Source organism: Saccharopolyspora shandongensis (assembly GCF_900106995.1).
Classification (GTDB): Bacteria; Actinomycetota; Actinomycetes; order Mycobacteriales; family Pseudonocardiaceae; genus Saccharopolyspora; species Saccharopolyspora shandongensis.
In genome coordinates this window covers 171503-229173 of the sequence record NZ_FNOK01000010.1, presented here as the reverse complement: position 1 = coordinate 229173, position 57671 = coordinate 171503, and the positions used below count along the sequence as shown (strand labels likewise).

31 protein-coding genes (2 of these 31 running past the window's edge) are annotated in these 57671 nt (G+C 69.6%); 8 read left to right on the top strand and 23 right to left on the bottom strand.

Annotation, left to right across the window (positions count from 1 at the left end; translation table 11 throughout):
- Positions 1-1975, bottom strand: partial view of a non-ribosomal peptide synthetase gene (locus tag BLW84_RS13700; RefSeq protein ID WP_093265484.1) — the 5' portion only. It extends 2963 nt beyond the left edge of the window; 1975 of the gene's 4938 nt are visible here — the first part of the coding sequence; it begins with the start codon at positions 1973-1975; its stop codon lies off the left edge, out of view.
- Between the two features lie 223 nt (positions 1976-2198).
- Here BLW84_RS13700 and BLW84_RS13695 point away from each other — a divergent pair, with 223 nt between their 5' ends.
- The gene (locus tag BLW84_RS13695; RefSeq protein ID WP_093265483.1) at positions 2199-3407 is read left to right on the top strand and encodes a GNAT family N-acetyltransferase; all 1209 of its coding nucleotides are present in this window, start codon (positions 2199-2201) and stop codon (positions 3405-3407) included.
- 80 nt (positions 3408-3487) lie between these two features.
- Here the strand turns inward: BLW84_RS13695 and BLW84_RS13690 are convergent, their stop codons facing one another.
- From BLW84_RS13690 to BLW84_RS13640, 11 genes are all read right to left on the bottom strand, one after another.
- On the bottom strand, positions 3488-4243 hold the full coding sequence (locus tag BLW84_RS13690) for a thioesterase II family protein (RefSeq protein WP_093265481.1): 756 nt from the start codon (positions 4241-4243) through the stop codon (positions 3488-3490).
- Positions 4244-4364: 121 nt separating this feature from the next.
- On the bottom strand, positions 4365-5591 hold the full coding sequence (locus tag BLW84_RS13685; RefSeq protein WP_093265479.1) for a cytochrome P450: 1227 nt from the start codon (positions 5589-5591) through the stop codon (positions 4365-4367).
- A 284-nt stretch (positions 5592-5875) separates the two neighbouring features.
- Positions 5876-7129, bottom strand: coding sequence for an MFS transporter (locus tag BLW84_RS13680; RefSeq protein WP_218157314.1), 1254 nt, complete (start codon positions 7127-7129; stop codon positions 5876-5878).
- Between the two features lie 114 nt (positions 7130-7243).
- Positions 7244-27313 (bottom strand): non-ribosomal peptide synthetase, encoded by a 20070-nt coding sequence (locus BLW84_RS13675; protein ID WP_093265476.1) that lies wholly within the window; start codon positions 27311-27313, stop codon positions 7244-7246.
- 162 nt (positions 27314-27475) lie between these two features.
- On the bottom strand, positions 27476-27694 hold the full coding sequence (locus BLW84_RS49030) for an MbtH family protein (protein WP_093265475.1): 219 nt from the start codon (positions 27692-27694) through the stop codon (positions 27476-27478).
- Positions 27695-27846: 152 nt separating this feature from the next.
- Positions 27847-30078 (bottom strand): MMPL family transporter, encoded by a 2232-nt coding sequence (locus BLW84_RS13665; RefSeq protein WP_093265473.1) that lies wholly within the window; start codon positions 30076-30078, stop codon positions 27847-27849.
- Positions 30079-30207: 129 nt separating this feature from the next.
- A complete protein-coding gene (locus tag BLW84_RS13660; RefSeq protein ID WP_093265472.1) occupies positions 30208-30477 on the bottom strand; it encodes a hypothetical protein in 270 nt (89 codons plus the stop codon).
- The gene (locus tag BLW84_RS13655; RefSeq protein ID WP_093265501.1) at positions 30474-30794 is read right to left on the bottom strand and encodes an ArsR/SmtB family transcription factor; all 321 of its coding nucleotides are present in this window, start codon (positions 30792-30794) and stop codon (positions 30474-30476) included. Before BLW84_RS13655 ends, BLW84_RS13660 begins: the two co-directional genes overlap by 4 nt.
- Before the next feature lie 70 nt (positions 30795-30864).
- A complete protein-coding gene (locus BLW84_RS13650; RefSeq protein ID WP_093265470.1) occupies positions 30865-32085 on the bottom strand; it encodes an MAB_1171c family putative transporter in 1221 nt (406 codons plus the stop codon).
- A gap of 9 nt (positions 32086-32094) precedes the next feature.
- A complete protein-coding gene (locus BLW84_RS13645; RefSeq protein WP_177226449.1) occupies positions 32095-32496 on the bottom strand; it encodes an ImmA/IrrE family metallo-endopeptidase in 402 nt (133 codons plus the stop codon).
- 192 nt (positions 32497-32688) lie between these two features.
- Positions 32689-33123: a helix-turn-helix domain-containing protein gene (locus BLW84_RS13640; protein WP_093265469.1), complete on the bottom strand. Its 435-nt coding sequence runs from the start codon at positions 33121-33123 to the stop codon at positions 32689-32691.
- Between the two features lie 66 nt (positions 33124-33189).
- On the opposite strand from BLW84_RS13640, the gene BLW84_RS46155 reads away from it, so the two are divergent.
- The gene (locus BLW84_RS46155; protein WP_143060942.1) at positions 33190-33420 is read left to right on the top strand and encodes a hypothetical protein; all 231 of its coding nucleotides are present in this window, start codon (positions 33190-33192) and stop codon (positions 33418-33420) included.
- Positions 33421-33944: 524 nt separating this feature from the next.
- A complete protein-coding gene (locus tag BLW84_RS13635) occupies positions 33945-35546 on the top strand; it encodes a BTAD domain-containing putative transcriptional regulator (protein WP_093265467.1) in 1602 nt (533 codons plus the stop codon).
- Between the two features lie 174 nt (positions 35547-35720).
- Here the strand turns inward: BLW84_RS13635 and BLW84_RS13630 are convergent, their stop codons facing one another.
- From BLW84_RS13630 to BLW84_RS13620, 4 genes are all read right to left on the bottom strand, one after another.
- Positions 35721-37313: a tryptophan halogenase family protein gene (locus tag BLW84_RS13630; RefSeq protein WP_093265466.1), complete on the bottom strand. Its 1593-nt coding sequence runs from the start codon at positions 37311-37313 to the stop codon at positions 35721-35723.
- Positions 37314-37654: 341 nt separating this feature from the next.
- Complete coding sequence (locus BLW84_RS13625; protein WP_093265464.1) at positions 37655-38317, bottom strand: hypothetical protein; 663 nt, start codon at positions 38315-38317, stop codon at positions 37655-37657.
- 92 nt (positions 38318-38409) lie between these two features.
- Positions 38410-38565, bottom strand: coding sequence for a hypothetical protein (locus BLW84_RS47430; RefSeq protein WP_177226432.1), 156 nt, complete (start codon positions 38563-38565; stop codon positions 38410-38412).
- 163 nt (positions 38566-38728) lie between these two features.
- Positions 38729-38953: a hypothetical protein gene (locus BLW84_RS13620; protein WP_093265463.1), complete on the bottom strand. Its 225-nt coding sequence runs from the start codon at positions 38951-38953 to the stop codon at positions 38729-38731.
- 81 nt (positions 38954-39034) lie between these two features.
- On the opposite strand from BLW84_RS13620, the gene BLW84_RS13615 reads away from it, so the two are divergent.
- Entirely contained in the window at positions 39035-39547 is a 513-nt protein-coding gene (locus BLW84_RS13615; RefSeq protein ID WP_093265461.1) for a hypothetical protein, read from the top strand.
- 244 nt (positions 39548-39791) lie between these two features.
- Positions 39792-40301, top strand: a complete 510-nt coding sequence (locus BLW84_RS13610) for a hypothetical protein (protein WP_143060941.1) — start codon at positions 39792-39794, stop codon at positions 40299-40301.
- A 38-nt stretch (positions 40302-40339) separates the two neighbouring features.
- Here BLW84_RS13610 and BLW84_RS13605 read toward each other — a convergent pair whose 3' ends face one another.
- The 3 genes from BLW84_RS13605 to BLW84_RS13595 all read right to left on the bottom strand — a co-directional run bounded on the left by BLW84_RS13605 (position 40340) and on the right by BLW84_RS13595 (position 44435).
- Positions 40340-41767, bottom strand: a complete 1428-nt coding sequence (locus BLW84_RS13605) for an ATP-binding protein (protein ID WP_342743145.1) — start codon at positions 41765-41767, stop codon at positions 40340-40342.
- A gap of 17 nt (positions 41768-41784) precedes the next feature.
- Positions 41785-42459: a response regulator transcription factor gene (locus tag BLW84_RS13600; RefSeq protein WP_093265459.1), complete on the bottom strand. Its 675-nt coding sequence runs from the start codon at positions 42457-42459 to the stop codon at positions 41785-41787.
- Positions 42460-42581: 122 nt separating this feature from the next.
- Positions 42582-44435 (bottom strand): acyltransferase family protein, encoded by a 1854-nt coding sequence (locus BLW84_RS13595; protein ID WP_177226448.1) that lies wholly within the window; start codon positions 44433-44435, stop codon positions 42582-42584.
- 585 nt (positions 44436-45020) lie between these two features.
- Here BLW84_RS13595 and BLW84_RS13590 point away from each other — a divergent pair.
- The 3 genes from BLW84_RS13590 (at position 45021) to BLW84_RS13575 (ending at position 53802) form a co-directional block, all read left to right on the top strand.
- Positions 45021-46061: an LCP family protein gene (locus BLW84_RS13590; protein WP_093265457.1), complete on the top strand. Its 1041-nt coding sequence runs from the start codon at positions 45021-45023 to the stop codon at positions 46059-46061.
- Between the two features lie 304 nt (positions 46062-46365).
- Positions 46366-47640: an FAD-binding oxidoreductase gene (locus BLW84_RS13585; protein ID WP_245761123.1), complete on the top strand. Its 1275-nt coding sequence runs from the start codon at positions 46366-46368 to the stop codon at positions 47638-47640.
- A gap of 459 nt (positions 47641-48099) precedes the next feature.
- On the top strand, positions 48100-53802 hold the full coding sequence (locus BLW84_RS13575) for a non-ribosomal peptide synthetase (protein WP_177226447.1): 5703 nt from the start codon (positions 48100-48102) through the stop codon (positions 53800-53802).
- Between the two features lie 90 nt (positions 53803-53892).
- Here BLW84_RS13575 and BLW84_RS13570 read toward each other — a convergent pair whose 3' ends face one another.
- From BLW84_RS13570 to BLW84_RS13555, 4 genes are all read right to left on the bottom strand, one after another.
- The gene (locus tag BLW84_RS13570) at positions 53893-55872 is read right to left on the bottom strand and encodes a carbamoyltransferase C-terminal domain-containing protein (protein ID WP_093265452.1); all 1980 of its coding nucleotides are present in this window, start codon (positions 55870-55872) and stop codon (positions 53893-53895) included.
- A gap of 31 nt (positions 55873-55903) precedes the next feature.
- The gene (locus BLW84_RS13565) at positions 55904-56125 is read right to left on the bottom strand and encodes a ferredoxin (protein WP_177226446.1); all 222 of its coding nucleotides are present in this window, start codon (positions 56123-56125) and stop codon (positions 55904-55906) included.
- A 103-nt stretch (positions 56126-56228) separates the two neighbouring features.
- The gene (locus BLW84_RS13560; RefSeq protein WP_245761122.1) at positions 56229-57008 is read right to left on the bottom strand and encodes a thioesterase II family protein; all 780 of its coding nucleotides are present in this window, start codon (positions 57006-57008) and stop codon (positions 56229-56231) included.
- Positions 57005-57671, bottom strand: partial view of a cytochrome P450 gene (locus tag BLW84_RS13555; RefSeq protein WP_093265448.1) — the 3' portion only. It continues 596 nt past the right edge of the window; only the last 667 of its 1263 coding nucleotides appear in the window; its start codon lies off the right edge, out of view; its stop codon occupies positions 57005-57007. Before BLW84_RS13555 ends, BLW84_RS13560 begins: the two co-directional genes overlap by 4 nt.

Sequence of the window (57671 nt, the reverse complement as noted above, 5' to 3'; positions counted from 1 at the left end):
ACCTGGTGCGCAGCGCCTCGTGGCGGGCCACGAGCGCGTCCAGCACGCTGCGGATGAGCTGCTCGTTGCTCCTGGCCGGAACCCGCAGGAACAGCCCGGACACCCATTCGCGGGCACCCGGGTTGATCCGGTCCAGCAGCCACAGCCGGCGCTGCCCGAAGGACACCGGCAACGCGCCGCCGCGCGGCACCGGACGCACCGGCGCGTCGGTTGCCGACGGCGCGATCAGACGTGCCTGCGCCTCGACCGTGGTGGCCCTCAGCAGCGCCGCCAACGGGATGTCCTTGCCAGTGGCCACCCGCAGCTGGTTGGCCAGGCGGGTGAACTGCAGCGACGAGCCGCCGAGCCGGAAGAACTCGTCGTGGGCGCCGACCTGGTCGACCTGGAGCAGGTCCTGCCACACCCGCGCGACCAGACGTTGGGCGTCGGTGCTCGGGGCCTCGGTCGGTACGGAGTCGGGGGCGGGCAGCGCGCGGCGGTCGATCTTGCCGCTCCGGGTGGTGGGGAACTCCGCCACCTCGACGAACGCGGGTGGCACGTGGGTGTCCGGCAGACGTTCGGCGAGGAACGCACGCGCATCGTCGACGGCCGCCGTTCCTCGCCGGCGCACGTAGGCCACCAGCCGCGTGGCACCGTTGGCTGCGGTGAACGAAGTGACCGCGGCCTCCAGCACGCCGGGGTGCGCCGCCAACGCAGTCTCCACCTCGCCGGGTTCGACCCGGACCCCGTTGACCTTGACCTGGTGGTCGATGCGGCCCAGGTATTCGAGGTTGCCGTCGGCCCGCCGCCGCGCGAGGTCTCCGGTGCGGTACCACCGCGCTCCGGGCGGGCCGTCCGGGTCGGGCACGAAGGATTCGGCCGTGAGCTCCGGGCGGCCGAGGTAGCCGTGGCCGACGCCGACGCCGCCGATGTGCAGCTCGCCCGCTTCGCCGGGCGGCACCGGCTCGCCCGCCGGGTCGCAGACCACCGCCCGCATGCCGTCGATCGGTTCTCCGATGGACACCGGCCCAGAACGCTGCAGCGGGTCGAACCGGTGAGCGGTCACGTCGATGGCGCACTCGCTGGGGCCGTAGGTGTTCCACACCTCGACCTCGCCGGCGCCGGGTTCGACGGCCCGCAAGAATTGTTGCCCGAGTTCGGCGTGCAGTGGCTCGCCACCTGACGAAAGGACGCGCAGCGAGGTGCACCGCTCCCAACCGGGTTCGGCGACCAGCGCGCGCAGCACCGAAGGCACCACCTGCAGCACCGTGATCCGGTGGTGGGCCAACGCATTCAGCAGCGCGGTCGGATTGCGCTCCGCACCGACCGGCGCCAGCACCGCGGTTCCGCCGCTGAGCAGGGGCGCGAAGATCTCCCAGCCCGCCGCGTCGAAGGTCAGCGGCGTCTTCTGCAGCACCCTGTCGCGCGGCGACAGCCGGTGGTTCGCCACTCGCCACCGCAGCTGGTTGCCGAAGCCCGCGTGGCTGACCACGACGCCCTTGGGCTTCCCGGTCGACCCCGAGGTGAACAGCACGTAGGCGGGGTGGGAACCCGAAACCTGGACCTCCGGTGCGGTTTCGGCCCTGTCGTCCAACACCTCCAGGACGTCGTCCAGGACGACCGAATCCACCCCGTCGAAGGTGTCCGCGCTATCGGTCAGCACGATCGATGCCCCGGTTTCGGCGAGCACCGCGGCCGTCCACGAGCGCGGGTGATCGGGGTCCAGCGGGGCGTAGGCGGCGCCCGCCTTCCACACCGCGAGCAAGGCGATGACCAATTTGGTGCTGCGACGCAGGCGAACCGCGACCGGGTGCTCTGCTCCCGCGCCGCGTTCGAGCAGCAGGTGCGCGAGCTGGTTGGCGCGCCGTTCGAGATCTTGGTAGGAAACTTCGCGCTCGTCGTCGACGAGCGCGACCGCATGGGGCGTCGCCGCAGCCTGGCCGGCGATGAGTTCGTGGGTCAGCGGGGTGCCGGGCGGACGTGACGCGCCGTTCATGCGATTCTCCCGTTGAGTCGGCGGCCCTCGGTTCAGGCCAGCGCGCACATGTCCCGAAAAGCCGTGTCTGCCTTGCGCCCCTGGACTCTCGTCAGCCGACCGATACTGCGGCTATACCTCGGCTATACGGCAGGGCGGGGCGCGACCGTCCGATTCGGATATAGGAAACGGATAGCGGGCCGGACGAAAATTTCACGCGATATCCGCCAGGGAGGTTGCGCGCATGCGAAAAGCTGAGATCCGACGGCTTGAAGTAGACGAATATCGAGCCGCATACGACGTGGCACGAGTCTCCCAGCACAACCCGCCGGTGTCGACGAGCGAGTGGGACCTCGCGAGGCACGTGTACGAGCCGGGGCTCGCGGTCGGCGCCATTGTGGACGGTGCGGTGGTCGGTACCGTGAACCTGCTGCCTTCCCAGCTGACCGTGCCGGGTGGGGCGTCGCTGCCGATGGCCGCCTCCACCGGTAGCGGGGTGCACACCGACTACACCCGGCAGGGCCTGTTCAACCGCCTCAAACAGGCGCAGTTCGACACCGCGGCGGAGCACGGCTACCTGCTCATCGGCAACACCCCCGCCCAAGCGACCCTCTACGGTCGGTTCGGGCATGGGGTCAGCACGCAGTCCCGGGCCCTGCGGATCCGCAAGCACGAGGCACGGCTGCGATCCGAAGTGCCTGCCGAAGGCACCGTCCGGCTGATCGACCCGGAAAGCTCGCTCGAACTGCTGCCGAAGCTGTACGAACAGCTCGGCCCGTACCGTCCCGGCGTGATCGCGCGCTCCGCGCACTGGTGGAAGGTCTACTGGGAACGCGCCATGCGCGCCGGTCAGCACTTCCGGATCGCGGTGCACTCAGGTGCGGCGGGCGATGACGGCTTCGCCGTGTACGCTGCCAAGGACAACGGCAGTCCGGGACCGAACGTCACCTTGCTGGTGACGGATTTCCACGCGGCAGGCCCGGCGGCCACCGCTGGGTTGTGGCGGCATCTGCTGAGCATCGACCTGGTGGACGAGGTGTGCGTGCGCACCCGGCCCACCGACGAGCTCGTCGAGGCGATGCTGGTGGATTGGCGCGGCTGCCGAACCCACTCGATCGACGACGAACTGTGGCTGCGGCTGCTCGATGTTCCCGCCGTGCTGGCCGCCCGCACGTACTGCGACGCGAAACCGGTCGTGCTGGAGGTCGTCGACGCGTTCCGGCCGGCCAACTCCGGCCGGTTCCGGATCTCGCCGGAAGGCGCCGTGCCCACTTCGGAAACCGCGCAGTTGACCGTGGACGTCGATGTGCTGGCGATGGCCTATCTCGGCACCACCAAGTTCTCCACGCTGGCCGGGATCGGCCGGGTGCAGGTCGCCGAGCCGGCGGCGCTGGCACACGCGGACCGGTTGTTCGCCACCGACGTCGCGTCCTTCTGCGGCACGCCCGTCTGACCCGGCGCGAGTCGGCGCGAGTGCGCACGCGCTCGCGCCGGCCCCGGGCAACGCCTTCGGCGCACCGCTCCCGCCGCGGTTCAGGTCGTGCTCGCCGATCGTGCGGCTGTCAAGCGGTTTCGCAGGAGCGCGATCAGGTCCGGCAGGGACTCGTCGAGGTAGAAGTGACCGCCGGGCAGGCTGTGCGCCTCGAACTCGCCCACCGCGACCTCCTGCCAGCGCTGGACGTCGGCCAAGGTCACCGTCTCGTCCCGGTCCCCGGCGATGGCGGTGACGGGGCAGGTCAGCGGCGCACCGGGCACGTAGCGGTAGGTCTCCACGAGGTGGAAGTCGTGGCGCAGCGACGGCAGTGCCAGCTGCCACATCTCGTCGTCCTCCAGGGCACTGGCCGCCGCGCCCCCGAGATCGCGGACGTAGTCCCGGATCTCCGCATCCCCGCGAGCGGTGGCGCGTGGGGTGCGCGCGGGTGGCGCGTCGCAGGCGGAGACGAACAGCCGGAGCAGCGGCGAGGGGAAGCGCGGACGCAGTCGCCGGGCCACTTCGAACGCCACGGTCGCGCCCATGCTGTGCCCGAACAACGCCGTCGGGCGGCCCAGCAGCGGTCGGATCTCGGGGACGATCTGGTCGGCGAGTTCGCCGATGTCGGCGGGCAGCGGATCCGCGTAGCGGTCCTGCCGGCCCGGGTACTGCACCGCGAGCACATCGAGGGAAGGCCCGGCCAGCTCCGCCCAGCCGCGGAACGCGCTCATCGCGCCACCGGCGTGCGGGAAGCAGATCAACTGCGCCTCGGCCTGGGAGCGCGGCAGGTACGAGCGCAACCATCGTTGTTCTGACATCGGCGTCCTCTCCTGGGGAACGAGATTCGTGGGCGGCTCCGGTGCGAATCACCGAGGAGACCGGGGAGCAAGCCGACCCGCACGACCGGCGTCTGGCGCTCCGATCGGCACGCCCGCGAGGTCAGCGGATCGGCGTGAAGTGGATCGGCAGGCGTTGCAGGAAGCGGAAGTTGACGCTCTCCAACCACGGCGGGTTCGGCTCGGCCAGACGCAGATCGGCCGCGCGGGACAACAACCGGGCGATCGCGATCTCGATCTCGGCGACCGCCAGGGACGCGCCCAGGCAGTAGTGGATGCCATGCCCGAAGGAGAGGTGGTCGTTGGCCTTGCGGGTGACGTCGAGCCGGTCCGGGTCGGCGTAGTGCTGCGGATCGCGGTTCCCGGCGCCCAGCACCAGGGCCACCGACTGGTCGCGTTCGATCCGGTGCCCACCGATCTCGATGTCGGCCAACGCCACCCGGCTGGTGAACTGCACGGAGCTGTCGTACCGCAGGAACTCGTGCGCGGCGTTGGCGGCCAGCTCCGGCTTGTCCCGCAGCAGCTGCTGCTGGTCCTCGTTCTCGATCAGCGCCAGCACCGCATTGCCGATCAGGTGCGTCGTGGTGGCCTGCCCGGCGTCGATGAGCAGCAGGAAGTTCGCGAAGATCTCGTCCTCGCCGTAGTTGTCGCGCTGGAGCTGCCCGGCGATCATCTTGCTGAACAGGTCGGTGCCGGTGCCGGTGCGACGCCCGTGCGCGCCCTCGTCGAACAGCCGGCGCAGGGCGTTGAGACGCGGCACTTCCTTGCGCGACTGGGTGAAGAACTCGTGCAGCAGGCCTTGCCAGCCGGCCAGCAGGTGAGCGCCGTGTTCGGGAACGCCGGCCAGTCGGCGGATCACGTCTCGGGTGAGCGGCTCGGAGAAGTCGTGGATCACGTCCATCCGGCCCTGCTCGATCGCGCGGTCCAGCAGCGAATCCACCAGCTCCTCGATCACCGGGCGGATCTCCCGGATGAACCGGGGCGTCAGGCCGGGCCGGATGAGCTGCCGCAGCTTGGTGTGCCGGGGCGGTTCGTTGAACAGCATCATGCCGGACAACGCGTTCTTCAACGGTGCCAGGCCGGTGCGCGCGGTGGCGGGCAACTGCTCGTAGAAGGCATCGATCCGCGCGCCGGAGAGGCGGTCGTCCTTGGACAGCTCGGCGATCTCGTCGTAGCCGAGCACGATCCAGGTGCGCATCCACTCGTCCCAGTGGACCGGCCCCCGCTCCCGCATCGCCCGGTACAGCCCGTAGGGGTTGTTCTCCCACTCGGGGCTGAAGAGGCTGAACAGGCTCGGTGGCACGCGAACGGCGTCCGTGGCATCGCTCATAGCCGAACTCTCCGCGCACCACCTATATTTCTTCGGTCGCCCGGCTATGCGGGTGCACAAATCGGCCTGCGTAGCGGTGCGGGTAGCGGAACCTCAGACGCCGCCTCGACTGTGGGATCCCCTCCTGATGTATGTCCAATACGCGGCGTCGGGGCTGTCCTCGCCGAGAGCCCTTTCGGGCGGGCACAGCCTGAGAACCCGCGGCGGTGCGAGTTGCGTGGCAGAAATCGGCTGACGCCGCTTGCCTGACGGCAACCTGCGGTTAAGCCCGATTTGCGCGGGCTCTATGCGTCCGGGATGCGGACCCGCTCCGCGGTCCGGATGGCCGGGTTCAGCACCGCCGCGAGGGTCACCGCCGCCATCACCGCGCTCACGCCGAGGACCGTGTTGCCGGTGCCGAACGACGCCAGCAGGAAACCTGCGGCCAGCGCGCCCAGCGAGTTCGTGCCCGAGCTGACCAGGCTGCCCACGCTGCCCACCCGGCCCTGCATCTCGTCCGGGGTCACCTGCACCTGGTAGACGCCCGCCATCACGTTGATCAGGGCGCCGGCGAAGGACATCCCGGAGTACAGGGCGCCGAGGACCACCGGGTTCCCGGTGAGCCCGATCATCGGCATCAGCAGTGACCACACCGCGAAGGTGCAGATCATCAAGGTGCCCGGCCGCATGCGCCGCACGAAGAACGACCCGCTCAGGGCACCGCACAGGCCGCCCACGCCGGAGGCGGCGCCGATGATCCCGATGACCGCCGGGGAGCCGCCGTGTTCCTTCACCGTGACGGTCAAGGTCAGCGCCAGGACCTGGAACAGCAGGTTGGTGCTGGCCACCAGCAGCACCGCGGAGCGCAGGAACCGCTGCCGGAACAGCCACGCGACGCCCTCGGTGATCTCCGCGCCGAGCCGGTTCGGCCCAGCGCGGCGTTCGACCCGGAACTCCTTCTTGATCCGCACCAGGTTCCCGAGCGCCACCAGGTGGCCGACCGCGGTCACCACGAACGGCGCCCAGTGCACCAGCGCGAACAGCGTGCTGCCGAGCGGCTGGCCGAGCAGCCCGGCGCCCCGGCTGCGGGCCTCGTTCCGCGACATCGCGGTGGCCAGCTGATCGGTGTGCACTACCGCGCGCACCGCGGCCCGTTCGGCCAAGCGGTAGAAGATGCCCGCGGAACCCTCGACGAACGCCACGACCAGCAGGTGCGGCAACCACAGGTGGCCCAGCAGCAGCGCCACGCCGACGCTGCCGATCGACACCATCGACACCGCATCGCAGACGATCATCGTCCGGCGTCGGTCCCACCGGTCGACGAACACCCCGGCGGGCAGCTGCAGCAGGAGCAGCGGCAGCAGCGCGGCGAAGCCGACCAGTCCGGCGTCCACGGCGGACCCGCCGAACCAGATCATCAGCAGCGGATAGGTGACCCGGGTGACCGAGCCACCGAGCGCGGAGATGCCCACCCCGGTCCACAGGAGCCAGAAGTCGCGGTTCTTCCGCAGCGGGACGGCGGGCGGCGGCACCGTGGTGGGCCCATCGGCGACGCTCACCGGCACTTCCCTCCGGTCGGTTGCATGATTTCCTTCCAGCTAAGCGGAATCGGCTTGCACAGCGGTACATCGGAGGCCTTCGCATCCCGGAATCCCCGACTCGTGCAAGCCCGGTCAGTCGGCCGCGTCGAGCAGGGTCGTGCAGCGCTTGGCCACGTCGGCCCCGGCATCGCCGTTGGTGATCACGACGAACCCGGTGCCCTGCTGGATCCGGCACATCGCGAGGGTGTGGTAGCCACCGCCGGTGCCGCCGTGGCCGAACTGCAGGTCGGTGCCGAGGTCGTCGACGACCGAGCCCAGGCCGTAGGCGCTGTGCCGGTGCTGCGCGGTGAGCATCTGCTGCGCGCTCTCCGCCGACAGCAGCGCCAGTGGCCGACCTAGGTAGCTGCGCCGGATCTCCAGCAGCACCTTGGCCACATCGGCCGGGGTCGACCACAACCCGGCCGCCGCCGCGTCGGGCCACCGCATCCAGCCGCCGGCCAGCGGCGCGCCGGCCTCGTCGTGCCCGATCGCGACCGGACGACCGGACATTTCCGGGAAGGACTGGTCGAAGCTGGTGCCGTGCATCCCGAGCGGCTCGAACACCAAGCGCCGCAGCAATTCCTCGAACGGCTCGCCGGCGACGTCGACCATCAACTGCTGGACCACGGAGTAGTGCACGTTCGCCTTGCGGAAGACGCTGCCCGGCTCCAGCTCGACCCGGACCGGCGGGCCGTCGGCCGAGCCGCCCAGCAGGTCCGGCAACGTCGGCAGCGGACCGCCGCGCGGGTGTCCCGGACTCGGCGTCGGCATCAACCCGGACAGGTGCGCGAGCAGCTGTCGCAGCGTCACCGGAACCGCGCCGGGCACCTGCCAGCCGACGAGTCGGGCATTGATGTCCGCGTCGAGGTCCAGGACTCCCTCGTCCACCAACCGAAGCGCGCCGAGCGCGGTCACCAGCTTGCTCACCGATCCGACCTGGAAGATCGTCTCGGGCGTGACCGGTTCGGTTCCGCCTGCGCCGAGCACGCCGTGGGTTTGCAGCGAAACGAGCTCTCCATCGCGGATCACGGCGAGGCCGGCACCCGGAACGTGCTGCGCAGCAAGCAGAACGCCCTGGCTTGTCGACTCGCGGCGCTTCGTCGGCGTGGTGGCCGTTGCGGCGTCGATCGCTGCGGCCACGGCTGCGAGGCTGTCGTCGCGGTAGAGCATCAGCACCGAAAGCGTCCGGTTCGCGCGGCGGGCCGCCGCGATGACCTGGAACACCAGGATCGAATGCCCGCCGAGTTCGAAGAAGCGGTCCTGCGCACCGACCCGGTCGACCTCCAGCACCTGCGCCCACACCTCGGCGAGCCAGCGCTCGCTCGGCGTGGCGGGGGCCTGGTACGGCCGCCGCGCGAAGGACTCGTCGCCCGGCGCGGGCAGCACCCGTCGATCCAGCTTCCCATTGGCGGTCAACGGGATCTCCGCCATCCGCACGAAGGCCGCGGGCACCATGTACCCGGGCAGCCGCCGGCCGAGCCAGTCGCGCAGGACGGCGGGCTCGGGGTTGTGCCCAGGTGCCGGGACGAAGTAGCCGACCAACCGGGCGCCGTCGGCGGAATCGCGGAGCACGACCCGCACGTCGGCGAGTCCCGGGTGGTCGCCGAGCACGGCTTCGATCTCGCCCAGCTCGACGCGGTACCCGCGGATCTTGACCTGGTCGTCGCCGCGACCAAGGAACTCGACCTCACCACCGGGCAGCACTCGCGCCAGGTCACCGGTCCGGTAGAGCCGCTGACCGGGTGCGTGCGGGTCGGGCACGAACCGCTCCGCGGTCAGGTCCGGCCGCCCCAGGTAGCCCCGTGCGACGCCGACACCGCCGACGTGGAGCTCCCCGACCACCCCGATCGGCACGGGATCCAGTCGCTCGTCGAGCACGTGGGTCGTGACGTTCGGCAGCGGCCGGCCGATCGGCACCACCTCACCGGGAGATCCGACCACGGTGAACTCGTTGCTGGTCACCGTGGTTTCGGTGGGTCCGTAGGAGTTGACCACCCGGCCGCCGGGAGCGAGCTCGCGGGCCTGCTCGACCGTCCGCCCCGACACCGCTTCACCGCCGACGACCAGCACGTTCGCCAGCGCGGCGCGGCCGAGCTGGTCGGAGATCAGCTCCAGGTGCCCAGGAGTCAGCTCGATGAAGGCGAACGGGCCGCTGGCGAGCAGCCACTCCCCCAACCGCCCCAGGTCCAGGTCCGGCGGCGCGATGTGCAGCGGCCGACCGGCCAGCAGCGGCCCGTACAGGTTGGAGACCACCATGTCGAACGCGACGGAGGAGAACAGCGGGGCTCCGCCCTCCGCGCCGGAGAGGTAGTCGGCGACCACGTACCGCAGGAAGTTCACCAGCCCGCGGTGCGTGACCTGCACGCCCTTGGGCCGTCCGGTGGAACCGGAGGTGTAGATGACGTAGGCCAGTTGGTCTGGATCGGTGTCGCGTTCCGGCGCCGACGCCGGGCGCTCGCTGATCGCCGCGGATTCCCGGTCGATGCACATCAACCGCCCGTCGAAGTCGAGCCGGTCCGCGTGTGCCGACTCGGTGATCAACGCGGTCGCGTCCGACAGCAGGTGGGCCAGCCGTTCATCGGGGAACGCGGGATCGAGCGGGATGTAAGCGGCCTCGGCCTTCCACACGCCCAGCAGCGTTGCCACCAGATCAGCGCTGCGGTCGAGCAGCACGCCGACCACGGATTCCGGGGCCACTCCGGCGGCGCGCAGGTGATGGGCGATGCGGTTCGCCCGTGCGTCGAGCTCCGCGAAGGAGAGCGAGGTGCCGTCCGCGACCACCGCCGTCGCATCAGGTGTGCCGGCGGCCTGCCGCTCGAACAGCTCCAGGGCTGTTCCGGACACCGGCTCGGCCGGATTCGCCGCCCAGTCCAGCAACATCTCCCGCTCGCCGGCGGGCAACCGCACGGCGCGCGCGTCTCCGTCGCTGTCGGCGACCATCGCCGCCAGCACCGCCCGGTACATCCCGGCCAGGCGCTCGCCGTTGGCGCGGCTCACCGCTCGCGCGTCGACGTCGAGGTAGATGCGGTGCGGCGTCGCGGTGACCGCGAGCGCGAACTCGTCGTGGGTGACCCCGCAATCCGGTCCGCCGTCGGGCTGCCCGCCGTCTGGTGCGCCGAAGTCCTCGTAGCTGAAGTACACCTGGACCAGGCGGGTTCCGGCGGCGAACTCGCGTTGGATGGCCGGCATCGGGAAGTGCCGGTGCGGCCACGCGGCGAGCTCCTGGTCGAACACCTGCCGCACCAGCTCCCGCCAGGTGCCGGCGGACACCTCCACCGGGAACGGCTGGGTGTTCAGGTGCGTGCCGAAAACCCGGTCCGCGCCGGGTGCTTCCGGCCGGCAGTGCGTGACCAGGCCGGCGCAGAACCGGTGTTCGGCCGTCAGCTGGCTGAGCACCTTCAGGTGCGCGGCGAGCAGCACGCTCTTCACCGAAACCCCCGCTGCCGAGGCCAGCGCGCGCAGCCCGTCCTGCAGCCCGGCCAACTCCACCCGGAGCTGGTAGCCCTCGGCCTGGTCGTCCCCCCAGCCGTCGGGCAGTGCGAACCCCGGGTGCTCGGCGACGACTTCCCGCCAGTAATCGTGGTCCACTTCGGACTCCAACGCCCGCACCTCCGCGGCAACGGTGTCGGCGAAGCGCACTGCGGGGCGCTGGTAGGCCGGCAGGTCCTGGGCGTCCCGGAAGGCGCGGTAGAGCTCGAAGAGCTCGGTGCGCAGCATGGCGAACGTCCAGCCGTCCACGATCAGGTGCGACTGGACGATCGTGAGCTGCCAGCTGCCGTCGGCGAAGCGGTGCACGCACGCCCGCAGCAGCGGGGCGGCGTCGTGCGGCAGCACGGTTTCGCGTTCGACCAACAGGTCTTCGCGCAGCAACCTGTCCTGCTCGTCGGCCGACGCGCCGGTCAGATCGACCACGCGCAACGGGATCTCCGCTTCGGCGTGCACCAGCTGCATCGGCATCGAGAAGGTCGCGACGTCGACGGAGGCGCGCAGCACCTCGTGGCGCGAAACCAGTTGGGCCAGCGCCAGTTGCAGTGGCTCGCGGGAGAACGGCTCATCGATCCGCGCCGAGGCGACCCGGTGGTAGCTGCGCTGCCCCTCGTCGCCGGAGAGCATCTCGACGAGCATGCCGATCTGCGTTTGCGTCAGCGGATAGGCGTCGACCACGGCGTCCGGCACCTTCGCCCGATCCTGCTCGGAGAGCAGCTCGAACGGCCGCACCGGTTCGTCGCGCTCGGTGCCGGTGCGCCCGGCCATCCTCGCGCAGAGCGCGGCGATGGTCTGGTGCTCCAGCACTTCCAGCGCGGTGACCGGGAGGCCCGCCTCCCGCATCCGGCCGACGATCATCACCGCCCGGATGGAGTCTCCGCCGAGGTCGAAGAATCCGTCCGCCAGGCCGATGCGGTCCACGCCGAGCACCGACCGCCAGATCTCGGCGACCTGCTCCTCGACGGGCGTGCTCGGCGCGACGTACTGGGCCGCGGCGAACGCGTCGCGGTCCGGGGCGGGCAGCGCCCGCTTGTCCAGCTTCCCGTTGGGGGTCAGCGGGATCTCGTCGAGCACCGGGTAGGCCGCCGGGATCATGTAGTCCGGCAGGGTCCGGCCGAGCCAGGTGCGCAGTTCACCGGCGTCCGGTGGCGGACCGGCCGGCACGACGTAACCCACCAGGCTGTCGCCACTGCCGCCCCGGTGCAGCACCACGACCGTCTCGCGCACCTGCGGGTGCGCCGCCAGGGCGACCTCGATCTCCCCCAGTTCCACCCGGTAGCCGCGGATCTTGATCTGGTCGTCGGCGCGGCCGAGGAATTCCAGGCTGCCGTCGGCCCGGCGGCGCGCCAGGTCGCCGGTCCGGTACAGCCGGGAACCGGGCGGGCCGAACGGGTCCGGCACGAACCGCTGCGCGGTGAGCTCGGGCCGGTTCAGGTAGCCGCGCGCCACCCCCGGCCCTCCGACGTGGATCTCGCCGCGCGCGCCCAGCGGCACCAGGTTGCCGAAGCCGTCGAGCAGGTGGATCGACAGGTCGCTGAGCGGGCGGCCGATCACGCTGCCCGCCGCCGGCTGCAGGTCCCGCTTGGTCAGCCGGTGGTAGGTGGTGTAGACGGTCGTCTCGGTCGGCCCGTACATGTTGACCAGCGCGACCCGGCCCAGGCCGACCCGGTCGACCCACGGCCGCAGTTCGGCCGGTTCCAGCTTCTCGCCGGCGAAGATCACCGCGCGCAGCGCGAGCCGGCGCAGCCGCGGATCGCCGTCGCCGAGCGCGCTGAGCAACGACCGGAACGCCGACGGCGTCTGGCAGAGCATCGTGACCTCGTGCTCGACCAGTAGGTCGAGGAAGTCCTCCGGCGACCGGGTCACCGCACGCGGCACCAGGACCAGGCTGCCGCCGTGCAGCAGCGCGCCCCACATCTCGAACACCGACACGTCGAAGGCGTAGGTGTGGAACAACGCCCACACGTCCGCTTCGTCGAAGGCGTAGTGCTCCTGCGCCACGTCCATCAGCCGGACCACGTTCGCGTGGGACACGCTCACGCCCTTCGGCCGCCCGGTGGAGCCGGAGGTGTAGATCACGTAGACCTGGTTGTCCGCTTCGGACAGTCGAGCCGGGTTCACCACCGGGTACCCGGCGAGGAGCTCCCGCTGCTGGTCGAGCACCACCAGCTCCCCGCCGATCCCGTCGGCGCAGGAAGAATCTGTCACCACCACGGACGCCCCGGCGTCGGCGAGCACGAAGGCGATGCGCTCGGCGGGGCTGCTCGTGTCCAACGGCACGTATCCGGCCCCGGACTTCAGCACGCCCAGCAACGCCGGCATCAGGTCGATGCCGGGCGGCAGGCACACGCCCACCAACGATTCCGGGCCTGCGCCGCGTTCGCGCAGGTGGTGCGCCAGCTGGTTGGCCTGCTCGTTGACCTCTCGATAGGTCAGCGAAGCACCATCGGCGACCACCGCCACGGCATCCGGTGTCCGGGCGGCCTGCTCCTCGAACAGCTCGTGCACGCACTTGTCCACGACACCGTGCGCTTGCGCACTGCTGGCCTGGTCGAGCAGCTGCTCGCGCTCACCGTCGGGCAGGTGCACCGCACGCGCATCGCCGTCCGGGTCCGCCGCCATCGCCACCAGCACCGCCCGGTACATCCCGGCCAGCCGCTGCGCGTTGGCCCGGCTGAGAATCCGCTCGTGGGAGTTGACCCACAGGACGTCGCCCCGGTTGAACACCGACAGGTCGAACTCGTTCGGGCCGATGTTCATCCGGGTCCCGGCCGCTACCCGGTCGGTGTCGACTTGGTGGAAGTCGAGGTAGTTGAACAGCGCGTTGATCAGCCGCCCGCCTCCGCCGTCGTGCTGGATGGCCGGCATCGGGTAGCGCCGGTGCGGCCACAGCTCGACCTCGCGGTCGAAGACCTGGGCGACCAGTTCCCGCCAGGTGCGGGCGCTGCGATCCACCCCGAACGGCAGGGTGTTCAGGTACATGCCGAGCACCCGGTCGGCACCCAGCACCTCGGGCCTGGTGTCGCAGACGAGTCCGGTGTGGAACGCCGGTTCGTCGGTGAGCTGCCCCAGCACCTTCAGGTGCGCCGACAGCAGCACGCTCTTCATCGACACGCCCGCGGTGCTGGCCAGCGCGCGCAGGTCGTCGGCGATGTCCTCGAACGGCACCGGCAGGTAGATCCGCTCGTCGGACTCCCCGGCCCATTCCGGCGGGACCGCGAAAGGCGTGTGCTCGGTGGTGATCCGCCGCCAGTAGTCGCGGTCCGCCGCGGACTCCAGCGACCGGAGCTCGGCGGCGATGGAATCGGCGAAGCGCACCCGGGGCCGCTCGTGGGGTTCGGGCTCCTGCCCGTCCCGGATCCGCCGGTAGCAGTCCAGCAGCTCCATCAGCAGCTGGTGGTAGCTCCACCCTTCGGTGATCGCGTGCGACTGCGTGAAGGTCACCCACCACGCGTCGTCGCCCTCGACGTGGGCGATGATCCGCATCAGCGGCGCGTGCTCGACGTCGAAGACCGCCGCCCGCTGCTCGTCGGCGAGTTCCTGCCTGGTGCGGCCGAGGGCTTCTTCGTCGAGCCCGCGCACGTCGCGGATCTCCACTGGGATCTCGGCGGTCTCGTGCACGAGCTGGAGCGGCAGGGAGTACCCGTGCATCCGGATGGACGTGCGCAGGACCTCGTGCCGGTCGGCGAGCACGTGCGCGGCCGCGCGCAGTGCGGCGGGGTCCAGCGGCCGGTCGTCGACGACGCGGAAGGTGTTGATGATGTGGTACGGGTGCCGACCGTCGTCGGCCATCATCTCGATGAGCATCCCCAGCTGGGTCCGGCCGAGCGGGTAGGCGTCGACGACCCCGGCGGGCAGTGCCACGCGGTCGGCTGCGGGGATGAGCTCGAACGGCTCGACGAAGGTCTCCGCATCGGCGCCGAGATCGGCCCGTTGCCCGCACAGCTCGCAAAGCCGCTCGACGGTGCGCGCTTCGAAGACGTCGCGCACCTCCACGTCGATGCCGGCCGCGCGCAGCGCGCCGACCAGCGCCACCGCCCGGATGGAGTCTCCGCCGAGGTCGAAGAACCCGTCGCGGACGCCGACCCGGTCCCGGCCGAGCGCCTGCCGCCAAATCCCGGCGACCTGCTCCTCCAGCGGCGTGCGAGGCGCGACGTACTCGCCGTGAGTGAAAGCGTCGTCGCCAGGCGCCGGCAGTGCCCGCTTGTCGAGCTTGCCGTTGGGGGTCAACGGGATCTCGTCCAGCCGCACGAAGGCCGCGGGCAGCATGTACTCCGGCAGGGTGCGGGCGAGCCGGGCGCGCAACGCCTCCGCTGACGGCGCGTTCTCGTCCGCAGCGGTGAAGTAGGCGACGAGCCGCTCGTCGCGCACCACGACCACGGCCTGCCGCACCTGCTCGTGCGCGCCGATCGCGGTCTCGATCTCGCCGAGTTCGATCCGGTGGCCGTGCAGCTTCACCTGGTCGTCGATGCGGCCGAGGAAGTCCAGTCCACCGTCCGGCCGCCAGCTGACCAGGTCACCGGTCCGGTAGAGCCGCGCGCCGGGTGGGCCGAACAGGTCCGGCACGAACCGCTCCGCGGTCAACTCCGGCCGGTTCAGGTAGCCGCGCCCCACCCCGGCCCCGCCGACGTGCAGTTCGCCGGGCACGCCCGCGGGCACCGGCTCCATCCGCTCGTCCAACACGTACAGGCCGGTGTTGCGGATCGGCTCGCCGATGGGCACGCGCGATCCGCACACCTCGTAGCGCAGGAACGCGTGCGTGACGTCGTCGGAGCACTCCGTCGGCCCGTACGCGTTCACCAGCGGGATCCGGGGGTAGCGCGCCCACCACCGGGTGCACAGCTCGGGCGGCAGCGCCTCACCGGTCACCACCAGCCAGCGCAGCGCGGGCAGCTCCGGGGCAGCGGCACCCGCGTCCCACGAGTCCAGCGCGGCACGCAGCAGCGACGGCACGACCTCCAGCACCGAGATCTCCTCGTCGGTGGTCCGGCCGAACAGGGCCGCCGGGTCGAGGGCGGTGCCGGTGTCCACAACGCGAACCCGGCCGCCGACGACCAGGGCGGCCAGCATCTGCCACACCGAGATGTCGAACGCGGGCGAGGCGTTCTGCACGACGCTGTCGGTGGCGTCCAGACCGAGGTCTTCGATCTTGGCCAGCAGATGGTTGCCCATGCCGTCGCGGCGCACCATCGCGCCCTTGGGCCGCCCGGTCGACCCGGAGGTGTAGATGACGTACGCCAGATCGTCGTGTGCGGCAACGGGAATCGGGTTCCCGCAGGGTTCGTCCTGATAGCTCTCGGGCTCGTCCACCAGCACCGTGGCGACGCCGCCGGGCAGCTCGGCCGGCAGGCCGCGCCGGGTCAGCAGGAACTCCAGCCCGGCGTCGGTGGCCATGAAACCCAGCCGTTCGGCCGGTGCTTCCGGATCCATCGGCAGGTACGCGCCGCCCGCCTTGAGCACCGCCAGCACGGCGATGACCAGTTCCGGCGAGCGTTCCAGGTGGATGCCCACCAGCACGTCCGGTCCGACCCCGAGCCGCCGCAGGTGGTGCGCCAGCCGGTTCGCCCGTGCGTTGAGGTCGGCGTAGCAGGTCGTCGAGTCGTCGGCGAACACCGCGACGGCGTCGGGCTTGGCTGCGGCCCACCGCTCGATTTCCGCCGGAACGCTCAGCGACACCGGACTCCGGTCGGTCGCCGTCGCTTCCACCAGCAGCCGGTCGCGTTCGCCCGCCGGCAGGTACGCGGCGCGGGCGTCGCCTTCGGGGTCGTCGACCATCGCCTCCAGCACCGCTCGGTACATCTCGGCCAACCGGTCGCCGTCCGCGCGGTTGAGCACCCGCGTGCTGGTGGTCATGTTCAGCCGGTTCGGGCGGCAGTGCAGGGTGATGTCGAACTCGGTCTGCGACACCCCGAACCTCGCGTGGGTGCCCTGTGCGCCTTCCGCCTGCGGCAGGTCGACGTAGTTGAAGGCGATGTTGATCAATCGCCCGCCGGGCCATTCGCGCTGCATGGCCGGCATCGGGTAGCGGCGGTGCGGCCACAGCTCGACTTCGCGGTCGTAGACCTGGGACACCAGTTCGCGCCAGGTGCGGGCGCTGCGATCCGCGGCGAAGGGCACGGTGTTGAGGTGCATGCCGTAGACCCGGTCGGCGCCGAGCACTTCCGGGCGGGCGTCGCAGACCAACCCGACGTGGTACTCGTGCGCCTCGGTGAGCTGGCCCATCACCTTCACGTGGGCGGCCAGCAGCACGCTCTTGACCGACACGCGCAGCTCGTTGGCCAACGCCCGCAGCCGGTCCTCGATGTCGGCCAGCGGCACCTGGAGGTCGTAGCTCTCACCGGATTCCGCCGCACCGGCCCAGCTTTCGGGCAGCACGACGGGCTGGTGGTCGTCCAGCACGGACCGCCAGTACGAGATGTCCGCTTCGGACTCCAGCGACGCCAGCTCGGCGGCGATGTAGTCGGCGTAGCGCACGCCCGGCGGCGTGTGCGGGGCGAGCGGGAGCTTCTCGCGCAGCCGCTGGTAGCAATCCATCAGCTCGGCGAGCAGCCAGTTGTGGCTCCAGCCCTCGGTGACGGCGTGCGGTCGGCTCAACGACAGCCACCAGTCGTCGTCGGCGACCACGTACGCGGCGATCCGCAGCAGCGGCGCGGTGTCCAGGTCGAACGGCGCATCCCGTTCAGCGGTGAGCCGGTCCAGCAACCCGTCGGCGTTGCCGCGCAGGTCGTGCACCACGATCGGCACGTCCACCTCGGCGTGCACCAGCTGCATCGGCACCGAGCAGGTGTGCAGGTCGAAGGCGGTGCGCAGCAGGTCGTGCCGACCGATCACGGTTCGGGCGGCCTGCCGCAGCGCCTCGGCGTCGAGCGGCTGCCCATCGGTGACGCGGTAGGACATGAAGCTCCGGTACGCGCTGGTGCCGGTCAGCATCTCCACCACCATGCCGGTCTGCACCAGCGACATCGGATAGGCGTCGGCCAGCCCCTCCGGCAGTGCGGCGCGGTCCGCCTCGGAGATCAGCGCGAACGGGGCGACGGCGCCGTCGGCGTCGGCCAGCTCGCCGCGGCCGCCGAGGAGTTCGGCGAGGCCGGCGACCGTGCGCTGCTCGAAGACGTCCTGGACCGAGATGTCCAGGCCGCTGGCCCGCATCGCCCCGACGAGCCGGACGGCGCGGATCGAGTCACCGCCCAGTTCGAAGAACCCGTCGTGCACGCCGACCAAGTCGATGCCCAGCACGTCGCGCCAGATCACCGCGACGCGTTCCTCGACCGGGTTGCGCGGGCCCACGTACTCGGCTCGCGCGAAGGCGTTCTGATCGGGCGCCGGCAAGGCCCGCTTGTCGAGCTTCCCGTTAGCCGTCAACGGAATCGAGTCCAGCGCGACGAACGCCGAGGGCACCATGTAGCCGGGCAGGCTCCGTCCGCAGTGGTCGATCAGTTCCGCCGCAGGCGGCAGTTCCGCGCTGCTGGGGACGCAGTAGGCCACGAGTTGCTTGTCGCCGGGCGAATCCTCGCGCACGATCACCACCGCGTCGCGGAGGCTCTCGTGCGCGGCCAGCACCGCCTCGACCTCGCCGAGTTCGATCCGGTAGCCCCGGATCTTGACCTGGTGGTCGATGCGCCCCAGGAAGTCCATGCTGCCGTCCGGGCGGCGGCGGGCCAGGTCACCACTGCGGTAGAGCCGCGCACCGGGCGGGCCGGAGGGGTCCGGCACGAACCGCTCCGCGGTCAGCTCCGGCCGGTTCAGGTAGCCGCGCGCCACACCGGGCCCGCCGACGTGGATCTCCCCGGCCACCCCGATCGGGACCGGGTACCCGTTGGCGTCCAGCAGCTGCACCCGCAGGTCGCTCAGCGGCCGGCCGATCGGGTTCCCGGCCGCGTCCAGGTCCGCGGCGCTGACCCGGTGGTAGGTGGTGTGCACCGTGGTCTCGGTGATGCCGTACATGTTGACCAGCACCGGTCGATCCAGCCCGAGCCGGTCGGCCCAGGGCCGCAGCTCCGCCATCTCCAGCTTCTCGCCCGCGAAGATCACCGCACGCAGCGCGAGCCGACCGATACGGGCGTCGTCCGCCGAGACCAGCGATCGGAACGCCGACGGCGTCTGGCTCAGCACCGTCACGCCCTGCTCCACGAGCAGGTCCAGCAGGCCTTCCGGGGACCGCGCCACGTCCTGCGGCACCACGACGAGCGTGCCGCCGTGCAACAGCGCGCCCCACATCTCGAACACCGACACGTCGAAGGCGAACGAGTGCGACATCGACCAGATGTCCGACGCGTCGAAGTCGTAGTGCTCGTGCGCGGTCCGCATCAGCCGCACCACGTTGGTGTGGGTCAGCACGCACCCCTTCGGCCGGCCCGTCGAACCCGACGTGTAGATCACGTAGATCACGTTGTCCGGGCCGGAAACCGGTTCCGGGTTCGTCTCCGGATGCCCGGCGAGCACGTCCCGGTCCAGGTCCACCACGTCGCCGTCGTGGACGCTGCCGACCAGCTCGCGGGTCTCCCCGTTCGCCACCACGACCGACACCCCGGCGTCGGCCAGCACGTAGCCGAGGCGGTCGGCCGGGTTCACCGGGTCCAGCGGCACGTAACCCGCGCCCGACTTCAGCACGCCCAGCAGCGTCGGGAGCAGTTCCGGGCCGCGCCCCAGGCACACCCCGATCCGCGACTCCGGGCCCGCGCCCAGACCGCGCAGGTGGTGCGCCAGGCGGTTCGCGCGGGCGTTCACCTCCGCGTAGGTCAGGTGAATCCCACCTGCGACCACGGCGACCTTCTCCGGCGTCCGCGCCACCTGCTCCTCGAAGACCTCGTGCACGCACCGCGAAACCGGCTCGACGGGCTGCTCCCGCGCCAGCTCGCGCAGCCACGCGGCTTCCTCGGCGGGAAGGTGGACCGCGCGGGCGTCACCGTCGACGTCGGCAGCCATGGATTCCAGGACCGCGCGGAACATCTGCGCGATCCGGTCGGCGTTGGCGCGGCTGAGGACGTGGGTGTTGGTGCTCAGGCTCAGAATCCCGCTCAACGCGGTGATGGTGAGCGGGAACTCGTTCGGCGCGTCGTTGAACCCCCAGCCGTCCTCGGCGATCTCCGAGTCCAGCTGGTGGAAGTCGAGGTAGCCGAAGAAGACGTCGACCACGCGCTCCCCGCCGGCCTGCCGCTGGATCGCGGGCATCGGGAAGTGGCGGTGCGACCACGCCTCGATCTCCCGGTCCGACATCTGCCGAACCAGCTCGCGCCAGGTGCGCGCGGACCGGTCGACCGGCAGCGGCAGGGTGTTGAGGAAGTTGCCGAACAGCCGGTCCGCGCCCGCGGCCTCGGGCCGGGAGTGGGTGACCAGTCCGGCGTGGAACGCGGGCTCGTCGGTGAGCTGGCTCATCACCTTCACGTAGGCGCCGACGAGCACGCTCTTCAGCGACACCTTGGCCGCCGCGGCGAGCTCGCGCAGCCCGTCGGCCAGATCGTCGAACTTGATGCCGGTCCGCACCACCTCGCGCGGCGCGGCCAGATCCCCGTGCCAGCCCGGCGGCAAGGTGAACTTCGCGTGCTCGTCGACGACCCGCTGCCAGTACTGGGTGTCCACTTCGGATTCGAGCGCCGCGAGTTCGGCGGCGACGAAGTCGGCGAAGCGCACCTGAGGCGGCTCGGCGGCCACAGGTGCCGCGCCCGCACGCAGTTGCCGGTAGCAGGCGACCAGTTCCATCAGGAACAGCTGGTTGCTCCATCCGTCCATCAGGGCGTGGTGCTGGGTGAACGAGCACAGCCACTCGTCGTCAGCGATCACGTGCGCGTGCACGCGCAGCAGCGGTGCCGGGCCGGACAGGTCGAACACCTCGGCCCGCTCGGCGGCCACGAAGTCGACCACCTCGCTGCGCTGCCAGTCGTCGTCGAGTCCGCGCAGGTCGCTCCAGCCGGTGGGAACGTCCACCTGCGGGTGCACCAGCTGCATGGGCACCGCGAAGTCGGCGAGGTGCACCGAGCTCCGCAACACGTCGTGGCGGGCGACCACGGCCGCCACCGCCTGCCGGAACGCCGGGAAGTCGAACGGCCGGTCGTCGTGCACCCGGTAGACGTTGACGTTGTGGTAGTTGTTCCGCTCCGGGTCGGCCAGCGTTTCCACCAGCATGCCGATCTGCACCTGCGAAAGCGGATAGGCGTCCTCGACGCCGGCGGGCAGCTTCGCCAGGTCCTCGGCGGAAACCAGCGCGAACGGCTCGACCGCGGCGGGGGTTGCGGTGAGCACCGCCCGGTCCGCCAGCAGCGCGGCGAGCGCGGCGACCGTGCGGTGCTCGAACACGTCGCGCACCGAGAGGTCCATCCGCGCCGTGCGCAGCGCACCGATCAGCGCCACCGCCCGGATCGAATCCCCGCCCAGGTCGAAGAAATCGTCGTCGACCCCGAGCTCGTCGACGCCGAGCACATCCGCCCAGACCGCCGCTATCCGCTCCTCCACTGGAGTGCGCGGCGCCACCCGCTGGTGCTTGGCGAACGCGCCCTGCCCAGGTGCCGGCAGCGCCTGTCGATCCAGTTTCCCGTTGGCGTTCAGCGGAATCGACGGCAACGCGACGAAAGCCGACGGCACCATGTAAGACGGCAGGCTCCGGCCCAACCGCTCCCGCAACGCATCGGGCTCGAAGGTCTGCCCGCCCGCGGCGACCAGGTAGGCCACCAACTGCTTGTCGGCGCCGTCCTCGCGCAGCACCACCCGGACGTCGGCGATCCGCTCGTCCTCGGCGAGCGCGGATTCGATCTCGCCGAGCTCGACCCGGTAGCCTCGGATCTTCACCTGGCCGTCGCTGCGGCCGAGGAACTCCACGTTCCCGTCCGGCAGCACCCGGACGACGTCGCCGGTCCGGTAGAGCCGACCACCGGCCGGGCCGTGCGGGTCCGGGACGAATCGCTGCGCGGTCAGCTCGGGCTGATGCGCGTACCCGCGCGCCAAGCCCGCCCCGCCCACGTACAGCTCGCCGGTCACCCCGGTCGGCACCGGCTGCAGCAGCTCGTCGAGCACGTACATCGTCACGTTCGGCAGCGGGCGGCCGATCGGGAGCACGTCCGCGGTCACCGGCAGCCGGACCGGGAAGGTGCAGGTGCCGACGGAGTTCTCGGTCGGCCCGTACTCGTTGATCAGCTCGACCGACGGCGCCAGCTCCTGCCAGGCCCGCACCACCCGCTGCGTCAGAGCCTCGCCCGCGACGACCAGCACCGCGGCCAGGCCGTCGGCCTGCTCGGCGGACAGCTGGTGGATCAGCACCTCCAGGTGCGCCGGGGTCAGCTTGATGAAGCTGTACGGCGCGTTGGCCGCCAGGAACGCGCCGAGCCGGCCGAGGTCCAGCTCCGGCGGTGCCACGTGCACCGGCTGCCCGGCGAGCAGCGGCGCCCACAGGTTCGGCACCACCAGGTCGAAGGCGATCGAGGAGAACAGCGGCGCGCCGCCGGTGCCGCGGCCGGCCAGCTCGGCCACCGCCCACTGGACGTGGTTGGTCAGGCCGCGGTGCGGAACCTGCACTCCCTTGGGTTCGCCCGTGGAACCGGACGTGTAGATCAGGTAGGCGGTCCGGTCCAGGTCGGCGGTTCGAGCCGGAGCGGTGTCCGGACGGCCCTCGATGGCCGCGCCGTCGCGGTCGACCACTGCGATCGCGCAGTCGACGTCCCCGACGATCTCCTGGTGCGCCGCCTGCGTCACCACCACATCGGCCCCCGAGTCGGTGAGCATGTGCCTGACGCGCTCGGCCGGGAAGCCGGTGTCCAACGGGAGGTAGGCGGCTCCTGCCTTCCAGGCCCCCAGCAGCGCGGCGTAGAGCTCCGCACCTCGGTCGAGCAGCACGCCGACCACCGACTCCGGTCCCGCGCCGAGCGCTTGCAAGTGGTGCGCGTACCGGTTCGCCAGTGCATCGAGGTCCGAATAGGACATTCGCCGCGCCCCGACGACCAGTGCCGTGACGTCCGGCGTGCGCCGCGCTTGCCGCTCGAAAAGCTCGCACACGTCGTGCGGTGCGAGCTCGCCGGGATTGGTGGCCCATTCGTCCAGCAACCGGGTGCGCTCGTCGTCCGGGACGAACATCGCGCGGGCGTCGCCGGCGACATCGGTGGCCATCGCGGTCAGCACCGCGCGGAACATCTCGGCGATGCGCTCGGTGTTGGCCAGGCTCAGCGATCGGGAATCCGCGGTCAGGAAGATGTGCTTGTTGCGGGAGGAGATGGTCAGCGGGAACTCGGTGGGGCTGTCGTCGATGCCGACCGCGGCGTCCACCAGATCGGTGTCGACCTGGCGGAAGTCCTGGTAGTTGAAGAACACCTCGATGAGGCCCTGCTTCGCCCCGATCTCGCGCTGCAACGCGGGCAGCGGGAACCGCCGGTGCGACCACGACTCGACCTCGCGGGCGAACACCTGCCGCACCAAGTCCAGCCAGGTGCCCGCGGAGCGCTCGAACGGCAGCGGCATGGTGTTGAGGTACATGCCGTAAACCCGGTCGGCGCCCAGGATCTCCGGCCGCACGTCGTAGACCAGCCCGGCGTGGAACCGGGGTACGTCGGTGAGCTGGCCGAGCACCTTCAGGTAGGCGGCCAGCATCACGCTCTTCAACGACGCCTTGGCCTTGGTCGCCAGCGCGCGGAGCCCGGATTCCAGGTCATCCCACGGGATCCGCACGTGGTAGGTCGTGCGCGGGGAGCCGGGCTCGTCGCCCCACCCGGTGGGCAGGCTGAAAGTCTCGTGCTCCTCGACGACGCGGCGCCAGTAGGCGCGGTCCTCCTCGCCGGCGAGCGAGTCCAGCTCCGCGGCCACCGAGTCGGCGAAGCGCACCTCTGGCCGCTCATAGGGTTCCGGCTCCAGGCCGTCGCGGATCCGCCGGTAGGCGCGCAGCAGCTCCATCAGCAGCGAGTGGTAGGACCAGCCCTCCATGATCGGGTGGCACTCGGTGATCGAGATCCACCAGGCGTCCTCCCCGGTGAGGTGCGCGTGGAACCGCATCAGGGTCGGCTTGGTCAGGTCGAAGCGGGTCGCCCGCTGCTCGCGCACGAACTCGTGCAGAGCGGAAAGCCTTCCCTCCTCGGCGTCGAGGTGGCTCAGGTCCCGCACCCCGATCGGCATCTCGGCGGTCTCGTGCACCAGCTGCAGGGGCACCGAGAAGTCGGTGAGGTGCACCGAGGTGCGCAGCGTCTCGTGCCGGGCGACCACCAGGCGCGCGGCTTCCTGGAACGCCTCGCGGGAGAACGGCTCGTCGTCGAGGATCCGGAAACAGCTGCAGTTGTGGTAGTTGTTCTTGCCCTCGTCGGCGAGCATCTCGATGACCATGCCGGTCTGGATCTGCGACAGCGGGTACGCGTCGATGACGCCCTCGGGCAGCGCTGCCCGGTCTTCCGCCGAGATCATCGCGAAGGGCTCGACCAGCGGCTGCGAGACGGGCGCTGCCCGACCGGTCAGCAGCTCGCACAGTTCGGCCACCGTGCGGCGGTCGAAGACGTCCCGCACCGCGAGGTCGAACCCCTCGGCGCGCAGCGCGCCCACCAGCGCGACCGCGCGGATCGAGTCGCCGCCGAGGTCGAAGAAGCTGTCGTGCACGCCGACCCGGTCGACTTCCAGCGCGGTGGCCCAGATCTCGGCGACTTGCTGCTCCACCGGGGTGCGCGGCGCCGCGTACTCGCCCTGCGCGAACGAGGTCGAGTCCGGCGCCGGAAGCGCCCGCCGGTCCAGCTTCCCGTTGGCGGTCAACGGGATCGCCGGCATCGGCACGAAAGCCGCGGGCACCATGTACTCGGGCAGGTCACGACCGAGGTGCGCCCGCAGGTCCGCCACTTCCGGGGCGGTCTCGCCGGTGGGCACCAGGTAGGCGACCAGGCGCACGTCGCCGGGGCTGTCGGTGCGGGCGATCACCACCGCGTCCCGGACCTGCGGGTGGGCGCCCAGCACCGCTTCGATCTCGCCGAGTTCGATCCGGTAGCCCCGGACCTTCACCTGGTGGTCGATCCGGCCCAGGAAGTCCATGCTGCCGTCCGGGCGGCGCCGCGCCAGGTCACCGCTGCGGTACCGGCGGGAGCCGGGCGGGCCGGAGGGGTCCGGCACGAACCGCTCCGCGGTCAGCTCCGGCCGGTTCAGGTAGCCACGCGCCACACCGGGCCCGCCGACGTGGATCTCCCCCGGCACGCCGATCGGCGCCGGATTGCCCGTACCGTCCAGCAGCTGCACCCGCAGGTCGCTCAGCGGCCGGCCGATCGGGTTCCCGGCGCCGAGCTCCAGGTCCTCGGCCGCCACCTCGTAGTAGGTGGTGTGCACCGTGGTCTCGGTGATGCCGTAGAGGTTCGTCAGCAGCGGCCGGTCCACGCCGAGCCGGTCGGTCCACGGCCGCAGCTCCGGCATCTCCAGCTTCTCGCCGGCGAAGATCACCACCCGCAGCAGCAACCGGTCGATCCGGGGATCGCCCGCGCCCGCCGCCGACACCAGCGACCGGAACGCCGAGGGCGTCTGGCTCAGCACCGTCACGCCCTGCTCCACGAGCAGGTCCAGGAAGTCCTCCGGGGACCGCGCCACGTCCCGCGGCACCACCACCAACGTGCCGCCGTGCAGCAACGCGCCCCACATCTCGAACACCGACACGTCGAAGGCGAACGAGTGGAACATCGACCACACGTCCGACTCGTTGAACTCGTAGTGCTCGTCGGCGGCGCGCATCAGCCGCACCACGTTGGTGTGGGTCAGCACGCAACCCTTCGGCCGCCCCGTCGAACCGGACGTGTAGATCACGTAGATCACGTTGTCCGGACCCGAAACCTGCTCCGGGTTCGTCTCCGGGCACGCGGCGAGGTCCGCCGCGTCCAGGACGACGGTTTCGCCGTCGAAGATCTCCGCCAGCGCGGGCCGCAGGTCGGTCTCGGTCACCACGATCGAGACACCGGCGTCGGCCAGCACGTAACCGAGGCGATCCGCCGGGTTCACCGGGTCCAGCGGCACGTAACCCGCACCCGACTTCAACACGCCCAGCAGCGCGGGCAACAGGCCGGCGCCCCGCTCCAGGTACACCCCGACCAGGGATTCCGGGCCGGCGCCCAGTTCCCGCAAGTGGTGGGCAAGCCGATTGGCTCGCGCGTTCACCTCGGCGTAGGTCAGGGACACGTCCCCGGCCACCACCGCCACCGCATCCGGTGTCAGCGCGACCTGCTGTTCGAAGATCTCGTGCGCGCACCGGGTCACCGGTTCCACGTCCGCGCCCCGGTCGCCGACGACCACCGCTCGCTCGGCGTCGTCGAGGATGTCGATCCCGGACAACGCCGTCGTGTCGTCGGCGACGACGCGTTCCAGCAGCCGCACCAGGTGTCCGGCCATGCGCTGCACGGTGTCCGGGTCGAACAGCGACGTCGCGTAGACGAACTGGCCGTGCAGGCCGCCGTCGGGCCGCGCGTTCACCTGCAGCTCGAGATCGCACTTGGCGACCCGGCCGCTGGCCGCGTGCGGCTCCACCCGCAGCCGCGGGAGTTCCACGGCACCGCCGTCGCGCTCGTGCATGGTGAAGGCGACCTGGTACAGCGGTGTGCGGGACATGTCCCGCTCCGGTTCCAGGTCGTCGGCCAGGCGGGCGAACGGCGCCGCCTGGTGGTCATAGGCGTCGATCAGGGTTTCCTTGACCTGCCGGAGCACGTCCGCGAACCGCGGATCGCCGTCCCAGCGGGCGCGCAGCACCAGGTTGTTGATGCCGTAACCGATGAGCCCCTGCAGTTCGGGCCGGGTCCGCCCGGACACGACGGTGCCGACCGCGACGTCGTTCTGCCCGGTGTAGCGGGCGATGAGGACCTGGAACGCCGCGAGCAGCACCACGAACGGCGTGGTGCCGTGGCGTAGCGCGGTTTCGCCGATCCGCGTCGCGACGTGGTCCGGGATGGCGAAGGGGATGTCCGCGCCGGCGGCTTCCCTGACCGCCGGCCGTGGCCGGTCGGCGGGCAGGTCGACCGGTGCGAGGTCGGCGAGCTGCCGGTGCCAGTACGCGAGGTGCTCGGACAACGCCTCCCCCGCGAGCTCTTCCCGTTGCCACGCCGCGTAATCCGCGTACTGCACGGGCAGGGGCTCCAGCGGCGACGGGCGTCCCTCGACCTCAGCCGCGTAGAGCGCCGCCAGGTCCTCGACGAGCACGCGGCTGGACCAGGCGTCGAAGGCGACGTGGTGGAAGACCACCGTCAGAACGTGCTCGTCGGCCGAGACCCGCAGCAGGCGCGCCCGCACCGGCCAATCGTGCTCGATGTCGAACGGGCGCACCGACTCCTGAGCGACCAGTTCGTCGGCCCGCCGCCGCGCTGCAGCCGGCTCCGCGTCGGTCCCCTCCGACACCGGAATCTCTTGCGGCGCGGGCGGATCGACCACCTGCGCCGGTTCGGCACCGACCAGCACGTAGCGGGTGCGCAGGATCTCGTGCCGCTCGATCAGCTCGGTCCAGGCCCGGCTCAGCGCGGCCACGTCCAGCTCGCCCCGCAACCGGAACGCCAGGGGCACCAGGTACTCCGGGCTGTCCGGGTCGAGCCGGTTGAGGAACCACATCTGCTGCTGCCCGAAGGACAGCGGCAACGGCACCGAACGGTCGGCTAGGCCGATCACCGACCGTCGGCGAGCCGAGCCACCGCTGAGCCGTCTGCGCAGGTATTCCTCTCGGAGTGCGTCGACGGCAGCGCTCTGCTCGATTTCCCCGGTGCTCATGCGGTTCGTTCCTTCCACTGCGCTCAAAAGCCCGCTGCCTGGGAGAACTTCCGCTGCTTCGGCCGACGCCGAACCGGCGGCAGTTAGAACGTGTTCGGCGCGGTGCGGCGGACGTCCCGGGCGGACCGGGACATCCGCGCCACCGCGCGGGTGCCCATCGGATTACTTCGCGGCGGCCTGTTCCATGCGGAGGCGGAGGCTGCGCGGGCGCATGTCCGTCCACACCTGACCGATGTGCGCGAGGCATTCCGCGCGCGTGCCCTCAAGGCCCTCGGCGTGCCACCCCGCCGGGAGCTCCCGATCCGCCTGCCAGATGGAGTACTGCTCCTCGTCGTTGACCACGACGAGGTAGACCTGGTTGTCGTCCTGCTCCTCGGCCACGCCGAACTCCTCACTCCAGTACGGGAAAGCGGCACACCGGTGCGCGCACGCACCGATGCCACCACTGCACTGACCGAAGAGTTCTCCCGACCGCAATACTCGGTCTATATCCCACCTATCGCCGATGCGGCAGGCGCAACGCCACCGAACGTTCAGCGCGACACAGCAACCCGTGGTTCCCCGGCAGGTTTTCGAATGCCCCATGCGCGCTCGCCGAGCAGCGCGAGCGCGGCTGGGAGGAGCACACCGCGCACGATGGTCGCGTCGATGAGGATCGCCACCGACATGCCCACGCCGAGCATCTTGTACTCCACCGCGGTGAGCACGACGAACACCGCGAACACCGCGGTCATGATCACCGCGGCGCTGGTGACCACGCTGGCGCTGCTGCCGATGCCGCCGACTATCGCCGCCCGCGCGCTCGCACCACCGCTCCAGCGCTCCCGGATCCGGCTGAGGATGAAGATGTGGTAGTCCATGCTCAACCCGAACAGCAGCGCGAACATGAACAGCGGCAGCCAGCCCACGACTCCGCCGTACGGGGTGAACCCCAACGCCCCGGCCAGGTTCCCGTCCTGGAAGACCCAGGTGAGCGCACCGTACGCGGCACCGACGGACAACATGTTCAGCAGTATCGACACGATCGCGACGGTCGACGTGCGGAACGCGGCCAGCAGCAGCACGAACGCCAGCAGCAGCACGAACCCGAACACCAGCGGCGTACCCGCCCGCACCTGGTTGGTGAAGTCGTAGGCGAAGGCGGTCCGGCCCGAGACCGCGTGCTCGATCCCGACCAGCTGCCCCAACGTCTCGGGCACGACCTGGTCGCGCAAGAGCTCCAAGGCGCGGTTCGAGGTCTCGTCGGTGCCGGAACCGGCCAGCGGCACCCGGATCACCACGGCGGCACCATTGCGAACGACCGTCATCGGTTCGGCGAGCAGGCCACCGCTGCTCGCGATCCGGTCGTGCAGCCGGTCAACGGCGGCCGGGACCGCCGGATCGTCCACCTCGCCCCAGAGCACCACCTTGGCCGGGGTGGGCGCACCGGGGAACGCTTCCTGCATCCGAATCGCACCGTCCACTGCGGACACTGTGCGGGGCAGGCTGTTCGTCGGCCCCGCGTCCTGCAGGTGCATGTCGAGCGCGGGCATCGCCATCAGCCCGAGCAGCAGCGTCGCCGCGCCACCGAAGACCAGCGGGCGGCGGACCACGGCCCGCGCCACCGCCATCCAGGTCCGCGACTCGCGCGCGGTGGACCGCCACTTGCCCAGCCACGGCACGCGCGCCTTCTCCACCCACGAGCCCAGCAGGGAGAGCACCGCGGGCAGCACCGTCACCGAACCGAGCAAGGCGAAGCCCACCACCAGCGCCGTTCCGATGGTGAGTGCCCGGAAGTTGGTCAGTCCGGTGAACAACAACCCGCCCACGCACAGCATCACCGTCAGGCCGGACACCACCACGACCCGGCCCGAAGTCCGCGCCGAGATGCGCAGCGCGTCCCCCACCGAACGGCCCGCCGCCCGCTCCTCGCGTTCCCGGCGCAGGTAGAACAGCGAGTAGTCGACGCCGACTGCCACCCCGATCAGCAGGATCATCGACGAGGTGGCGCTGTTGATCGGCAGCCACTTCCCCACCGCGCCCAACAGCCCGAAGGCGGCCGCCACCGTGGTCCCGGCCAGCAGCAGCGGGATCGACGCGGCGATCAGGGAACCGAACACGAACAGCAGGATCAGCACCGTGATCGGCAGCGAGATGAACTCCGAACGGCTGAAGTCCTCCTTGATCGACTGGTCCACCGCGGCGGCGAGGCTCTGGTCCCCGGCCTGCACCACCCGCACATCGGGGTGGCGCTGCGCCACCTCGCGCACCGCGGCCGACGCGTGGCGGTAGTGCTCGGTCATCTCCTCGTTCGGGCCGGCGATGAAGAACGTCACCAGGCCGGATGTGCCATCGCGGGAGATGTGCTGCCTGCCGTCCGGGGCCAGCGGGGAGCGGAGGTCGGCGACCGCGCCGGGCAGTCGCCGCAGCGTCGCCACCAGGTCCTCGGTGGCGCGGCGCAGTTCGGGGTCGTCGACGAACCGGCCGCCGCCGGCGTGCGCCTGGACCAGCACGTTCTCCCTGGCCGGTTCGTAGCCGGGCTGGTCCCGGATCACCTGCTCGGCCACGCCCGTCTCGCCGGGGTCCTGCCCACGCGCGTCCTCACCGGGCAGCAGCCCGCTGGAGAACACGGCCAACGCGACCAGTGCCAGCCAGCCGATGATCGCAATCCCGCGGTGCCGGATGGACCATCCGGCCAACCGCTCGATCAGCGCACCCGACCGGTCGCGGTGCGGCTGGGATCCGGCATCGGCAGGCCGATCGGGGGACCTTCCTTTGCGCAGCATGAACTAGAGTCCTCCCTCGAAGGAGCTGTCCTGTGAGCGCTCGCCCGCCAGGGCGAGTTGGGGCTTCTTCCCACCTGGGCCGCCGAGTTGCCGCTCGGCGGCCCAGAACCTTCGTTGGCACCAGCGCGGTTACTCCACTTGCTGGAGGATTTGTTCGATCTTCCGCATCCGCTGGTGCACCTCCGTCAGCTGGCCGCTCAACTCGGCCAGCTTCCGTTGGCTGTCCTCCTGGACCTGCACGGTCTTCTCCACCAATGCCCGGTACTCCTGTTCGCGGCGCAGCACGGCCTTGGCCCGCACCGTCGCGCCCAGCTGCCAGATGGACATCGTGATCACCGCGATGATCAGGACGAAAACGCCGATGACACCGATGATCTCCTGCCAGCCGTAGAAGCTCATTCCGTCGATCCTTTCTCGTCCGCGCTGAGAGTTCGGGCGGCGTCGCTGATGGTTTCCGGGGTCAGTTGGAGCGCGAACGGCCGCACCTCGTAGAACTTCATCGACTTGCCGTCCGCGGCGACCTCCAGGTGAGCCGTCACCAGACCAGCCGCCTCGAGCTTCCGGAGGTGCACCTGCAGCAGCGCCCTGCTGATGCCGAGTTCACGCGCCAGCCGGCTCACGTAGTTGCGTTGCGCTGTCAACGCCGCCAGCACCCGCATCCGGTGCGGATTGGCCAACGTCGCGAGGATCTGCACCAGATCATCTCCCGGTGGCATGGAGATCGTCACAACACCCACCACATGCAAACAAACCTTAGCGGGTGGCAGCGAGGGCTTCCAGCGCCGGTTACCCGGCCGGCTGGGCCGGCAGCGGCCACACGCGCCCACCGCGCCTGCGAAGTCGGCGGAAAGCGCGCACCACTTCGGTCAGGAAGGCGACGTCGCTGTCGAAATCGCCGCCACCGGGAACGCTGAGCTGCGCCGAGGAATGCACCAGCGGCCGACCGCACGCATGTGCCCGCAACGCCGCATCGAGCACCGCCGCCTCCACGATCGCATCGAGTTCCTGCCCGGTGACACCACTTCCGGAAGCCCGCCGGTGGGCTTCCACGGCGAATCCGGGATCGAGGTAGGGCTGCAACGCCAACCTGCCGTCGCGGATCTCGATGACCCGGCGGTACAACCGGAGCCCGACGTCCCTCGGCACCAGCACCTCGAACAGCCGTGGCAGGGGTGGCACCAGGGCGATCTGCGGGTTGGCGCGGTACAGCGCCAACCAGAGCGGGCGGAGCGCCAGGTACCTGCGGTAGCTCCGGAGCCAACGAGCCAGCGAGGGAAGCCGCAGCCGATGCCCCCACCACTGGCTGGTCGCGCCGACGAGCACGAGCACCGTCGCGGCCGGGGGCAGCCACACGTCCAGCAGTCGACCCGTCGCCGCCGGGTAGGCGACGTCGAACCTGTTCGCCGCAAAGAAGAAGGCCTTGTGCGCGTGGTAGACCAACGCGCAGAGCGCGCCGACACCGATCAGCCGCAACCCGGTCCGGAGCATCACACCGGTGACCAGTCGCGCGTACCGCCAGGTCTCCCAGGCGATGGCCAGCAACACCGGCGCGAGGCAGAAGAGGTACACCAGCCAGTACTCCAGGACCCACGGCGCATCACCGTAGCGAGAGGCGAAGCGCACCTCGTCGACGTCGACGGGGGCCAGCGCGAAAAGCACGCTCATCAAGGCGAAAGCACCGGCGATCCAGCAAGCGTGGTGCGCCGACCTGCGCTTGGCCACCTTCGCCGGGCAGTTCAGGTAGGACATGAAGGCGAACGCAGACCAGACGACCACCAGCATGGCGCCGTGCGAGAGCAACCGGGCCACGTTCGGGATACCGGTGATCCGGTCGATCTCGGCGTAGATCGCCGGGGTGTTCAGCGCCTGCGAGACCCCCAGGGCCAGCAGGCCCACCCGGACCACGCGCTGGGTCGTGCTGCGGGGAAGGCGCCCGTCCACCAGGGTCAGCACGACGATGATGCCCACGGCCACCGGTGGCCCGTAGAACCGCAGCGCATCAATCATGCCGGCCGGTCACTCCCCGCTCGCGCCCGGTTCGGCTTCCGGCCAGGCCAGTGCCGAGGCTATCCGCTCCGCCAGGTCCTCACCGCAGGTCGACTCGGGCGCGGTGACCGAATCCTGCTGCGCGCGTTGCAAGATGAGCGAGGCGAGCAGCTCGGCCTCCTGCTCTTCGACCTCCGTGTACGAGGTGCGCTGCAGCTCGCGGCGCACCATCGCGGGGTCGAGCCCGGGCAGCAGCGCCTGGGCGAAGTCGGCGATCGGCATCGGTGCGGCGTAGTGGTCGCAGAGCAGATGGCACAACTCGTGCAGGATTATGTGCTCCTGGTGGGGCAGCGTGGTCGCTTGCTCGTAGAAGACCAGGTCGATGTCGGCCGTCGCCAGCCACAGCCCCAGCACCCCGGAATTCCCGGTCATCGGCATTATCCGAAGTGGACGATCGCGGCGGGCGGCGACCACCTCACCCAGGGCTCGGGCACCGAACGGCCGGGGCAGGGGCAGCTCGTCCAGCCTGGCTTCGCAGCGGCGGCGCAGCTTCCGGAAGCTCCACGCGCGGCACCACGATGCAATCCCGCGAGACCTCAAGGCAGTTCCCCCGAGAAGGTCTGGTCAGTCGGCCTGGTCCGCCGGGGTGTCCGGTAGACCTTCTAGTTCGCGAACGCGTTCGATCATCTCCGCGAGCGCGCCGAGGCTCTTGGGCGACAGCCCGGAAGCGCGCAGCGCCATCCGGCGGATCGAGCTGTCCCGCAGGGCACTGAGCAGCGCCAGCTCGGCATCGATCTGCTCGGAGACGGAGTCATCGAAGAAGTAGGCGGGCGGCACGCCGAAAAAACCGGCGAGCGCCTCCAGGTGCCGTTTTGTCGGATTGTCCCGAATTCCCTTTCGCAGTTGCCAGATATAGGTCGCCGAGATGGTCGGCCCACCGCGTTCCCGGATCGCTTCGGCGACTTCCTCGTAGGTGCACTCGTGGCGGTGGGCGTTGCGGAACAGGTGGTCGACCTTCGCGGCGAGAGTTCTCCCACCGACCGGTGCCACGTCACCCATTCAAACCCCTTTATCCACGCGGCAACTATTTAACGTTCGCCGAGCCGAGCGTACCAGCATCAGCGGATGTGGACAGCGAAGGACGCCCCCTTGCCACGTCAGTTGACGGACACCAGGGCCCTGGGTAAATTGGCGACGACGGGAAGCTTTTCCCGGCTGAACCTGAAAAACGAAAGACACCAACTTTCGTCGGTAATCGGATTTCCCGCCGCCACCACCGCCACCACCGCCACCACCGGCAGCCGGCGGCGGAACTTTCTCCCGCTGCGGGCATCCCGCGTTTCGACGAACGGTTGAACGACTCGGCGATGGCGACCTAGCGGCCTGGTTCGGCCCCTGACCGGAACCGGCGGCAACGACGTGGGGGCGTTTCGCAGCCGAGTACCCGTCGCGGACGAGCGTGGCCGGCGAGCACCGGAGAGTGCTCGACGGCCGCGCCGCTGCCGCGCGGGCCCACCGCGGGAGGACCGCGGTCGCAACAGCAGGTTCGCGGCACCGCCGGCCGGGCCCGGTCGCGGTGGCGGCGCGCCCCGCTGATCCGGCCCACCCGCGCAGCACCGACCTATTACTGCGAACGTAGGAAAGGTGTCCCGTTGGAATGCCGCATTCTTGGCCCGGTCGGACTATGGTCCGGCGACGCCGAGCTTCCGCTAAAAGGATCAAAGCAGAGGACCATTCTGGCGGCACTGCTACTGGCCAGGGAAAGAGTCCTCTCCGACGCTCAGCTCGGCGGAGTTCTCTGGGGCGAGAACCCACCGGCCACCTACCAGGCGCAGATATATACCTATGCTTCGCGACTGCGTCGACACCTGTGCGGCGATATGTCGATAATTCGCCAAGGCCCGGGCTACTACCTGCGGATCGGGTCCGCCCGCTTCGATTTGCACGAGTTCGAACATCTTTCCCGGACCGGCCGCGCCGCGCTGCAAGCGCAGCAGTACGAGAAGGCCGCGCAACTGCTGCGCTCGGCGCTGGACCTGTGGCGCGGCCCGACGTTGACCGACGTCACGGAGTTGCTGGCGGAAATGGAACGCCCGCGAATCGAGGAAGCACGGATGGAAGCGCTGGAGGCGCGGATCGACGCGGACCTGGCGCTGGGGCGCCACGACCGGCTCACCGCCGAACTGGTCGGGCTGGTCAACGCGCACCCGCTGCGGGAACGCATCCGGGCCCAGTTCATGATCGCGCTGTACCGGTGCGACCGGCAGGCCGAAGCGTTCGCGACCTACCAGGAAGGGCGACGACTGCTCGGCGAGGAGTTCGGCGTCGACCCCAGCGAAACCCTCAAGAGCGCGTACCAGACGATCCTCACCAACGACCTGCCCCGGGTCCAGCTCCCGTCGGGCACCCGCGAGAGCCTCACCACCACCAGCCGACCGGCGATGCTCGCCACCGGCATCCCGGACTTCAGCGGCCGTTCCGATGAGCTCGACCTCATCTCCCGCTTCCTGCGCCCAGAACCGGGCGACGCGTCGCAGCGGCCCCCGGCCCTCGTCATCACCGGCATGGCCGGGATCGGCAAGACGACCCTCGCGGTCCACACCGCCAACCTGAACCGCGAGAACTTCCCCGACGGGGAGCTCTTCGTCGACCTGCAGGGCGGCAGCGAAAGCCCGCTGACCCCGTACCACGCGCTTGGCACGCTCCTGTGCGGTCTCGGCGTGGAAGAGCATTCCTTGCCGACGAGCACGGACCACCGCATCCAGCTCTACCGCAGCACGTTGGCGCACCGGCAGTCGGTGATCGTGCTCGACGACGCGGCCGACGTCGCCCAGATCCGACCGCTGCTGCCCGCGAACCCGAAGTGCCGAACCCTGATCACCACCAGGCCCAGCCTGACCACATTGGAAGGCCAGCGCACGATCAACCTCGGCTTCTTCGATTTCGGCGAAGCGAACGCGCTTTTCGCCCGCATCGTCGGCGACGCGCGCGTCCGCTCCGAACCGGTGGCGGCGCGGCAGATCGTCGAGTTCTGCGCCGGCCTACCGCTGGCCGTCCGGATCGCGGGCGCCCGGCTCGCCACCAAGCAGCACTGGTCGTTGTCCCGCTTCGCCGCCCGACTCGCCGACGAGCGCAGCCGCCTGAGCGAACTCCAGCTGGGCGACCTCGACGTCCGAGAGCGGCTGGAGCGCAGCTACCGGTTGCTCGATGAGCAGCCCCGCACCGCACTGCTGCAGCTCTCCCTGCTGGACCAACCCTCGTTCCCGCACTCCGCCACGAGCACCGTGCTCGGGCTTTCCGATGTGGTCGGTGAGCAGATCACCGAGCACCTGCTGGACCTGCACCTCCTCGAACTGGCCGAAGTGGACAGTGCCGGTCAGCACACCTACCGCTTTCACGACCTCGCCCGTCTGGTCGCCCGCGAACTGGCCCACGACGAGGCCTTCACTGCCGGCCGACAGAAGCCGTCAGTACCGGCCTGAGCGGCCGTTCCGAATCCCCGCAGCACCACCCGCCTTCTCCGGAATCGGGCTGGTCCACCACCTGCAAATAAATGTTAGCGGGCGGTGAACCAGGCCCCAATCCGCCGACCGGATGGCGTTCGCCCGCGCCGAGACCTCCCCGACGCGGGCGACTGACGGGGCGCGGTGCGCCGCTCAGCGGCCGTGCAGGTTTCGCAGGTATTCGTAGGTGCTGGGCAACTTCGCCACCAGTTCGGCGCGGCTGCGCTTGATCTCGGCGAACACCGCCTCCGCCCCCTCGAAGGCGTCGGGGCGGTAGGTCATCGCCGGCAGCGGGTGACTGGGCAGCACGTCCAGTCCGGCGAAGACGCAGTAGTAGCTGCTGTTGGTCCAGAAGTTGCGGAACTCCGCCTCGAAGTTCGCGTAGTAGTTGACCTCGTCGGTGATCGGCATGTTGATCGCCAGGCCGGCGCGGTAGGCGGCGATCTTGTGCTTGATGTCGTCGGCGAGCTCGAGTTCCTTGCAGGCCCGCCAGAACGGGGTGTCGGTGCGCGGGGCCAGCGTGAAGTGGGCCTGCAGGAAGTCCCGCGAGTCGTCGAACATGATCTCGATCTCGCGGTTGAACGAGTCGGCCAGCACCGGGTCGAACCGCTTGTCCGGGAAGTGCTTGCCCAGCTGGTAGAGCGCGGCTGTGATGAAGTAGATCCCGGTCGACTCCAGCGGTTCGAGGAAGCACGACGACAGGCCGATGCTCACGCAGTTCTTCACCCATGCCCGGCGGTTTCGCCCGACCCGGAACTTCACGTGGTTCAACGGCTGGGTCTCCGGGTCCAAGCCCCACATCCGGCAGAACTCGGCAGTGGCGGTGTCGGCGTCCGCGAACCTGCTGGAGTACACGTAGCCCGTGCCGAACCTGCCGAGCATCGGGATCTTCCAGGTCCACCCGGAGCTCATCGCGATCGACGAGGTGTAGGGCTCGACGCCGTTGGTCTCGTCGTCATGCGGCACCGCGGTGGCCACCGCGCTGTCGTTGAGCAGGTGGTCGCTCATGTCCAGGAACGGCTCCCGCATCACCTTGTTGATCAGCAGGCTGCGGAATCCCGAGCAGTCGATGAACAGGTCGCCTTCGATGGTCCGCCCGGCCTTGGTCTTCAGCGCGGTGATGTGACCCCGCTGGTCGATCAAGGCGTCGACCATCTCGTCCTCGACGTGCACCACGCCCTGCTTCTGGGTCGCGAACCTGCGCAGGAAGTCCGCGACCAGGTGGGCGTCGAAGTGCCACGCGTAGTTCGTCCACTTCGTACCGTCGGAGTGCCGGGGCGAGAGCTTCTGGTCGATGATCGCGGGTTCCCGGTAGCAGGCGTAGTCGAACGCCTCGTCCGTCTGCCCGCTCAGCTTCTTCGCCGCCCAGTAGTGCGACAGCGGGAGATTCTCGTGGTTGGGAAGGATGCCGAACAGGTGGTAGTAGTGGTCGGTGCCGCCGCCGTGCGGACGCGCGTCGGCCTGACCGGTCCCGTCGGTGCGCCAGTTGATGAACTTGATGCCCATCTTGAAACTGGCGTTGCACTCGCGCATCCACTCCTCCTCGGAAAGCCCGAGGAAATCGAAGAAGGTCTTGTGCAGGTTGGGAACCGTCGCCTCGCCCACCCCGATCTTCGGGATCGACGGCGCCTCCAACACGGTGATCCTGGCGTGCTGGCCCAGTGCTTTGCCCAGGTATGCGGCGGTCATCCAGCCCGCCGTACCACCGCCGAGGACGACCACATCCTTGATCCGATGATCTTCCATGCCAATAGGCACCCTTCACTCGCACAGCCTGATCGAGGGCCGCGTAGGACACCACCGCGACCTGGTTCGCGCTGAAATTCCACAGGATTCCACTGCCCGCAACACCGATTCGCGGACAGCGCCACTGTTCCGGGGCAACAGATACTCCGGCTATATTCGAGCTATTGCAGAATTCCAGCCGGTCGGGCACTCGACGCCCACAGGCGTCGACCGCGCCCGCCGGCGCCGGACGACCTGGGTGCGGATGTGTCACCGAAGCCGACAATCACGGAACGGCCAACGATGCCGGAGCCCAGGCTTCCCGCGCGGGAGGCCTGGGTCCGGCTTCCGGCAGCTGAGCGTCAGAGCGGGTTCGCGTTGATGTGGAAGCGAACCTGTTCGATATTCGATGCCACGCCGAGGATTTTCAGGTCCTTGGCGTCGATGCGACCGTCGTGGTCGAAGTCCGCAACAACATCCGGTGCATCGTCGTAGACGCCGTTGTGGTCGAGATCGTCGACGACGGCCACGGTCAGTGTGGTGTCAACACCCTTGCCCGCGATGGCATCGCCGACGATCCAGGTGTCCCAGACCTCGGTCCGGTCGTCAGCACGGTCGGTGAGGCCGGTGAGGTTGAACAGATTGGCCAGGTTCGTGCCGGGGCCGGCGAATTTCCGCTCTGGGTTCGTGATCGTGGAGGAAGTGAGGACGACCAGGCCCGGCAGGCGGTCGTCCTTGCCTGGGGAGAACGTCCCGGGGAACGGGGGCACGTTGTTGTGGCCGGCGGGTCCGGTGAGCTGAAGGCCGCTCAGTCCGGCACGTGCCGGGCCGTTCTGGCCGCGGAAATCGACCGCGAGGTCGACGAACCAACCTCGGCCGGAGGCGCCCGCGTTGTCTCCGTTCCTGGGTGCGAACACCTCGACCTTCGCATCCGAGGCGGTGTCCGTTGCGTTGTCAGCCTGGGCGGAGACCGTCGCGGCGACGGTCGCTGCAACGGCGATGGTCAGTCCGGCACTGATCGTCATCGTGGCCCGTTTCGAAATACTCCGGCGCATCAAGTGCTCCTTGCTCGTCGGCAACTTCTCACCGAGCCATACGACAAGAGCGACTGTCCGGTTCAACGAGAGAGCCGATGTGGCGGCCTGGCTTCCTCTCCCTCTGCCACGTAGTGGAAGGTCTCGGCGGGGTCGTCGTCGGGGATGTCGTTGAAGGTCCCGCCGGGTGACACCCGCACCCCGACCTGGTCCGCGCCCCAGACCTCGATCAAATTCAAGCGTCATCCAGCCGACCGCCGCGTCGAGCGCGCGCTGACAGCACCGGGCGGCCGGTCGTCGCTCAGAGCGTCGTACGGGCCGTCCTCGGCCTGCTGATGGATTCGACGGTTCTGTAACGATTGCCGGAATTCAGTAGGCGGGGTTCGGCGACGTTCTTACTGTTCACTCGTGACATTGCCACCTATTCAAGGGCGAGGCGGACAGCCCCAGGACGGGCTTCCCGAGCCAGAAGCACCCGACCAGGGCGGGCAGTCGCACGTCCAGGGCGGGCAGCCGCACGTCCAGGGCGGGCAGCCGCACGTCCAGGGCGGGCAGCCGCACGTCCAGGGCGGCGAGTCGCCCCAACCGCAGACCGGCTTCCTGCACGCGCAGCACGGTTATCCGCAAGCGCCGTACGGGAATCCGTTCGCGGCTCCACCGGTGCCCGCACAAGAATTGACCGAACCGCGTCGGCCGCGAACGATCGAGATGGCGTTCTGGATCGCTATGGTCGTGCCGCTGCTGGTCAGCACGCTGGACACCGTCTTCGCCTACCTGGCGAACGATATGATCACCTCCGTTCTCAACGCCGCCTTGGAGCAGTACGGTGTAGAGCCGGTACCAGCCCAGGACACGGACTGGATTTACACCGCAGTCATGTACGTTGTTCTGGTCGCGCTGTGGATCGCATTCGGATTCCAGTTGCGCGCGGGCCGAAACTGGGCTCGGGTGACACTCATCGTGCTCGCTGCGGTCTGGCTGTGCTTCGAACTGCTGGGCGGCCTCCTGGCACCCGTTATCTACGTGGCGCTCGGGATGCCGTGGGATCTCGGACTTCCCATTGGGATGGTCGTCTTGACCTTGCTCGTCCGCGCACTGGCTCTGACCGGCACCATCACGTTCATCGTCCTGGCCTGCCGCAAGCCCTCGAACCAGTACTACCAGGAGACCCGCTACTTCCAGATGGCCCAGTGGCGCGCCCAAGCGGCCCCCTGGCGGTGACGTCGATCTGCACCGAGCGTCACCGACAAATGTCCGCACCCCATGTGGACCGTGTCACCATCTTGCATCGGAGTGCACGCGGGTCTTCGCTGGAACGACGCTACGGTTTGGCTTTGGTGAGATAGCCGATCATCGCGTTCGGCCTCCGAACCACCGCCTTCTCCGGTTGCGGACGGCATGCGACAATCGCGGCGTGCACCGTTCAAGCCCAAGATCTTCCTCGTCGTGGTGGCGACTTGCGACGGTGCTGGCGGGAATCTCACTGGTCGCCGGATGTGGTGGCGCGGCGACGAACGAGGTGAGCGACGCCGGGGATCCTCCGACCGGCATCGCGGTTGGCCCGACGATGTACTACCTGAAAGGCAACACCCTGCGCCCGGTGATCGTGCCGACGGGCGGCACGGTTCGGGACGTGCCATTCGGCAAGCTCGGTGACGTGCGTGGCGCGGTGCAGTACCTGATGCTCGGGGCAGGACTCAGCGGTTCCGAGGAGAACAAAGCGCTTCGTACCGAGGTGCCCAAGCTCGGCGCAGCACTCGTGAACGTGAACGTCGTCGTGACCGATCGTGTGATCACCGTGGTTCTCCCGTCCTACGACCTGTCACCGCTGGCCGTCGACCAGGTCGTGTGCACCGCCCTCGCGGTCGACTCAGCGCGCGGCGGAACGACGCGAGGAAAAACCGTCGACATCCTGCTGCACAAGGGAATCACAGGTGACCGGATCGCCGGCCGCACCTGCCCAGCGATCAGCTGAATCCACTGCCTACGGATGCCGCACCGCGCGGCCGCGCATCAAAATTCGATCGGCCCGCTTGTGTCGTTGTGACGAGGCATTCGAAGCACGAACCGGGCCCCTCCTTCCGGCCAGTTGCCGGCTTGGATGTCGCCGCCGTGCAGCTGAGCGTTGGCCTGGGCGATCGCGAGCCCGAGCCCGCTGCTCTCCGAACGGGTCCGCACCGCGTCCGCCTTGTAGAACCGGTCGAACACGTGCGGCAGCACGTCGGGACTCAGCCCAGGCCCGTGGTCGGTGACCTCCAGCTCGATCCGGTTCTCGGTGTCCCGGAGCACCACGGAAACCGGCGGTCGGCCGTGGCGCAGGGCGTTACCCACCAGATTCGCGACGATAACGTCCAGCCGGCGCCGGTCCAGCCTGGCGCCCAGTCCGTCCGGCAGCTCCAGCTGCACGGCGTCGGTCCATCGCCGGGCGTCGAGCGTTGCCCTCACAGCTTCGCCGGCATCGACGTCCTCCTGCACCAGCTGGGCGGATCCCGCGTCGAACCGCGAAACCTCGATCAGGTCTTCGACCAGACGGGTCAGCCGGCGAGTTTCCCGCACGAGGAGCCGGGCCGATCTGGCCGCGTTGTCCGACATGCGAGAAGCCTCCCCTTCAAGGATGTCGGTCACCGCGATCATCGCGCTCAGGGGAGTGCGCAGTTCGTGGGAGACGTCGGCGACGAATCGGCGGGAGTCGGCTTCCATGCGCCGGAGTTCGGAAACGATGCGTTCCAGCTCCGCAGCGCTGTTGTTGAAGGTGCTCGCGAGCTCGGCCAGCTCGTCATTACCGCGGACCTGGAGCCGCGCGGTGAGGTCTCCGCCGGAAAGCCGGACCGTTGCTCGGCGGAGCTCGCGCACCGGTCGCAGCACACCCCTGGCGGACAGCAGCGCGACCAGCACGGCCAGCGGCACCGCGAGCACACCCGTCAGCCACGCCATGCGGGCCTGCGCGTTGATCTGCTGCTGGATGGCCGACAGGTCGTGAACGACGTACACCTCCAAACCCGAAGGCACACTCGTGCCGCTCAGCTGCCTGGTCAGCACGGGCATCCCGATTGCCAGCGCGGGCCCTTTGGAGGTGCCGACTTGCTGCACCTCGACCCGCGAACGGATACGCACAGCTGCCTGCAGCTCAGGCGAGATCACCGGGTCCAGCGGCGTTTCCGGAGCACGCAGATCGTGGTAGACGACGGTGGCGCCGGTGGGAAGCTGCGCGGCGAGCGCGTCCAGCGATGGCTGGTCCGGGGGGTACGTCAGGTCCGGAGCGAGTGCGGTCACGCGCTGGCGTACGTCTGCGACTGCCGAGTTCTGGTCCGCAGCCAGCAGGGACGAACGTGCCGTCGCATAACCGGCCACGGTGGCCGCGGCCACGGCCGCCATCGACACCAGCAGGAAACCGAATATCAGCCGAACCCGCAGCCCGCTCAGGAATCGGGGAGTCCTCACCGGACCTCTTTCACTGATCAAACCGGTCCGAAGCGGTAGCCGAAGCCCCACACGGTTTGCACGTAGGCGGGGCTCGCCGGGCTGTCCTCGATCTTGGAGCGCAACCGCTGCACGCAGGCGTCGACGATCCGGGAGTCCCCGAGGTAGTCGTGTTCCCACACCGCCTGCAGCAGCTGCTGCCGGCTGAACACCTGGCCGGGTGTCGCGGACAAGGTGAGCAGCAGCCGCAGCTCCGTCGGCGCCAGCGCCACCCGGCTGCCGGCCTTGGTCACGACCAGTGAGCTTCGGTCGATCAGCAGGTCCCCATGGGTCTGGGCCGATAGCTGCGGTGATGCACCGCGACGCAGCACAGCCCTGATCCGGGCGTCGAGAACTCGGGGCTGGACGGGCTTGACCACGTAGTCGTCGGCGCCCGCCTCCAGACCGCTGACGACGTCCAGGTCGTCACTTCGCGCGGTCAGCATGATGATCGGAACCTCACCGGAGCCCCGGATACGGCGGCACACCTCGAAGCCGTCCATCCCCGGCAGCATCAGATCGAGCACCACGATGTCCGGCGGCTGCGACCGGAAAGCGGCGAGCCCCTCCTCCCCCGTCGATGCGGTCCGCACCACATGCGCCTGTTGGCCAAGGCCCAGCTGCAGACCCTCCCGCACCGCGGGATCGTCCTCGATCAACAACACATGTGACACCCGAACAGTATCGGCTTCGCCTTTTGGTTCGAACACGCCGACCACCCCTCATCGCACAGCCAGGACGTCCCGATGGCCGCCCCACAAGCCCGTGCACAATTCGTGACAAATCGGTGACGCGGTCATTTGACCTGGGGTGGGAGCGCCTCGACTACCAGGTCGGCGTAGAGGTCGGTGCCGTTCGGGTTCCGCGGGTGCGTGTCATCGTCCCAGAAGACATCCGGGTGGTTCTGCACCGCGGTGCGCCAGTCGACCACGGTGACGTTCGGCCACCTGGCCTCGGCGTCCGCCAATTTCGCGTTGACCCGGTCCTGCCACTCCTTGGGGACGCTGATGTTGATCAACACCACCGCACGCTGCGGTCCGGCTTCCCAGATCACGCGTTCCAGGGTGCTCGTGTTGAAGTCTCCGTTGGTGCCCAAGCCGACGACGACCACCGAGCCCAGCCTGCCGCTGTCGCGTTCGGATGCGATCAGCTCCGGAAGGTCCCACATCTGGCGGCCGATCTTCACGTCCAAGTTCGCGCCCGGCAGCCTTTCCCGCAGTGCGGTGCCGGCTGCCGCCATGACGGAGTCGCCGAAAGCGGTCACCCCGGTACCCGGCACACGACGTTCTTCGATGGCAGGCACCTGAGTTCCTTGGATGGCGGGCACCTCCGCCGACGGAGCGACCGGGGGCGGGGGTGACGAGTTCAGCGGAGTGGTCCCAGCCGCATCCTCGCCCGCAGCGATCTGGGACTGGAGGTCGTTCTTCGGCGGCGCGAGCACCATGCCCGTGACTGCGAGCAGAAGCAGCACCACCACGCCACCGGTGAGGACGGCCGGCCCTGTCCTGGTATCGCCCGTGCGCGATGGAGCGGCCAGTCGACGGATCGTCGCGCGGATACCGTTGCGGCGGAACGGTTGCTCAACCCAACGGTAGGAAACCGCCGCAGCCGCGAGGGAAACAGCCGTGACCAGACCCACGAACAGGAAATCGGAAACAGCGAGACCGCCGGCCGAGAACAGCACGACCACGGGCATGTGCCAGAGGTAGATCCCGTAGGAGCGCAAACCGATCCACCGGAGAGGTTGCCAACTGAGCAGGCGACCGAACCAACCAGCCGCCGGGATCGCCGCTGCCACCACCGCACCGGCGACGACGGCGACCAATCCGAAACCGCCGGAATACAGGAACTCGCTCGACCCGCTCAGCAGTGCAGCCATGAAGGCGAGCGCCGCTGCTCCGGCCAAGCCGAGCACGCCGAGGACGCTGGCGCCGGCACGTTTCAGCCCCGCCAACCACTGCGATGGCATCGCGATCGCCAACGTGGCCCCCAGCAGAAGACCGAACGCATGCGTGTCGGTCCCGTAGTAAACGCGCGACGCGTCAGCTCCCGGATCGTGCAGCACGATCATCGCGATGACGGAAGCGCAGGCCATGGCGAAGGCGATGCAGGCGCGTGCACTCCGACGGCGCACCAGGCGCAGCACCACGAGCAGAACCAGCGGCCAGACCAGGTAGAACTGTTCCTCCACTGCGAGCGACCACAGGTGCAGGAGCAGCGACTGGTCCCCGAACTGGGAGAAGTACGACGCCCCGCTGACGACGCCCCACCAGTTGCTGGTGAACGTCACCGCCGCCAGCAACTCGCCGCCGATACCGGACAGCAGACTGGGTTTCACGACCGTTGCTGCCGCCGTAGCAACCACTAGGACCACCAGCACCGCCGGAACGAGCCGACGGACCCGCCGTACCCAGAAAGCCGTCAGATCCAGACCACCCTTCTGCTGCCACTTGGCGCACAGCTGATCCGTGATCAGATACCCGCTGATGACGAAGAACACATCCACGCCGAGGAATCCGCCCGGCAACCACTCCTCGTTCCCGTGGTAGACCAGCACCATCAGGACCGCGAGCGCCCGCAGGCCGTCGAGTCCACGTGCGTACCGCCGTTTCGCGTCGCCGGTCCGGTTCTCCGCCGGTATCCGCTGCATCCGCACTGTCTGGTCCGCAGCAGGTTCGCGACCAAGCGGCGGCAGGCGAAGTGGAACTGTGTCAGCCGTCCCCAGCGGTACCGGTCTCATCGGGGCCGTGTCGGCGGTGCCCCTTGGCGTTGCTGCCGTAGGAGCGGCTTCCCCGAAACCGTGCTGCGGCGTCATGCGACGCCTCGTGTTCATCTGATTACCCCTTGCTACAGCGGTGGTCGCAGCTAGACCGGCGGCACGAGCACGACCAAGCCCGCACGTCGAATTGGCGGCCATGTACGCGAAGGCCATTCGAAAGCGTCCGGCGCGTTTCCCGGTCGTCAGCGGAACCGCTCAGGCATCAGTCCCGCGAGCTCCCGACATGTGGACGGATGCGAACCCTGCACGTCTGTCCTTCATGGTGCGCAAGGGATGTGCGCATCGTTCAATGGCGATGTCATGGTCATGTCACAGACCGCTGCTGAGGCTGTGACTTCTGGTACCCATCGCCGTCGGAACAAGCGATGCGCCACGTCGTGGAACCATCCGGACCTGTTACAGATCCAAGACATTTCCCGCGCATGGGCATGACATCGTCCCGCCAAACTCGATGCCATGCCAGCCGCATCGCCGCCACCCCGGACCACCCGGCGCCGGGCTCGCCGCATCACCATCGCGCTCGTGTGCGTCGGGGCGATCGGTGCCGCCGCCTACGGCCTGCTCTCTTCCCACCTGCCGTACAAGTCCGTGGACGTCTTCGAAGCGCTGGGGGACGATCGCCCGAGCGCGGCGCCCGACAGTACGGGCCGAACACCGCTGAACATCCTGCTGATCGGTTCGGACACCCGGTCCGGCGACAACGCCGCCTACGATGCCGCCGGCGACCAGCAGATCGCCGGGGCGAGGTCGGACACGATGATGGTGGTCCACCTCTCCGCCGACCGCCGAAGCGCCACCGTCGTCTCAATCCCCCGCGACACCCTGGCACCCCGGCCGCCGTGTCCGTTGCGCGATGGGCGATGGACGCCGGCGGCCAGGCAGGCCACGATCAACATGGCGCTCGGAGTCGGCGGGGTGACCTGCGTGGTGACGACCGTCGAGAAGCTCACCGACCTGCGGATCGACCACGTCGTCCAGGTCGACTTCGTCGGATTCGCCAGGCTCGTCGACGCGATCGGTGGTATCGAGGTCACGCTGCCGGAACCGATCGACGATCCGTACAGCGGCCTCCACCTCGCCGCCGGCAGCCATCTGCTCAACGGCGAGCAGGCATTGGCCTTCAACCGCACCAGGCACGGCGTCGGCGACGGTAGCGACCTCGCCAGGATCGGCCTGCAACACCAGTTCCTCACCGCGCTCTGGCACAAGCTGGATGCCGAACAACTGCTGTTCGATCCCGTGCAACTTCAACGAATTCTGCGCACCGCGGGCTCCGCGGTCACGGTCGACAGCGGCCTGTCCTCATTGGACGCAATTCTGAACCTCGGGACACGTCTACACGACCTGTCCGCGCAGGAGGTCACCTTTCTGACCATGCCGCACGCCCCCAGCTCGGCCGACCCCAACCGCGTGGTCCCTGCTCAGCCCAGAGCGGACCAACTGTGGCTCCAGCTCCGCACCGACCAGCCCACCACGGCGCTGGACGGACCCGGCTAGGGACGACGTCCGGTCCTCAATGGCCCTGCCCAGACAGGGGCGGGCCAGAGCAGGACTTTGCCGTGACCGGCATCACCGCATGCCGGGCCAACCGCTCCACTGCTCCAACGTCCAAATAGGAAAACGAAGAACGAAGCCAGGGGGACATCACGTGGCCAACACTGTCGGACGGCGCACGATGCTGGGGATTCTCGCAGCCGCTGCCACTGCCGCCTTCCAACCGAGAATCGGCCCGGCGCACGCAGATCCCGCTCCCAGCGGGCCCAACTGGCGGCCCCTTTCCGCACTCCTCGGAGATCGGCTGGTGCTCCCTCCGGATGCGCGCTACGAGGCGGACCGGCTGCCGTTCAATCTCGTCTACGACGATCGCAGGCCGGCCGCCCTCGCGCACGTACGCACGCCGGACGAGGTGCGAGCATGCCTGGAGTTCGCGCAGACCACGCGGATGCCGGTCGCAGCACGCAGCGGCGGACACAGCTACGCGGCCTACTCGACCCCGCAGGACGGCCTGGTCATCGCCCTCGACGGCCTGAACGGGATCGAGGTCCATGCGGACGGCACCGCATCGATCGGGCCGGGAGCGCGGCTCGGAGATGTCTATGCCGCGCTGGCGCGGGCAGGGCGGTGCCTGCCCGCGGGTTCATGCCCATCGGTGGGCATCGGCGGGCTCACGCTGGGCGGTGGTATCGGACCGCTGACCCGCCAATACGGATTGACCTGCGACCAGTTGGTGTCGGCGCAGGTCGTGACCGGTGACGGACGCATGGTCACGGCCTCCGCCGACTCCGAACCCGAACTGTTCTGGGCGTTGCGCGGCGGAGGAGGCGGCAACTTCGGCATCGTGACCTCGCTGCAGCTGACCACCGCACCCGCCCCGGAGCTGACGGTGTTCTCGCTGCGATTCCCCGCCGGATCAGCCGCCGCCGTCTTCGGTGCGTGGCAGGACTGGCTTCCCAGCTCGCCCCGCGAGTTGTGGGCCAACTGCATAATCTCGGCGGGGACGCCGCCGAGGGCACGATCGGCCGGATGCTTCGTCGGCCGGCCAGAACAGCTCGACCCGCTCCTCGACGACCTGGAACGCCGCGCCGGAGTCCGATCCGACGCGCGCACGGTCCTGCCCAAGGACTTCCTGGGCGCCATGCAGTTCTTCGCAGGCAGCAGTTCCAAGCAGGCTTTCGCCGCTTCCTCGCTCATCCTGCGACACCGTGCCGACCCCGCGAGCGTGGAGCGTCCCCTCACGTCCCCGGCAGGTCTCGACGTGATCTTCGACGGACTCGGCGGGGCGGTGTCCGAAATCGCTTCGGACAAAACCGCGTTCCCGCACCGGGACGCGCTGGCCACCGCCCAGATCTACGCAGGCACGAAGCCCGGGCAGAGCGAACCGGCAACCTCGCGAGTGCGGCAGGTCCACGACCAGCTCAGCGACGTCCTGGGCACCGGCGCGTACGTGAACTACATCGACCCGGCGCGACCGACCGACGACTACTACGGAACCCATCTGCCCCGGCTCCGCTCCGTCGCGGCGACCTACGACCCCGACCAGGTGCTCGCATTCCCGAAGTCGGTGGCCACGTTGTAGAACTGTTCGAACTCGCGCAAGGCATGGAGCAGGTGCCGCCGGTTCCAGATCAGCGTTCTGCGGAGTCTTCCTCTGCGCCCATGCCCCTTCAGCGTTGCGGAGATCGATACGAAGCCGCCGAAGACCGGCGCGTTGGAGCGCTTGTTCGGGCTCGACCGCTCCGAGAAAGTGCGGGAATACATCGCGGATTGCCGGTGATCTCCATTCCGGTCCCTGGGAGTGGAACAGATGGCGGCATTGGCCCACACGGAGGTATCAGCTCTTCCAGTCGAGTGGCACACTCCACACAGGATGTCCCGATCGGAGATCGGGCATTCAACGATGCATTGGGAAGGGTCGTGCCTTGTCGATTTCCGTGCGTGGCGATGTCGATCCCGGCCTAAGTCCGCGGTCTGCGGTGACGGCGATTCGATGAAGGACCCGTGCTCCGCTTCCGGGCCGGCAGCGCCCGACGGCTCGATGCAGTTCCCCTTGGCCTCCAACCAGGAGGCGCTGTGGTTCGTCGACGAGCGAGCGGGCGGCAGCAGGGCCAACCACGTGAGCCGTGCGGTCGAGATCGCCGAGCCGCTCGACGTCGGTGCATTCCGTCGCTGCTGGGAACGGTTGGTTGCGCGGCACGAAGCCCTCCGAACCCGCTTCGGCGTCCAGCGTGGTGTTCCGCACCAGGAGGTGCTGCCCGAGCGCGCCCTCGACTTCGAGCACCGTGACGTGAGCGGGCAGACCGTGCAAGCGGTGCGCGAAGCGCTCCATGCCGAGGCCGACCGGCGGTTCGACCCGACCTCCGACCCCTTGCTGCGAGTCCGGGTCCACAGTCTCCACCCCAGGCAGCACTGGGTCCTCATCTCGTTGCACGCCCTCGTAGCTGATTTCCGGTCGCTCGCACTGCTGTTGGCCGAGTTCGGTGAGCTCTACCGAGCCGAGTGCGAGGGACGACCGCCCGCTCTTCCCGGCCTGACCGCCCGCTACGCGGACTTCGTCGCCGACCAGCGGTCCTCGCTGGAGGGCGAGGCGGCCACCGCGCATCTCGAAATGTGGGCCGACAAGTTCACTCCACCGCCGCCGCCGCTGGAAATACCACCAGATCACCCGCGCCCGGCCGTGCAGACCGAGAACGGTGCCGACGCCCGCCTCGTGCTCCCGGCTTCCCTGAGCTCGGCCGTCATCCGTTTCGCCGGGGCCCGCGGAGTCACGACGGACGTCTTCCTGACCACGGCGTTCCAGCTGCTCCTGCACCGCTGCACGGGGCAGGACCGGATCGTGGTCGGTGTTCCGGCAACTTGCCACGACCGCGCCGAGTTCGCGCCACTGGTGGGCTGCTTCGTCAACCCGGTGGCGATCGATCTCGACCTCACTGGCGACCCCACGTTCGCGGAAGTACTGGCTCGGGGAAAGCAGGCCGCCGACGACGCGTTGCACGGCCGCCTCGTTCCGTTCTCCCGTGTCGTCGAACGTGTCGCCCCGCGCCGCGAAGCGAGCCGTTCGCCGATCTTCCAGGTCATGCACGTCCACCTGCGGCCCCCGCCAGGCACGCCGTCCGGACTGGCTCTGCTCGCCCTCGGAGACGACGGCGCGCAGGTCGAGGTCGGCGGCTTGACGCTCCGATCGCTGCCGCTGATCGACTCCGGCTCGCAGTTCGAGCTGCGGCTCATGACGACCGAAGGACCTGACGGACTGAGGTTCTGCCTGCGGTACAACACCGATCTCTTCGACCGGGCGACCGCCAAGGCCATGCTGCGGAACCTGGAGGAACTCGTCTCGGACGTCATCGCCGAACCCGCGCGCCCGCTTTCGCAGTCCCCGCGGACCACGGCACTGGAGCGGAGCGCGATAGCCGCGTGGAACGGGACAGCTCGCGACCACGACGACGAATCGTGGGTACACGAGGCGTTCCACACCAGGTCCCGGGAACGTCCTGACGACATCGCCCTCCGCGCTGCCGGGCGGTCGGTCTCCTACCGCGATCTCGCCCGCAGGGTGCACGGGCTGGCGCACTTCCTGCGGGAACGCGGCATCGGACCGGGCTCGATCGTCGGCGTCGCGGTCGAGCGGTCGCCCGAGCTCGTGGTGGCCCTGCTCGGCACGCTGTCGGCCGGCGCCGCCTACCTCCCGCTCGACCCGGACTACCCGGTCGAGCGGATCGAGTTCATGATCGAGGACGCCCGGCCGTCGATCGTGCTGACCCAATCCCACCTTCGAGCCCGGATTCCCGACGCGGTGGCGCACGTGGTCGCGCTCGACGACCCGCCCGAAGACCTGACCGAACGGGACGAACCGGTCGCGGCCGCGGTGGGCGACGACACCCCCGCCTACGTGATCTACACCTCGGGATCGACCGGCCTCCCCAAGGGAGTGCTGGTCACGCACGCCGCCCTGCGGAATCGGATCGCCTGGATGCAGGACACCTTCTCGTTGACGCCGCAGGACCGGGTGCTGCAGAAAACCCCTTCCAGCTTCGACGTGTCGGTGTGGGAATTCTTCTGGCCGATGGCGGTCGGCGCACGTCTCGTCCTGGCCGAACCGAGCGGTCACCGGGACGTGGCGTACCTCGCCGAGGTCATCCGCGCCGAAGGGATCACCACGATCCACTTCGTCCCGTCCGTGCTGCGGCTCTTCCTCGCCGAGCCGGGGGTGGCGGAATGCGGCTGCCTGCGACGGATGTTCTGCAGCGGTGAGGCCCTGCCCCTGGACCTCGTCGAGGGGGTGTTGGGGAAGCTGTCCTGCGAGCTGCACAACCTCTACGGCCCGACCGAGGCCACTGTGGACGTGACTTGGTGGCCGTGCCGCTCCGGGGATGACGCGGTGCCGATCGGCTTCCCGGTCGACAACACCAGCATCCACCTGCTGGACCCTGCGGGACGGCAGGTGCCGATCGGCGCGGTCGGAGAGATCCACATCGGCGGCGTGCAGGTGGCGGCCGGGTATCTGAACCGACCGGCGCTGACCGCCGAGCGCTTCGTGCCCGACCCGTTCTCGGCCGCCCCGGCGCGGCTCTACCGGACCGGGGACCTCGGGCGACGCCGCCACGACGGTGCCGTGGAGTACCTCGGGCGGCTCGACCACCAGGTGAAGATCCACGGCAATCGGATCGAGATCGGTGAGATCGAGACCCGGCTGTCCGCCCACCCCGCGGTGCGCGACGCCGTGGTGACCGTGGGCAGGCAGGCGGGCACGCCGTTCCTGGAGGCCCACGTGGTTCCGATCGGCGGCGCCCACCCCGAGCCGGGCGAGCTGATCTCCCACCTGCGTCGCCGGCTGCCGGCCTTCATGATCCCCAGCCGGGTCCGGTTGCTCCAGCAGCTTCCGCTCACCCCCAGTGGCAAAGCCGATCGCGTGGCCCTCGCAGCGGCCGCAGCCGGATCGGGCTCGGGCGACGGTGTGCGGCGGTCGCCGCGGACTCCCGCGGAGCGCACGCTCGTCCGCATCGCCGCCGAGGTGCTCGCGATCCCGGAGGCCGACGTCGACGACAACTTCTTCGCGCTCGGCGGGAACTCGATGGCTGCGCTTCGACTTCGCGCCGTCCTCCAGGAGGCGGGACTCGACGTCTCGGTGCTCGACGTGCTGCGCTCCCCTACTTTCGAAGCACTCGCGCGCGCCTCGCGGCCGGTGGCCGATCGGCCCATCCGCACCGCGCCGTTCTCGCTGCTCGCTCCGGCCGATCGGGAGAACCTCCCGGACGGGCTCGAGGACGCCTATCCCCTGGCCGGTGCCCAGGCAGAGCTCCTCGATCACGATCCGGCCGGTGCGGACCGCAAGCGCTGCGCTGCGGCCTTCCACTTCGGCGGCGAGTTCTCCGAACCGGCCATGAGGGAAGCGCTCGACGCACTCGGCGAACGTCACCCGCTGCTTCGAATGTCCCTGGTGACAACCGGTTTCAGCGAGCCGCTCCAATTCGTCCACCGGACGGCGTCGGTGCCGCTGCGCACGCACGACCTCGCGTCGGTCGCACCGGAGAGCCAGGTCGATGACCGGTCACGGTTCCAGGCGGACGTCCGCGTGGAACCCGGCTCGTTCCACCTCGTGCTCAGTCACCCGTTGATCGACCGCTGGAGCATGGGCCTGCTGATCGCGGAGCTCATGTCCGACTACGAGGCCCTCCGGGCCGGCGAGCGCCCGGCGCGCCGCGGGCCGTTGCCACTGGGCTACGGCGATTTCGTCCGGGCTGAGCGAGAAGCGGCACGCTCACCGGAGGAGCAGCGCTTCTGGCGCGGCTACCTCGCCGATCACGAGCCCCGCGCACTTCCCCGCTGGCCGTCACGGCAGGACGAGCGCCCGACCCGGCATCTCCGCACCGAGGTGCCCGTCCCCGCCGCGATTCTCGACGGTCTCGTTCGGCTCGCCCGCGCCGCGGGCACCCCGCTGCGCACCGTGCTGCTCGCCGCTCATCTGAAGGTGGTGGGCATGCTCGGCGGCCGCACGGACGCCATGACCGGTGTCGCCACGACCGGTCGTCCCGAACACGTCGGCGGCGACCAGATCGCCGCCTGGTTCCGCAACATCGTGCCGTTGCGCGTCGAGCTCACCGGCAGGAGCTGGGTCGACCTGGCTCGTCGGGTCTTCGAGGCCGAGCAGGAGATCGTGCCGCACCGGCGCTATCCGTTCGCGGAGATCGTCCGGGCGCGCGGTGGAACGGCGCCCTTCGAGACCGCCTTCGACTACGTCGACTTCGGAGTTCACGAAGCGCTCGGCGGACTCGCCGATGTCGAACTGCTCGACTGTCAGCACACGGCGGACCCGATCGACTTGCCGCTCACCGCGAACTTTCACCTCGACACCGGGACCTCGGAACTGACGTGCTTCCTCGATGCCGACGACGGCGTGCTCGACCCCAAGCAGGTGAAGCTCATCGCCGCGTACTACTCGCGCGCACTGGCCGCGATGGCCACCGCACCCGATTCGACGACCGCCGTCGATCTCCGACCGGACGAGGAACGAGCCGTGATCGACGTCCGCAACGCCACCGAGCGGGAATGGCCCGCGACGTGGTCGGTCGGGGTCCACCGCAGGGTGGCCGAGCACGCCCACCGGGCCCCGACGGCCGTGGCGGTGCGGTGCGCGGGGCTGGATCTCTCGTACGGGGAGCTCGACGCCCGCGCTGCCGGCCTCGCCTGGCAGCTGCGGTCGAACGGCGTCGCCCCGGGCGATGTCGTGGCCGTGTCGGTCGCGCACTCCACCGACCTTCCCGCCGTTGTGCTCGGCGTGCACCGAGCCGGGGCTGCGTGTCTGCCGTTGGACCGCTCCGCCCTGGTCGGGCAGCTGCGGCATGCGCTCGTCGACTCCGGGGCCTCGGTGATCGTCACCGATCAGGCCGCCACCGAACTGCGCGACTGCGGGGCGGCCGTCATCGACCCGCGGAATGTTCCGGAGGCCGGTGCACCCACAGCCCTGCCGCCGCCCGCCGACCCCGATTCGCTGGCCTACCTCATCTACCCGCCCGGGGCGTTGCACGGTGTGGAGATCACCCATCGTGCGGTCGACAACGCCCTGCACGCTCTCCGGGAAAGGCTGAGCTGGCAGGACGAGGACGAGGTGCTGCTCGCGGTCACGACACCTGTCACCGGCCGCGCGGAGCTGGAACTCTTCCTGCCACTGGTCACGGGAGCCCGCCTGGACCTGGCCACCGGAGCGGAGGCCGACGACCCGACCGCGCTCGCCGAGCTGTTGACCTCGACCGGGGCGACCACGATGCACGCGGATCCGCGCACGTGGCGGATGCTCGTGGACGGTGGGTGGCCCGGAGATCCGGCGCTTCGAATCGTTTGCAGCGGCGACGTCCTGACCGCGGACCTCCGGGCCCGGCTGCGCGGGCTCGGTCGCGTGGTGTGGAACGTCTGCGGACTCGCGGAGACGGCGATCTGGTCGACGGCGGCACGCGTGGAATCCGCGGCCGGACCGTCGCTCGGCTCCCCCCTGGCGAACACGACCTGCCACGTCGTGGGTCCGGACCACCTCCCGGTTCCCGTCGGTGTGCCCGGCGAACTCCTGATCGGCGGGCGCGGTCTGGCCCGGGGATACCGCAACCGCCCCGACCTCACGGCCCGGTCGTTCGTGCCCGCCCCCGGTGCCGTGGCCGACCGCCTCTACCGCACCGGCAACCTCGTCCGCCTCCGGCCCGACGGCGAACTGGAGTTCCTGGGGCACCGCAACGGGCGGGCGGAGAACTGACGCCGGACAGGTGGGTCCTAACCGGACAGTGCTCCGGCCGGATTCGGTGATCTCGGCCGGAGCACTGTCCCGGTAGACGTTCGGGCTTCCCTACAGGGTGTCGATCTGACCGTGGGTGATCTTTCCTTCGAGGAGGGACTGCCAGTACGAGGCGAACCCGTCCACTCGCGTCCAGAACTGGCCGTCCTTCTTGGCGATCAGCTGCGCGGCGGCCTTCAACTTGGCCTCCCCGTTCGGCTTCCCGGCCAATCGTCGGAGGGACGGCCAGAAGTAGAGCAGGTAGAGCACTTCCGGCGCCGCGTCGGGGCCGAACAGGACCGCGGGGTGCTTCTCCTGATCGGCGTACAGCTGGGCGAGCGGCCGCTGCTGCGGTTCGTCGGGCAGCAGGTCCGGCTGCGAGACGTCCAGCAGATAACGCCGACGTTCGATGTAGGCGACGGCGATTCCTTTGCGCACGCAGAAGTTCACGGCCTCGCCGGCCTCGTTCACGATCGGCTCGCCCCGGTCGTTCAGCGACGTGTTGCAGATGATCGGAACGCCGGATTCCCGGTGGAACGCTTGGAGAGCGCCGGCCAGGAAGGGCTCGTCCGCCGCCGACAGCGTCTGTATCCGGGCGCTCCCGTCGATGTGCGCGATGGCCGGTACCAACGTCTGGTACTCGGGCGCGATCAGGAACGTCTCCAGCATGAACGGCGAGGGGCGACCGTCGACGAACCAGTCCGCGACGTGGTCTTCCAGCACGATCGGCGCCACCGGACGCCACCACTGGCGCTGTTTCACCCGGTTCAGCACCCGCTTGGTCTCCATCCGGCGAGGATCTCCGAGCAGGCTGCGATGCCCGAGCGCCCGCGGACCTATCTCCGCGGCACCGTCGACCCAGGCCACCGGATGGCGCTGGATGTCCGCGACGAAGACCTCCTCGTCGAAGTCCTGGACGCCCAGGATACGGCTGTCCCAGCGTTGTTTCGCCGCCGAAGTGCGCAGCCGGTCCTCGCCCGCGTACGGCAGCCGGACGTCCACCTCGCGATCGCTCAGGTCGCCGCGGGCGAAGAAGCCGAGAAGTCCGATGCCCAGTGCCTGGCCGGAGTCGTTCGCGCAGGGTGGTGCCAGCAGCCCGCGGAAGCCGTACGCGCTGACCAGCCTGGAATTGGTGGGGCAGTTGAGCGCGAATCCGCCGGAAAGGGAGAGGAATGCCTCGGTCGGATCGACTCCGCTGCGCTCCAGCAGCATGTCGACGTTGCGCTTCGCGATCGCGATCGACGCCGCCTGGACGATCTTCATCACCGCGCTGGCGATCAGGTCGTCGCGGGTGAAGGGGTGCTCCGCGCTCTCGATTCCCGACCGGATCGCGGCCGTCGCCGCCTCGATGATGTCGCCGACCAGACCCATGCACTTGTCCATCAGCGAATGGCCGCCCCAGTACCGTTCGCCCAGCAGCACATCGAGGTCGTAGTCGACGAAAGCCGGGCTGGCACCGGCCAAGGCCATCAGGGTGCCCGGCTCCATTCCGAAGAGGCGTTGGGAGGCGTGCCAGAGCAGGCCCGGTGACTCCACCGGAGTCAGCTCCACGTTTCCCTCGTGCGCGACCGCACCGGCGTACCAGGTGTCGCCTGCGACGTCGTCCTCGAGGGCGAAGTCGGGGCCGCCGTCCATCGCCAGCGCGATGATCGGCGCGCTGCGGAACGCACGGGCGTCCATGAACAGGCCGGAGAACACGTGCGCCAGGTTGTGCACCGGCAGGCCCTTGCAGTCGAACTCGGGCAACGCCGTGGTGATCTCCAGCCCGGGTGTGCCCCAGATCTCGGTCAGGTCGGCGCGTGTCAACCCCTCCCGCCCGATCAGTTCGTCGATTAATCGCCCGCACGCCTCCGGCCTGTCGTACAGCGGTAACTCGTGGTGCTTCAGCCCGGACAGCCGTTCGACTTCCCAGTACCTGACCAGCGTGATGCGCGTGTCGTCGACGCGCCAGAGCGCGACGTTCTGGTCGTGGCGGTGCGCGGAAAAGGCCAGCAGGCCAGGCGGGCTCAGGTAGGTGGAAACTACGTAGCCGCCCATGGTTCCGTTGGTCATGCTTCTGCCTCCTGGCTCTCTGGATGAACGGTCAGTCGATCTGCGACTCGCCCGTCTCGGCGTCCACCACGTCGATCGCGCCGGTCGGGCAGAGTTCCGCGGCCTCGATCAGACGCGGCTGGGCCGGTAACGCACCGGCCGGTGGGCAGGAACGGTCCTCCTCGTCGAGCTGGAACAAGTCCGGTGCGATCGACGTGCAAGTGCCCGAGCCCACGCAGATGCTCTGATCGATCCGGATCCGCCACTGTGACACCAGTGCCTCCTGTGTTCGCTTTCGTTGATCGTGCTGTCAGATCGGCGTTTCGCCGGTCCTCACGCCTGGGGACTGAGTCCCGCACCGCGAGCGCTACCGCCGCTCACGGAGCAGCGGTGAGCGGCAGGTCCATGTCCGCGAGCAGGACCTCGCGGAGATCGGCCGGTGCTTGCAGGAAGGTGAAGTGGCTGCCGCCCAGCAGCCGGAAGACGGTTCGCCCGCAGTCGCGCCACCCGGTCATCTGGTCCGGCCGGATGTTCACGTCGTCCTTCCAGCCGATGGCGCTGACGCGGCAGGGTAGCCGCACCGCCTCCGCCATCCGGTATTTCGCGTTGGCGTCCACATCGGCGCGCATCACCCGCAGGGACAGCCGCACCAGATCTTCCCGCGGCTCGACACCGCCCAACTCGCGGATCAGCCGCCGGACTTCCTCGGCCAGCTCGACGTCGTCCATTTCCAGGTAGGAGCCGAACGGTCCTTCCTGCGGTGCCACCTGCGAGGAAACGAACACGCAGGTCGGCACGGGCCCGCCGCTGCGCGCCAGCTGCACCGCGATCTCGTACGAGGACAGCGCCGAGCCGCAGTGGCCGAAGAACCCGAACGGCCGGTCCAGGTGCGGTCCGATCGCATCGATGACCTCGGCGGCCAGCTGCTGGTAGGTCTCATGTGGACGTTCCCGGAGCCGGTTCTCCCTGCCGGGCAGCTGGATCGGGCAGATCTCCAGGCCCTCCACCATCGCAGGCCAGTTCCGGTACATGCTGGCCCCGCAGCCGGAATAAGGCAGGCAGAACAGCCGGGCCGCGGCCTCGCTCCCCGGCGGGCGCAGGAACCAGCGCGGTGGCCGGGCTTTCCGGGGCGTTGCGACCGGGACGTCGGCGCTCACCGCGCGGCCCCCCGTTGGTGGCCCGGCCGGGGTTTGCCCACCACCGGCATGCTGGTGATCCCGGCGACGAAGTTCGACGCCACGTGCTCCACCGGGCCGGCCAGTTGGAAGTCCTCGAACGCGGCGAACATCTCCTCGAACAGCACCTGCAGGGTCATCCGCGCGATGGCGAATCCCACGCAGTAGTGCGGACCCGCGCCGAAGCTGAGGTGCCGGTTGGGGTGGCGACGCACGTCGAACAGGTACGGATCGTCGAAGACCTCCTCGTCGCGGTTGGCCGAGCCGTACCAGACGACGACCGCGTCGCCCTCGGCGATCGGCACCCCGCGCAGTTCGGTCGGTCGCGTCGCGTAGCGCAGCACGTGGTTGGCCGGGGAAGCCCAGCGCAACGCCTCCTCCACACCACTTTCCAGCAGTTCCGGGTGCTCCGCCCAGTCGGCGTAGCGACCGGACCGGATCAGCTCGGCCAGCGCGGCCTTCGGCACTTCCGGCACCGTCACGGTGGAGCCGATCAACAGCAGGTAGCAGTTGGCCATCACCGCGCCGCGGCCGAGCGGGGCGCCCTCCACCGTCATCGTGAGCAGGGTGCTGAGGAGGTCCTCGCCGGGCGCCTTCTGCCGCCGGCTCGCGGCGTCCTGGAAGTAGGCGAACAGCTCCCGGTGC

What these genes read in the sequence shown, in the direction of transcription:
- BLW84_RS13685 (WP_093265479.1), bottom strand. Translation starts at nt 5,591, where the DNA reads ATGAGCGATGCCACGGACGCCGTTCGCGTGCCACCGAGCCTGTTCAGC.
- BLW84_RS13655 (WP_093265501.1), bottom strand. Translation starts at nt 30,794, where the DNA reads ATGCCACCGGGAGATGATCTGGTGCAGATCCTCGCGACGTTGGCCAAT.
- BLW84_RS13595 (WP_177226448.1), bottom strand. Translation starts at nt 44,435, where the DNA reads ATGCAGCGGATACCGGCGGAGAACCGGACCGGCGACGCGAAACGGCGG.
- BLW84_RS13675 (WP_093265476.1), bottom strand. Translation starts at nt 27,313, where the DNA reads ATGAGCACCGGGGAAATCGAGCAGAGCGCTGCCGTCGACGCACTCCGA.
- BLW84_RS13635 (WP_093265467.1), top strand. Translation starts at nt 33,945, where the DNA reads ATGTCGATAATTCGCCAAGGCCCGGGCTACTACCTGCGGATCGGGTCC.
- BLW84_RS13625 (WP_093265464.1), bottom strand. Translation starts at nt 38,317, where the DNA reads ATGACGATCAGTGCCGGACTGACCATCGCCGTTGCAGCGACCGTCGCC.
- BLW84_RS13590 (WP_093265457.1), top strand. Translation starts at nt 45,021, where the DNA reads ATGCCAGCCGCATCGCCGCCACCCCGGACCACCCGGCGCCGGGCTCGC.
- BLW84_RS13630 (WP_093265466.1), bottom strand. Translation starts at nt 37,313, where the DNA reads ATGGAAGATCATCGGATCAAGGATGTGGTCGTCCTCGGCGGTGGTACG.
- BLW84_RS13645 (WP_177226449.1), bottom strand. Translation starts at nt 32,496, where the DNA reads ATGACCGGGAATTCCGGGGTGCTGGGGCTGTGGCTGGCGACGGCCGAC.
- BLW84_RS46155 (WP_143060942.1), top strand. Translation starts at nt 33,190, where the DNA reads ATGTGGACAGCGAAGGACGCCCCCTTGCCACGTCAGTTGACGGACACC.
- BLW84_RS13695 (WP_093265483.1), top strand. Translation starts at nt 2,199, where the DNA reads ATGCGAAAAGCTGAGATCCGACGGCTTGAAGTAGACGAATATCGAGCC.
- BLW84_RS13660 (WP_093265472.1), bottom strand. Translation starts at nt 30,477, where the DNA reads ATGAGCTTCTACGGCTGGCAGGAGATCATCGGTGTCATCGGCGTTTTC.
- BLW84_RS13615 (WP_093265461.1), top strand. Translation starts at nt 39,035, where the DNA reads ATGGCGTTCTGGATCGCTATGGTCGTGCCGCTGCTGGTCAGCACGCTG.
- BLW84_RS13575 (WP_177226447.1), top strand. Translation starts at nt 48,100, where the DNA reads ATGCAGTTCCCCTTGGCCTCCAACCAGGAGGCGCTGTGGTTCGTCGAC.
- BLW84_RS13570 (WP_093265452.1), bottom strand. Translation starts at nt 55,872, where the DNA reads ATGACCAACGGAACCATGGGCGGCTACGTAGTTTCCACCTACCTGAGC.
- BLW84_RS13690 (WP_093265481.1), bottom strand. Translation starts at nt 4,243, where the DNA reads ATGTCAGAACAACGATGGTTGCGCTCGTACCTGCCGCGCTCCCAGGCC.
- BLW84_RS13640 (WP_093265469.1), bottom strand. Translation starts at nt 33,123, where the DNA reads ATGGGTGACGTGGCACCGGTCGGTGGGAGAACTCTCGCCGCGAAGGTC.
- BLW84_RS13665 (WP_093265473.1), bottom strand. Translation starts at nt 30,078, where the DNA reads ATGCTGCGCAAAGGAAGGTCCCCCGATCGGCCTGCCGATGCCGGATCC.
- BLW84_RS13650 (WP_093265470.1), bottom strand. Translation starts at nt 32,085, where the DNA reads ATGATTGATGCGCTGCGGTTCTACGGGCCACCGGTGGCCGTGGGCATC.